This is a genomic window from Methylobacterium sp. 1A (assembly GCF_058072805.1).
Genome location: NZ_JBYQVE010000002.1, coordinates 112,877 through 168,456, shown reverse-complemented (window position 1 = coordinate 168,456; position 55,580 = coordinate 112,877). Strand labels below are relative to the sequence as shown.

The 55,580-nt window shown below is 71.6% G+C and carries 52 protein-coding genes (1 of these 52 cut by a window edge); 25 read left to right on the top strand and 27 right to left on the bottom strand.

Features of this window, described 5'->3' with window-relative positions; genetic code table 11:
* The 3 genes from ACX9MN_RS20750 to paoA are packed head-to-tail and all read right to left on the bottom strand — an operon-like array spanning position 1 to position 3,886.
* Entirely contained in the window at positions 1-2,223 is a 2,223-nt protein-coding gene (locus ACX9MN_RS20750; RefSeq protein ID WP_489725306.1) for a molybdopterin cofactor-binding domain-containing protein, read from the bottom strand.
* Between the two features lie 21 nt (positions 2,224-2,244).
* The gene (locus ACX9MN_RS20745) at positions 2,245-3,219 is read right to left on the bottom strand and encodes an FAD binding domain-containing protein (RefSeq protein ID WP_489725305.1); all 975 of its coding nucleotides are present in this window, start codon (positions 3,217-3,219) and stop codon (positions 2,245-2,247) included.
* Between the two features lie 10 nt (positions 3,220-3,229).
* Positions 3,230-3,886 carry an aldehyde dehydrogenase iron-sulfur subunit PaoA gene (paoA, locus tag ACX9MN_RS20740; RefSeq protein ID WP_489725304.1) on the bottom strand — a complete coding sequence of 219 codons (657 nt, stop codon included), beginning with the start codon at positions 3,884-3,886 and terminating at the stop codon, positions 3,230-3,232.
* A 260-nt stretch (positions 3,887-4,146) separates the two neighbouring features.
* Between paoA and ACX9MN_RS20735 the strand changes: the two genes are divergently transcribed.
* From ACX9MN_RS20735 to lptB, 9 genes are all read left to right on the top strand, one after another.
* Positions 4,147-4,971, top strand: a complete 825-nt coding sequence (locus ACX9MN_RS20735; RefSeq protein WP_020090591.1) for an aldo/keto reductase — start codon at positions 4,147-4,149, stop codon at positions 4,969-4,971.
* A 138-nt stretch (positions 4,972-5,109) separates the two neighbouring features.
* Positions 5,110-6,126, top strand: a complete 1,017-nt coding sequence (gene nadA, locus ACX9MN_RS20730; protein WP_026604534.1) for a quinolinate synthase NadA — start codon at positions 5,110-5,112, stop codon at positions 6,124-6,126.
* Positions 6,123-7,637 (top strand): L-aspartate oxidase, encoded by a 1,515-nt coding sequence (locus tag ACX9MN_RS20725; protein WP_489725303.1) that lies wholly within the window; start codon positions 6,123-6,125, stop codon positions 7,635-7,637. Before nadA ends, ACX9MN_RS20725 begins: the two co-directional genes overlap by 4 nt.
* Entirely contained in the window at positions 7,634-8,506 is an 873-nt protein-coding gene (gene nadC / locus ACX9MN_RS20720; RefSeq protein ID WP_091679065.1) for a carboxylating nicotinate-nucleotide diphosphorylase, read from the top strand. Before ACX9MN_RS20725 ends, nadC begins: the two co-directional genes overlap by 4 nt.
* A gap of 174 nt (positions 8,507-8,680) precedes the next feature.
* Positions 8,681-10,669 (top strand): potassium transporter Kup, encoded by a 1,989-nt coding sequence (locus tag ACX9MN_RS20715; RefSeq protein WP_489725302.1) that lies wholly within the window; start codon positions 8,681-8,683, stop codon positions 10,667-10,669.
* A gap of 131 nt (positions 10,670-10,800) precedes the next feature.
* On the top strand, positions 10,801-12,633 hold the full coding sequence (htpG, locus tag ACX9MN_RS20710) for a molecular chaperone HtpG (RefSeq protein WP_489725301.1): 1,833 nt from the start codon (positions 10,801-10,803) through the stop codon (positions 12,631-12,633).
* A gap of 229 nt (positions 12,634-12,862) precedes the next feature.
* Positions 12,863-13,582, top strand: a complete 720-nt coding sequence (gene lptC, locus ACX9MN_RS20705; protein ID WP_042671243.1) for an LPS export ABC transporter periplasmic protein LptC — start codon at positions 12,863-12,865, stop codon at positions 13,580-13,582.
* Positions 13,579-14,250 (top strand): LptA/OstA family protein, encoded by a 672-nt coding sequence (locus ACX9MN_RS20700; protein ID WP_489725300.1) that lies wholly within the window; start codon positions 13,579-13,581, stop codon positions 14,248-14,250. The genes lptC and ACX9MN_RS20700 overlap by 4 nt, the downstream gene beginning before the upstream one ends.
* A gap of 8 nt (positions 14,251-14,258) precedes the next feature.
* Positions 14,259-15,110, top strand: a complete 852-nt coding sequence (gene lptB, locus ACX9MN_RS20695; RefSeq protein ID WP_419149853.1) for an LPS export ABC transporter ATP-binding protein — start codon at positions 14,259-14,261, stop codon at positions 15,108-15,110.
* Positions 15,111-15,119: 9 nt separating this feature from the next.
* Here lptB and ACX9MN_RS20690 read toward each other — a convergent pair whose 3' ends face one another.
* Complete coding sequence (locus ACX9MN_RS20690; protein WP_091977711.1) at positions 15,120-16,271, bottom strand: dimethylmenaquinone methyltransferase; 1,152 nt, start codon at positions 16,269-16,271, stop codon at positions 15,120-15,122.
* 179 nt (positions 16,272-16,450) lie between these two features.
* Here ACX9MN_RS20690 and ACX9MN_RS20685 point away from each other — a divergent pair, with 179 nt between their 5' ends.
* The gene (locus ACX9MN_RS20685; protein WP_020090582.1) at positions 16,451-17,764 is read left to right on the top strand and encodes an MFS transporter; all 1,314 of its coding nucleotides are present in this window, start codon (positions 16,451-16,453) and stop codon (positions 17,762-17,764) included.
* 50 nt (positions 17,765-17,814) lie between these two features.
* On the opposite strand, the gene ACX9MN_RS20680 is transcribed toward ACX9MN_RS20685, so the two are convergent.
* From ACX9MN_RS20680 to ACX9MN_RS20665, 4 genes are read right to left on the bottom strand one after another with little or no spacing between them, the layout of a single operon-like run.
* Positions 17,815-18,942, bottom strand: coding sequence for a glycosyltransferase family 4 protein (locus tag ACX9MN_RS20680; RefSeq protein ID WP_489725299.1), 1,128 nt, complete (start codon positions 18,940-18,942; stop codon positions 17,815-17,817).
* A 1-nt stretch (position 18,943) separates the two neighbouring features.
* Entirely contained in the window at positions 18,944-20,326 is a 1,383-nt protein-coding gene (locus ACX9MN_RS20675) for a right-handed parallel beta-helix repeat-containing protein (RefSeq protein ID WP_489725298.1), read from the bottom strand.
* Positions 20,323-21,264: a glycosyltransferase family 2 protein gene (locus tag ACX9MN_RS20670; RefSeq protein WP_489725297.1), complete on the bottom strand. Its 942-nt coding sequence runs from the start codon at positions 21,262-21,264 to the stop codon at positions 20,323-20,325. Before ACX9MN_RS20670 ends, ACX9MN_RS20675 begins: the two co-directional genes overlap by 4 nt.
* Positions 21,261-22,739, bottom strand: a complete 1,479-nt coding sequence (locus tag ACX9MN_RS20665; protein ID WP_489725296.1) for a lipopolysaccharide biosynthesis protein — start codon at positions 22,737-22,739, stop codon at positions 21,261-21,263. The genes ACX9MN_RS20670 and ACX9MN_RS20665 overlap by 4 nt, the downstream gene beginning before the upstream one ends.
* A 128-nt stretch (positions 22,740-22,867) precedes the next feature.
* On the opposite strand from ACX9MN_RS20665, the gene ACX9MN_RS20660 reads away from it, so the two are divergent.
* Together ACX9MN_RS20660 and ACX9MN_RS20655 are read left to right on the top strand one after the other, a co-directional pair.
* Positions 22,868-23,470, top strand: coding sequence for a serine acetyltransferase (locus tag ACX9MN_RS20660; RefSeq protein ID WP_100250708.1), 603 nt, complete (start codon positions 22,868-22,870; stop codon positions 23,468-23,470).
* A gap of 8 nt (positions 23,471-23,478) precedes the next feature.
* Positions 23,479-24,069: a hypothetical protein gene (locus ACX9MN_RS20655; protein ID WP_056531827.1), complete on the top strand. Its 591-nt coding sequence runs from the start codon at positions 23,479-23,481 to the stop codon at positions 24,067-24,069.
* A gap of 28 nt (positions 24,070-24,097) precedes the next feature.
* Here the strand turns inward: ACX9MN_RS20655 and ACX9MN_RS20650 are convergent, their stop codons facing one another.
* On the bottom strand, positions 24,098-25,273 hold the full coding sequence (locus ACX9MN_RS20650) for a DUF1972 domain-containing protein (RefSeq protein WP_056531829.1): 1,176 nt from the start codon (positions 25,271-25,273) through the stop codon (positions 24,098-24,100).
* A 39-nt stretch (positions 25,274-25,312) separates the two neighbouring features.
* On the opposite strand from ACX9MN_RS20650, the gene ACX9MN_RS20645 reads away from it, so the two are divergent.
* Entirely contained in the window at positions 25,313-26,050 is a 738-nt protein-coding gene (locus tag ACX9MN_RS20645) for a class I SAM-dependent methyltransferase (RefSeq protein ID WP_091977703.1), read from the top strand.
* A 4-nt stretch (positions 26,051-26,054) separates the two neighbouring features.
* On the opposite strand, the gene ACX9MN_RS20640 is transcribed toward ACX9MN_RS20645, so the two are convergent.
* From ACX9MN_RS20640 to ACX9MN_RS20620, 5 genes are read right to left on the bottom strand one after another with little or no spacing between them, the layout of a single operon-like run.
* Positions 26,055-26,996 (bottom strand): glycosyltransferase family 2 protein, encoded by a 942-nt coding sequence (locus tag ACX9MN_RS20640; protein WP_489725295.1) that lies wholly within the window; start codon positions 26,994-26,996, stop codon positions 26,055-26,057.
* The gene (locus tag ACX9MN_RS20635) at positions 26,993-28,597 is read right to left on the bottom strand and encodes an O-antigen ligase family protein (RefSeq protein WP_489725294.1); all 1,605 of its coding nucleotides are present in this window, start codon (positions 28,595-28,597) and stop codon (positions 26,993-26,995) included. Before ACX9MN_RS20635 ends, ACX9MN_RS20640 begins: the two co-directional genes overlap by 4 nt.
* Positions 28,594-29,235: a CpsD/CapB family tyrosine-protein kinase gene (locus ACX9MN_RS20630; RefSeq protein ID WP_489725293.1), complete on the bottom strand. Its 642-nt coding sequence runs from the start codon at positions 29,233-29,235 to the stop codon at positions 28,594-28,596. The genes ACX9MN_RS20635 and ACX9MN_RS20630 overlap by 4 nt, the downstream gene beginning before the upstream one ends.
* Complete coding sequence (locus ACX9MN_RS20625) at positions 29,232-30,764, bottom strand: GumC family protein (RefSeq protein ID WP_489725292.1); 1,533 nt, start codon at positions 30,762-30,764, stop codon at positions 29,232-29,234. Before ACX9MN_RS20625 ends, ACX9MN_RS20630 begins: the two co-directional genes overlap by 4 nt.
* Positions 30,761-31,915: a polysaccharide biosynthesis/export family protein gene (locus ACX9MN_RS20620; protein WP_091679028.1), complete on the bottom strand. Its 1,155-nt coding sequence runs from the start codon at positions 31,913-31,915 to the stop codon at positions 30,761-30,763. Before ACX9MN_RS20620 ends, ACX9MN_RS20625 begins: the two co-directional genes overlap by 4 nt.
* 458 nt (positions 31,916-32,373) lie before the next feature.
* Between ACX9MN_RS20620 and ACX9MN_RS20615 the strand changes: the two genes are divergently transcribed.
* The 5 genes from ACX9MN_RS20615 to ACX9MN_RS20595 all read left to right on the top strand — a co-directional run bounded on the left by ACX9MN_RS20615 (position 32,374) and on the right by ACX9MN_RS20595 (position 35,898).
* Positions 32,374-33,477, top strand: coding sequence for a helix-turn-helix transcriptional regulator (locus ACX9MN_RS20615; protein WP_489725291.1), 1,104 nt, complete (start codon positions 32,374-32,376; stop codon positions 33,475-33,477).
* Positions 33,478-33,575: 98 nt separating this feature from the next.
* The gene (locus ACX9MN_RS20610; RefSeq protein WP_489725290.1) at positions 33,576-33,776 is read left to right on the top strand and encodes a hypothetical protein; all 201 of its coding nucleotides are present in this window, start codon (positions 33,576-33,578) and stop codon (positions 33,774-33,776) included.
* A 390-nt stretch (positions 33,777-34,166) separates the two neighbouring features.
* A complete protein-coding gene (locus ACX9MN_RS20605) occupies positions 34,167-34,376 on the top strand; it encodes a hypothetical protein (protein ID WP_020090567.1) in 210 nt (69 codons plus the stop codon).
* A gap of 142 nt (positions 34,377-34,518) precedes the next feature.
* Entirely contained in the window at positions 34,519-35,049 is a 531-nt protein-coding gene (locus ACX9MN_RS20600) for a GNAT family N-acetyltransferase (RefSeq protein WP_020090566.1), read from the top strand.
* Between the two features lie 237 nt (positions 35,050-35,286).
* On the top strand, positions 35,287-35,898 hold the full coding sequence (locus ACX9MN_RS20595; RefSeq protein ID WP_020090565.1) for a DUF2147 domain-containing protein: 612 nt from the start codon (positions 35,287-35,289) through the stop codon (positions 35,896-35,898).
* Positions 35,899-35,926: 28 nt separating this feature from the next.
* Here ACX9MN_RS20595 and ACX9MN_RS20590 read toward each other — a convergent pair whose 3' ends face one another.
* Both ACX9MN_RS20590 and ACX9MN_RS20585 read right to left on the bottom strand, forming a co-directional pair.
* Positions 35,927-37,150, bottom strand: a complete 1,224-nt coding sequence (locus ACX9MN_RS20590) for a serine hydrolase domain-containing protein (RefSeq protein ID WP_489725289.1) — start codon at positions 37,148-37,150, stop codon at positions 35,927-35,929.
* Positions 37,151-37,202: 52 nt separating this feature from the next.
* Positions 37,203-37,712 carry a DUF427 domain-containing protein gene (locus tag ACX9MN_RS20585; protein WP_489725288.1) on the bottom strand — a complete coding sequence of 170 codons (510 nt, stop codon included), beginning with the start codon at positions 37,710-37,712 and terminating at the stop codon, positions 37,203-37,205.
* Between the two features lie 114 nt (positions 37,713-37,826).
* Here ACX9MN_RS20585 and otsB point away from each other — a divergent pair, with 114 nt between their 5' ends.
* The 3 genes from otsB (at position 37,827) to ACX9MN_RS20570 (ending at position 40,122) form a co-directional block, all read left to right on the top strand.
* A complete protein-coding gene (gene otsB / locus ACX9MN_RS20580; RefSeq protein ID WP_091925265.1) occupies positions 37,827-38,570 on the top strand; it encodes a trehalose-phosphatase in 744 nt (247 codons plus the stop codon).
* A 28-nt stretch (positions 38,571-38,598) separates the two neighbouring features.
* On the top strand, positions 38,599-39,003 hold the full coding sequence (locus ACX9MN_RS20575; RefSeq protein ID WP_091679013.1) for a DUF4260 domain-containing protein: 405 nt from the start codon (positions 38,599-38,601) through the stop codon (positions 39,001-39,003).
* Between the two features lie 117 nt (positions 39,004-39,120).
* Positions 39,121-40,122, top strand: coding sequence for a glucokinase (locus ACX9MN_RS20570; RefSeq protein WP_489725287.1), 1,002 nt, complete (start codon positions 39,121-39,123; stop codon positions 40,120-40,122).
* An 85-nt stretch (positions 40,123-40,207) separates the two neighbouring features.
* Here the strand turns inward: ACX9MN_RS20570 and ACX9MN_RS20565 are convergent, their stop codons facing one another.
* Positions 40,208-41,680 carry an MFS transporter gene (locus tag ACX9MN_RS20565; protein WP_489725286.1) on the bottom strand — a complete coding sequence of 491 codons (1,473 nt, stop codon included), beginning with the start codon at positions 41,678-41,680 and terminating at the stop codon, positions 40,208-40,210.
* Between the two features lie 160 nt (positions 41,681-41,840).
* Between ACX9MN_RS20565 and ACX9MN_RS20560 the strand changes: the two genes are divergently transcribed.
* Both ACX9MN_RS20560 and ACX9MN_RS20555 read left to right on the top strand, forming a co-directional pair.
* Positions 41,841-42,128 carry a hypothetical protein gene (locus tag ACX9MN_RS20560; RefSeq protein WP_244492186.1) on the top strand — a complete coding sequence of 96 codons (288 nt, stop codon included), beginning with the start codon at positions 41,841-41,843 and terminating at the stop codon, positions 42,126-42,128.
* Positions 42,129-42,232: 104 nt separating this feature from the next.
* Positions 42,233-43,174, top strand: a complete 942-nt coding sequence (locus ACX9MN_RS20555) for a 2-hydroxyacid dehydrogenase (protein ID WP_489725285.1) — start codon at positions 42,233-42,235, stop codon at positions 43,172-43,174.
* Between the two features lie 10 nt (positions 43,175-43,184).
* Here the strand turns inward: ACX9MN_RS20555 and ACX9MN_RS20550 are convergent, their stop codons facing one another.
* Entirely contained in the window at positions 43,185-44,078 is an 894-nt protein-coding gene (locus tag ACX9MN_RS20550) for a LysR substrate-binding domain-containing protein (RefSeq protein WP_029358057.1), read from the bottom strand.
* A 111-nt stretch (positions 44,079-44,189) separates the two neighbouring features.
* On the opposite strand from ACX9MN_RS20550, the gene ACX9MN_RS20545 reads away from it, so the two are divergent.
* Complete coding sequence (locus ACX9MN_RS20545; RefSeq protein WP_489725284.1) at positions 44,190-44,942, top strand: SDR family NAD(P)-dependent oxidoreductase; 753 nt, start codon at positions 44,190-44,192, stop codon at positions 44,940-44,942.
* Between the two features lie 133 nt (positions 44,943-45,075).
* The gene (locus ACX9MN_RS20540; RefSeq protein ID WP_489725283.1) at positions 45,076-47,037 is read left to right on the top strand and encodes a cytochrome C oxidase Cbb3; all 1,962 of its coding nucleotides are present in this window, start codon (positions 45,076-45,078) and stop codon (positions 47,035-47,037) included.
* 189 nt (positions 47,038-47,226) lie between these two features.
* On the opposite strand, the gene ACX9MN_RS20535 is transcribed toward ACX9MN_RS20540, so the two are convergent.
* From ACX9MN_RS20535 to urtA, 9 genes are all read right to left on the bottom strand, one after another.
* Positions 47,227-47,796 carry a ClpP family protease gene (locus ACX9MN_RS20535; protein WP_482958479.1) on the bottom strand — a complete coding sequence of 190 codons (570 nt, stop codon included), beginning with the start codon at positions 47,794-47,796 and terminating at the stop codon, positions 47,227-47,229.
* A 31-nt stretch (positions 47,797-47,827) separates the two neighbouring features.
* The gene (locus ACX9MN_RS20530; RefSeq protein WP_020090552.1) at positions 47,828-48,883 is read right to left on the bottom strand and encodes an aliphatic amidase; all 1,056 of its coding nucleotides are present in this window, start codon (positions 48,881-48,883) and stop codon (positions 47,828-47,830) included.
* A 47-nt stretch (positions 48,884-48,930) separates the two neighbouring features.
* Complete coding sequence (locus ACX9MN_RS20525) at positions 48,931-49,248, bottom strand: FmdB family zinc ribbon protein (RefSeq protein WP_132366055.1); 318 nt, start codon at positions 49,246-49,248, stop codon at positions 48,931-48,933.
* 200 nt (positions 49,249-49,448) lie between these two features.
* The gene (gene fmdA, locus ACX9MN_RS20520; protein ID WP_132366056.1) at positions 49,449-50,678 is read right to left on the bottom strand and encodes a formamidase; all 1,230 of its coding nucleotides are present in this window, start codon (positions 50,676-50,678) and stop codon (positions 49,449-49,451) included.
* A gap of 179 nt (positions 50,679-50,857) precedes the next feature.
* Complete coding sequence (gene urtE / locus ACX9MN_RS20515; RefSeq protein ID WP_489725282.1) at positions 50,858-51,622, bottom strand: urea ABC transporter ATP-binding subunit UrtE; 765 nt, start codon at positions 51,620-51,622, stop codon at positions 50,858-50,860.
* Positions 51,623-51,624: 2 nt separating this feature from the next.
* Complete coding sequence (urtD, locus tag ACX9MN_RS20510) at positions 51,625-52,410, bottom strand: urea ABC transporter ATP-binding protein UrtD (protein ID WP_447681002.1); 786 nt, start codon at positions 52,408-52,410, stop codon at positions 51,625-51,627.
* A gap of 7 nt (positions 52,411-52,417) precedes the next feature.
* The gene (gene urtC / locus ACX9MN_RS20505; RefSeq protein ID WP_091925240.1) at positions 52,418-53,587 is read right to left on the bottom strand and encodes an urea ABC transporter permease subunit UrtC; all 1,170 of its coding nucleotides are present in this window, start codon (positions 53,585-53,587) and stop codon (positions 52,418-52,420) included.
* A 13-nt stretch (positions 53,588-53,600) separates the two neighbouring features.
* Positions 53,601-54,527, bottom strand: coding sequence for an urea ABC transporter permease subunit UrtB (gene urtB / locus ACX9MN_RS20500; RefSeq protein WP_012322399.1), 927 nt, complete (start codon positions 54,525-54,527; stop codon positions 53,601-53,603).
* Positions 54,528-54,723: 196 nt separating this feature from the next.
* A protein-coding gene (gene urtA / locus ACX9MN_RS20495; protein WP_042669481.1) for an urea ABC transporter substrate-binding protein crosses the window boundary here: on the bottom strand, positions 54,724-55,580 show its 3' portion. The gene runs 412 nt beyond the window's last position; 857 of the gene's 1,269 nt are visible here — the last part of the coding sequence; its start codon lies beyond the right edge, outside the window; its stop codon occupies positions 54,724-54,726.

Below are 55,580 nucleotides of genomic sequence, written 5' to 3'. Positions count from 1 at the left end.
TCAGGTCCGCCGCTGCGCCTGGCCCTCCTGCTCCTCGAAGCCCTTGAGCATCTTGTCGAGGGTCATCGGGTAGTCGCGGACCCGGATCCCGGTGGCGTTGTAGATCGCGTTGGCGAGCGAGGCGCCGGCGCCGCAGATGCCGAGCTCACCGAGCCCCTTGCTCTTCAGCGGGTTCGCCTTGTCGTCGAGCTCCGGCAGGAACACCGCGTCGATCTCCGGAAGGTCGGCGTGGACCGGCACGTGGTACTCGGCCATGTCGTGGTTGACGAAGTAGCTGTAGCGCGGATCGACCACCGCATCCTCCATCAGCGCCGCGCCGACGCCGAAGGTCATGCCGCCGATCGCCTGGCTGCGCGCGGTCTTGGCGTTGAGGATGCGCCCGCCGGTGAACACGCCGAGCATCCGCCGGAGCCGGATCTCGCCGGTATCGACGTCGACCCCGACCTCGGCGAAGTGCGCTCCGTACGAGTACTGCGAGAACTTCTGCTTCATCTCGCCGGGCTTGATCTCGCCGGAGGCCTCCAGCCCGGACTTGGCGAGATCGGTGAGCGACTCGGTGCGGTTGCCGGATGTGACCGCGCCGTCGCGGAAGGTGGCGCCGTCCGGGTTGAGGTCGCCGGCCTTGAGCAGGGCCTGCCGGAGGTTGTCGCAGGCGACGTAGAGCGCCGAGCCCGCCGAGCCGGCGCCGAAGGATCCCCCGGAGCCGGACGCGAACGGGAAGTCGGTGTCGCCCATCTCGACCCGCACGCGCTCGGGCGGCAGCCCCAGCATCTCGCCGGCGATCTGGGTCAGGATCGTGTAGGTGCCGGTGCCGGGATCGGTCATCGCCATCCGCACCACCAGCACGCCGTCCGGCCCGAGGCGGACCTTCGCGGCGGACGGCATCAGCGGGTTGAGGCGCGCGGCCGCCGACATGCCCATGCCGACGAGCCAGTTGCCCTCGCGCCGGGAGCCCGCGGCCTGCCGCTTGTCCCAGCCGAACAGGCGCGCGCCCTCGCGCATGCAGGGCACCAGCTTGCGGGTCGAGAACGGGACCTTCTTCTCGGGATCCTCGGCCGGCTCGTTGCGCACCCGGAGTTCGATCGGGTCGATCTTCAGCTGCTCGGCGAGCTCGTCCATGGCGCACTCGAAGGCGAGCTGGCCTACGGCCTCCCCGGGAGCGCGCATCGCCGAGGCGATCGGCATGTTGAGGTTGACCAGCCGATGGCGCGTCACGCGGTTCTGCGCGGCGTACAGGGAGCGGGTGACGTTGGCCGAGGTCTCGAAGAACCCGTCGCCCTCGGCGGTGTCGGACCAGGATTCGTGGCTGATCGCGGAGAGACGGCCGTCGCGGTCGGCGCCGAGGCGGATCCGCTGGATCGTGTCAGTCCGGTGGGTCGCGACGTGGAACTCCTGCTGCCGGGTGAGCGCGACCTTCACGGGACGCTGGATCACCTTCGAGGCCAGGATCGCGAGCGTCGCCTCCGGCTGGACCTGCAGTTTCGCGCCGAATCCGCCGCCGATATAGGGGCTGACGATGCGCACCTTCTCGGGGTGGAGCTTGAGCACCGAGCCGAGGGATTTCTGGCCCCGGTTCGGCATCTGGTTGGCCGTGTAGAGCACGACCCCGTCGCCCTCCCAGGACGCGATGGTGGCGTGCGGCTCCATCTGCGCGTGGATCTGGTTCGGCGTGACATACTCCACGTCGAGCTTGACCGGTGCGGCCGCGAAGGCGGCGTCGAAGTCGCCGAGCTTGGAATCCGGCGGCGAGTTGACCGGCTTCGGCTCGTAGGCCGCCGCCAAGCTGTCCTTGAGCAGCCCCTTGGGCTTGGCCGCGTCGTACCGGACCTTGACCAGCATCGCGGCGGCGCGCGCCTGCTCGAAGGTCTCGGCGACCACGAAGGCGACCGGCTGCCCGTAGAACCGGATCTCCGTCCCCTGGAGCTGCGGCCAGACCTGCTCCTTCTTCTCGCCCTGCTCGGGCACGTTCTCGTGGGTCATCACCAGGATCGCGCCGGGCGCCTTGCGGGCGGCCTCCGCGTCGATCGACCGGATCGTGCCGGAAGCGATCGCCGCCGGCACGATGAAGCCGTAGGCGGGGTTCTCGAGGGCCCGGGTCTCGTACGCGTAGGGCGCGTGACCCGTGACCTTGAGCTTGCCTTCGACCCGGCTCAGCGGCTTGCCGACGAGCCCGTCGGGCCGGTCGTCGAGGGGCGTCCGGCCGATCGGCTGGTTCATCTCCATGGGAACGGTCCTTGCCGGGATCTACGCGCGGGTCGCCTGCGCCACGACGGCCCGAAGGGTCCGGCGCGTCAGCGGGATCTTGAAGTCGTTGCTGCCGTAGCCGCGGGCGCCGTTGAGCACCGCGTCGGCGGCGGCGTCGGCCGAGCCGGTCTGCACCAGCGCCGTCTCGGCCTCGGCCACCCGCCAGGGCTTGTGCGCCAGGCCGCCGAAGGCCAGCCGCGCGGCCTGAGGCTTGCCGCCTTCGGCGCCCGCGATCACGGCGGCCACCGACACGGTCGCGAAGGCGTAGGACGCCCGGTCGCGGACCTTCCGGTAGATGTGGGTACCGGCCACCGGCCTCGGCAGCGTCACGGCCGTGATGATCTCGCCCTTGCGCAGCTCGGTCTCGATCTGCGGCGTGTCGCCGGGCAGCCGGTGGAAGTCGGCGATCGGGATGCTGCGCGCCTGCCCGTCCGGGTTGACGGTCTCCACGGTCGCGTCGAGGGCCCGCATGGCGACGTTCATGTCGGACGGGTTGGTGGCGATGCAGGCCTCGCTCGCGCCGACCACCGCCATGATGCGGTTGAACCCGCCGATCGCCGAGCAGCCCGAGCCGGGCTCACGCTTATTGCAGGGCATAGCGGTGTCGTAGAAATAGTAGCACCGCGTCCGCTGGAGCAGGTTGCCGGCCGTCGTCGCCTTGTTGCGCAACTGGCCCGAGGCGCCGGCGAGCAGCGCCTTCGCCAGCACGGCGTAGTCCTTCCGGACCCGTGGGTCGGCGGCGAGGTCGGCGTTGCGGACGAGCGCGCCGATGCGCAGGCCGCCATCCTGCGTGGCCTCGACCGTGTCGAGCGGCAGCCGGTTGACGTCGATCAACGTGGCCGGAGTCTCGATCTGGAGCTTCATAAGGTCGAGAAGGTTGGTGCCGCCAGCGATGAACTTGGCGTTCGGCCGCTCGGCCGCGAGCTTCGCGGCGTCCTGCACGGTGGCGGGGCGCTCGTAGGCAAAGGCCTTCATCTGCGCCTCCTCAGAGTTTGGTGGCAGCGGCGTCGCGAATCGCCGCGACGATGTTCGGGTAGGCGCTGCAGCGGCAGATGTTGCCGCTCATCCGCTCGCGGATCTCGGCGTCGCTGAGTGTCGGAGTCGCCGCGACGTCCTCGGTCACGTGGCTCGGCCAGCCGGCCTTGGCCTCGCTCAGCATGCCGACCGACGAGCAGATCTGGCCCGGCGTACAGTAGCCGCACTGGAAGCCGTCATGCTCCAGGAACGCCGCCTGCATCGGGTGGAGCTTGTCCCCGTCCGCCAAGCCCTCGATCGTGGTGATCGGGTCGCCCTCGTGCATCGCCGCGAGCGTCAGGCAGGAATTGATCCGCCGGCCGTCGACCAGGACCGTGCAGGCCCCGCACTGGCCGTGATCGCAGCCCTTCTTGGTGCCGGTGAGCGCGAGGTGCTCGCGCAGAGCGTCGAGGAGCGTCGTGCGGGTGTCGAGGACGAGATCGTGCGGTTGGCCATTGATGCTGAGCCGCACCGGCACGGTCTGCGGAGCCGGATCGCCCGGCGCCGCCGCGGACATCGCGGGACTGGGCCGGAACCCGAGGGCGCCGAGTGCGCCGGCCACCGCACAGCCCTCCACCACGGCCCGCCGCGTCAGCGCGAGCGGCTTCGTCGGAGTCGCGTCTGTCATGCTGCCATCCAGCCCGTGCACCGCGCGTGGGACGCCGCGCGCAGCTTGGAATCTGGTGCGCCAACGTCCGGCCGGATGGATTAGATCCTGTCCAGACTGCGCCCGTTCAGCGCGGCTCCGCCGCTTCGGGCGCTGGACCCATGTCGTGACCCGATCGCTCCGTCCTTGCTTCGCTGCGCTCGCGAGAACGGGGACGCCTTGGAACGCGTCCCGCTGCGAGCGTTTGGGTTGATCGGACCACGACACCGGAGCCTCGCCTCATGGCTATCCCGACCCTGCCGCTCAACGACGGCCGACACATCCCGCAGATCGGCTACGGCTGCTGGCAGCTCTCGGACGCCCAGGCTCCGGATCTCGTCGGACAGGCCCTCCGCGCCGGCTATCGGCTTATCGACACGGCCGCGGCGTACGGCAACGAGGCGGGCGTCGGGCGCGGCATCCGGGACGCGGGGATCCCCCGCGAGGAGATCTTCCTCACCACGAAGCTCTGGAACGATCGCCAGGGCCGCGACGAGGCGAGGCGCGCCTTCGACGAGAGCCTGCGGCAACTCGGTCTCCCCTATGTCGACCTGTACCTGATCCACTGGCCGTGCCCGCAGCGTCGCCTGTTCGTCGAGACCTGGAAGACGCTGATCGAGCTCCGGAAGGAGGGCCGCGCGAAGTCCATCGGCGTGTCGAACTTCTCGCCCGAGCACCTCGCCACGCTGATCGGCGAGACCGACGTGGCCCCGGCCGTCAACCAGATCGAGCTGCACCCCTATTTCCAGCGCAAAGAACCGCGCGCGGAGGACGCCCGTCACGGGATCGTGACCGAGTCGTGGAGCCCGCTCGGCCGGGGCAAGGAGCTGAACGACCCGGTCATCCTCGCAATCGCGGAAGCGCACGGGAAGACGCCCGCCCAGGTGGTGCTCCGCTGGCAGATCCAGATCGGATGCGTGGCGATCCCCAAGACCGCCACCCCGCGGCGCATCGCCGAAAATATCGCGCTGTTCGATTTTGAGCTCGGCGCGGACGAGATGGCGCGGATCGCCGGCCTCGACCGGGCCGACGGCCGGATCGGACCTGACCCGGCGACCTTCTGCTGAGCGCTCGAGCCTTCGGCGGCGCAGCGTAACATCGCACCGCAAAAGATTTATGCTCACAGCTAGCATATCTGGACAGGCGCGTCCGGCCCCCATAAGTTAGACGGCACAATGCTCAAACTGAGCATAATGGAGGACGCCATGACGGCGACCGTTGCACCCGTCTCCCGCACGACGATCCCGGGCCTGCCCCTTCCGGATCTGTACGCACGCGTCAGCCGGCACGTCCCCGCGATCGAGTGGCCGGCGCTCGCCCCCGACATCGAGGCGATCCTGCGCCTGAAGCGGGAGCGCAACGCCGTGATCCTGGCGCACAACTACCAGGCGCCCGAGATCTTCCACACGGTGGCCGACATCGTGGGCGACAGCCTCGCGCTGGCCCGCGAGGCGGTGAACGTGAACGCCGACGTGATCGTGCTGGCGGGCGTCCACTTCATGGCCGAGACGGCCAAGCTCCTGAACCCGAGCAAGACCGTGCTCATCCCCGACATGGGCGCCGGCTGCTCGCTGGCCGATTCGATCACCGCCGCAGACGTGCGCGGCCTGCGCGCCAAATACCCGGGCGTGCCGATCGTGACCTACGTGAACACCTCGGCGGCCGTGAAAGCCGAGTCCGACCTGTGCTGCACCTCCGGCAACGCCGTCGCGGTGGTCAGGTCGCTGAACGCCCCCCGCGTCCTCATGATCCCCGACGAGTTCCTCGCGCAGAACGTCCAGGCCGAGATCCCGGAGGTCGAGATCCTGACCTGGGCCGGCCACTGCGAGGTGCACGAGCGCTTCACCCCGGCCGACATCCGCGACGTCCGCGACAGCTATCCCGGGGTGACCGTGATCGCGCACCCGGAATGCCCGCCGGACGTGGTGGCCGAATCGGACTTCTCGGGCTCCACCGCGATGATGATGGACTTCGTCGTCGAGAAGCGGCCGAAGCAAGTGGTGCTCGTCACCGAGTGCTCCATGGCGGACAACATCGCGGCGCAGAACCCGGACATCGAGTTCATCAAGCCCTGCAACATGTGCCCGCACATGAAGCGGATGAGCCTGCGCAACATCCGGCGGTCGCTCGAGACGATGACCCACGAGGTTACGGTCGACCCGGCGCTCGCCGACCGCGCCCGGGCCGCGGTCGAGCGCATGCTCGAGGTGCGCACACGATGAACGCGATCTCCCCCAACAGCGCCGACCGCGTCGTCGTGGTCGGCGGCGGCGTCGCGGGCCTCAGCGTCGCGCTGCGCCTCGCGCCCCGCCCGGTGACGCTGGTCACGGCCTCGGCCCTCGGCCTCGGCACCGCCACCGGCTGGGCCCAGGGCGGCATCGCGGCCGCGGTCGGCGCCGACGACGCGGCGGCGCTCCACGCCGCCGACACGGAGGCCGCCGGCGCCGGGCTAACCGAGCCCGACGTGGCGCTCCGGGTCGCCGCGGAGGGCCCCGCGCTGATCGACTGGCTCGTGCGGATCGGCGTCCCGTTCGACCGCACCGACGACGGCGCGCTGGCCCTCGGGCTCGAGGCGGCCCACGGCCGCCGCCGCATCGTCCGCTCCGGCGGCGACGCCACCGGCGCCCGCGTCCTCGAAGGGCTCGTGCGGGCCGTGCTGTCGGCGCCGTCCGTGGAGGTCGTCATGGCGCGGGCCTGCGACCTGCTCCGGGACACGCGCGGGGCGGTGGCCGGCATCGTCGCCGAGCGCGACGGCGCGCTGTTCCGCATCCCGGCCCGCGCGGTGGTGCTCGCCACCGGCGGCGTCGGCGCCCTCTACGCGGCGACCACCAACCCGCCGGGCGCCGTCGGCCGCGGGCTGGCGCTCGCCGCCCGGGCCGGCGCAGTGATGCGCGACATGGAGTTCGTGCAGTTCCACCCGACCGCCATCGCGGCCGGCGCCGACCCGATGCCGCTCGCGACCGAAGCTCTGCGCGGCGAGGGCGCCCGCCTCAGCGACGAGACCGGCGCCGCCGTGATGGCCGGCATCGCGGGCGGCGACCTCGCGCCGCGCGACGTGGTCGCCCGCGGCATCTTCCAGGCGCTGCAGCGGGGCCGCACGGTCTATCTCGACGCCCGCGGCGCGCTCGGCGCCGCGATGCCGACGCGCTTCCCGACCGTGGCGGGGCTCTGCGCCGCCGCCGGCATCGACCCCGCCGTGCAGGCGATCCCGGTCCGCCCGGCGGCGCACTACCACATGGGCGGCGTGAAGGTGGACGGGTACGGCGCCACCTCGGTGCCGGGCCTCTACGCCTGCGGCGAGGTCTCCTCGACGGGCCTCCACGGCGCCAACCGCCTTGCCAGCAACTCCCTGCTGGAGGGGCTCGCCTACGCGCGCTTCATCGCCGACGGGCTCGACGCGCCGCCGCCCGCCGCGATCGTGCCCGAGGCCGTGTCTGTCCGCGCCGCCGGCGACCTGCCGGCGATCCGCGCGCTGATGGAGCGCAGGGTCGGCGTCGTGCGCGACGCCGCCGGCCTCGAGGAAGCCGTCGCTGTCCTCGAGGCGGGGGCTGAGACCTGCGACGCCGCCCTCGTGGCGCTGCTCATCGCCCGCGGCGCGCTCGCCCGCCGGGAGAGCCGCGGCGCCCACTGGCGCAGCGACTTCCCCCATCTCGCCGCGGCCGCGCACACCGAGGCCGCGCTGGCCGACCCGATCGCCGCGACCCCGTCCGCCGAGGAGGCGCTGACGCCATGACCCAGTCGGTTCTCTCCGATGAGATCCTCCCCCTGCCGCGGCTCCTCGTGGAGCCCGTGGTGCGCGCCGCCCTGCTGGAGGATCTCGGCCGGGCCGGCGACATCACCACCGACGCCATCGTGCCCCCGGGCGAGCGGATGCGCGGCGTGATCGCCTCCCGGCAGGACGGCGTCATCTCGGGCACCGACGCCGCCGCCATCGCCTTCGCGCTGGTGGACCCGGCCGTCACCGTGACGGTCGAGCGCGGCGACGGCGCCCGCGTGGCGCCGGGCGACGTGGTGCTGCGCCTCGAGGGGCCGGCGCGGGCGATCCTGACGGCCGAGCGCGTGGCGCTGAACCTGCTCTGCCGGATGTCGGGCGTGGCCACCGCCACCCACGGCCTCGTCGAGGCCGCGCGCCCGCACGGCAAGGCCTCGATCGTCTGCACCCGCAAGACGACGCCGGGCCTGCGCGCCCTGGAGAAGCACGCGGTCCGGGCCGGCGGCGGCTCGAACCACCGCTTCGGCCTCGACGACGCGGTGCTGATCAAGGACAACCACGTGGCGGTGGCCGGCGGCATCGTCCCGGCGATCGAGCGCGCCCGGTCCCGGGCCGGCCACTTGGTGAAGATCGAGTGCGAGGTCGACAGCCTGGAGCAGCTGGAGGAGGCCCTGTCGGTCGGGATCGACGCGGTGCTCCTCGACAATATGGGGCCCGACCTGCTCCGCCGCGCCGTGGCGATGATCGACGGGCGCGCCCTGTCCGAGGCGTCGGGCCGGATCACCCGCGAGACGGTCGGGGCCGTCGCGGCCTCGGGGGTCGACCTGATCTCCTGCGGCTGGATCACCCATTCGGCGGCGATCATCGACCTGGGGCTCGACGCCGCCTGACCGGCGGGCCCCGCGCGCCGCCGGCGCGGCGGGGCCGAAGCGGTCGCTCGACTGTCATCACGTTCGGGTGACAAGTCTTCGCCGCGGTCGCTCGGGAGATCTGCCGAGTCTATCACCGCGCGACCGACTCGCTAAGATTTCGGCCAACCGCGACGCCATCGACCGGACCCGACCGTGAGCCAAGCCCTGCCTTCCGCGGCTGCCCCGGCGGTCGATCGTCCGGCGGCGCCGGTGGCGCGCAAGCCCGGCGCGGTCCGGCACGGGCCCGGCGGCGCGCTGATGCTGGGCGCGCTGGGCGTCGTGTACGGCGATATCGGCACGAGCCCGCTCTACGCGTTCAAGGAGGCGGTGAAGGCCGCGACCAGCGGCGGCGCCTCGGTGCCGGTGGCGGCCACCGGCGCGGTGTCGCTGATCCTGTGGTCGCTGATCCTGATCGTGTCGCTGAAATACGCGGTGCTGATCCTGCGCGCCGACAACCGCGGCGAGGGCGGCATCGTCGCCATGCTGGCGCTGCTCGGCGCGCGGCATGCCAGGCCGGGGACGTGGAAGGCGCTGCTGCTGGTGGTCGGGCTGGTCGGCGCGGCCCTGCTCTACGGCGACGGCGCGATCACGCCGGCGATCTCGGTGCTGTCGGCGATCGAGGGCCTGAAGGTCGACGCGCCGGCGCTCGGGCCGTACGTCGTGCCGATCACCCTCGCCATCCTGGTCGGGCTGTTCCTGGTCCAGCACAAGGGCGTCGCCGCCATCGGGCGGGTGTTCGGACCGGTCATGCTCGTCTGGTTCGTCGTCCTGGTCCTGCTCGCGGTCCCGAGCATCCTGCACGCGCCGGAGATCCTGGCGGCGGCCAACCCGTTCCGGGCGGTGGACTTCCTGATCCATGCCGGCTGGCATGTCAGCTTCCTGATGCTCGGCGCGGCCTTCCTGGCGGTGACCGGCGGCGAGGCGATGTACGCCGATCTCGGCCATTTCGGCGCCCCGGCGATCCGGATCGCGTGGTTCGGCCTCGTGCTGCCGGCGCTGCTGATCCACTATTGCGGCCAGGGCGCGCTGATCATCGCCGACCCGAGCGCGATCGAGAACCCGTTCTACCGGCTCGCGCCGGACTGGGCGCATTACCCGCTGGTGGCGCTCGCCACGATGGCGACCGTCATCGCCTCGCAGGCGGTGATCTCGGGGGTCTACTCGCTCACCCAGCAGTCGATCCAGCTCGGCTTCATGCCGATGATGCGGGTGGTGCACACCGATGAGGACGAGCGCGGCCAGATCTACGTGCCGGCGGTGAACTGGCTGCTCGCCGTGGCGACCCTGACGGCCGTGGTGGTGTTCGGCTCCTCCGACGCCCTGGCCGGCGCCTACGGCATCGCGGTCTCGGCGCTCATGGGCATCACCACGCTCCTCGCCGCGCTGATCGCGCTCCGCTGGGGCTACAACCCGATCCTGGTCCTCGCGGTCAACGGCTTCTTCCTCGGCATCGACCTCGTGTTCTTCTCCGCCAACAGCGTGAAGCTGTTCGAGGGCGGCTGGTTTCCGCTGCTGCTCGCCGGCGTGGTGGCCTTCCTGATGCTGACCTGGATGAAGGGCAACCACGTCCTCGAATCCGTCCGCCAGACCATGCGCATGTCCGAGGCCTCCTTCCTCTCCAGCCTCGGCTCGCACCCGCCGGTGACGCTGCCCGGCACCGCGGCCTTCCTGACCGCCGCCACCGAGGGCATCCCGATGGCGCTCGGCCGCCTGCTGGAGCGCAGCCGCTGCCTGCACGAGCGGATCCTGCTGATCACCGTCGTCTACGAGGAGGAGCCGGTGATCCCGGCGAGCGAGCGGGCGCAGGTCACGCTGGTGGCGCAGGGGATCCGCAAGGCGATCTCGAAGTACACGCCCGGCATGGAGCGCGTCGTGCTGCGCTACGGCTTCATGCAGACCGCCTCGATCCCCGAGGGGCTGCAATGCGCGGTGGCGAGCGGGCTGCTGCCGCCGGAATATCTGGAGGACATGACGTATTTCGTGGGCCACGAGGTGGTGATCCCGTCGCCGACCCATCCCGGCATGGCGCCGTGGCGGGAGGGCCTGTTCGCCTTCATGAAGCGGAACGCCGAGCGCACCGGCGCCCATTTCGGCCTGCCGACCCGGCAGATCGTCGAGGTGGGCACCGAGATCGAGATCTGACCGGCCGCGGCGCGCGGGGGCGCTGCCCGAGGCGCGCGTCGGAGGCCGGGGCCGGCCGTCTTTCGCATTGAAAACGGCCCCGTTCGCCAGCATATCGCCACCGCAATTTCCCCACAGCGGAGGCATCACCCGTGAGCGAGACGATCGAGCGGCACGAATTCGGGGCGGAGGTGGGACGCCTCCTCGACCTCGTCGTGCACGCGCTCTACTCCGACCGCGAGATCTTCCTGCGCGAACTCGTCGCCAACGCGGCCGACGCCATGGACCGGCGGCGGTTCGAGGCCCTGACCTCGGCGGCGAGCGCGCTGCCGCCGGACGCCAAGGTCCGCATCGCGCCCGACAAGGAGCCGCGGACCCTGACCGTGTCGGACGCCGGCATCGGCATGACCAAGGAGGATCTCGCCACCAACCTCGGCACCATCGCGCGCTCCGGCACGCGGGCCTTCTCGCAGACGCTCGAATCCGCCAAGGCCGAGGACCGGCCGAGCCTGATCGGCCAGTTCGGCGTCGGCTTCTACTCGGCCTTCATGGTCGCCGACCGCGTCACCGTCACGTCGCGCCGCGCCGGCAGCGACGAGGCCTGGACCTGGGCCTCGGAGGGGCAGGGCAGCTACACGCTGGAGCCGGCGACGCGGGCCGAGCCCGGCACCGACATCGTGCTGCACCTCAAGGCGGATGCCGACGAGTACCTCGAGCCCTACCGCCTCGACCATCTCGTGCGGAAATGGGCCGACTTCATCACGGTGCCGATCGCCGTCGTGCGCGACGGCAAGGACGAGTCGGCCAACCAGGGCACCGCGCTCTGGCGCAAGGCGAAGTCCGAGGTCACCGAGGAGCAGTACGAGGAATTCTACCACTCCATCGGCATGAACTTCGACAAGCCGTGGGCGACGCTCCACTGGCGCGCCGAGGGGCAGCTCGAGTTCTCCGCGCTTCTGTTCATCCCCGGCTCGAAGCCGTTCCAGGCCCTCGAGAACGAGCGCCAGAGCAAGGTCCGGCTGCATGTCCGGCGGATGTTCATCACCGACGAGGCCGAGCTGCTGCCGCCGTGGCTGCGCTTCGTCCAGGGCGTCGTCGACACCGAGGACCTGCCGCTGAACGTCTCCCGCGAGATGCTGCAATCGACCCCGGCGCTCGCCCGGATCCGCCGCGCGGTCACCGGGCGCGTCGTCTCCGAACTCACCACCCGCGCCAAGGACGCGGAGGGCTACCAGTCCTTCTGGGAGAATTTCGGCCCCGTCCTCAAGGAGGGCATCTACGAGGATTTCGAGCGCCGGGGCGAGATCGCGCCGCTCCTGCGCTTCCGCTCCTCGGCGGTCGAGGGCTGGACCTCGCTGCCCGACTACGTGTCCCGCATGAAGGACGGCCAGGAGGCGATCTACTACCTCGTCGCCGACGACGCCGAGGCGCTCAAGTCGTCGCCGCAGCTGGAGGGCTTCCGGGCCCGCGGCCTCGAGGTGCTGCTCCTCTCCGACCACGTCGACGCCTTCTGGCCCGATCAGCTCGGCACCTTCGACGAGAAGCCGCTCCGCTCGATCACCAAGGGCGGCCTCGACCTGTCGAAGTTCGCGCCGGAGGGCGAGCAGCCGGAGGCGCCGGAGGGCATCGACGCCTTCGTCGCCGCCGTGAAGACGGCGCTCGGCGCCGAGGTCTCGGACGTGCGCACCACCGACCGGCTCGTCGATTCGGCCGTGGTCCTCTCGGCCGGCACCGGCGGACCCGACCTGCAGATGCAGCGGCTCATGCGCCGGGCCGGGCGGGCCGGTGCCGGGCAGCCGGTCCTGGAGATCAACCCGCGCCACCCGCTGATTCGGGCGCTGGCCGCGGCACCCGAATCGGAGGTGCCGCAGGCCGCCGGCACGCTCCTCGACCTCGCCCGCATCCAGGACGGCGACAGCCCCCGCGACCCGGCGGCCTTCGCCCGCACGGTGGCGGCGGCGCTCGCGGCCGCGCGGGGCGCGTAGGACTACGGAGACCCGCGCCGCGCGCTGCCGGGACGCCGCGCGCGGCGTGTGTCTCCACACACATCCGTTCGGGATGATTGTGGGTTCGGTTGATCATTCGGAAATGGTCGAGCCATAACTTCGCCACCGGTCGGGATCATTGCCCGGCCGAAGGCGCGGGCGCGGTGGGGGCCGCAGGCGTCTGAGCCGAACCCTCTCGCGCGCCTCGGGCGCGCCTCACGGACGCTGCATGAACCCGGTCGAGGCTGAAGCCGGCAACGGACAGGCGGTCGCGGCGGCGCGGACCCGGGCCCACGCCCGGGCGTACCGCCACAGCGGACGCGTGCGCACCATGCGCCGGCTGATTCCGGTGGTCGCCGGCGGCGCGGTGGCGCTGCTGCTGGGCTACCTATTCAATCCCTTCGCGGCGCAGCTGCCGGGCGTCTCGGTCGGCCCGGTGACGCTGGCCGGCTCCAAGGTCCGCATGGAGAACCCGCGGCTCTCGGGCTTCCGCCAGGGCACGCGCGGCTACGAGGTGACGGCCGACGCCGCCCTCCAGGATGTCCGCAAGCCGAGCCAGATCGAGCTGCAGCAGATGCGCGGCCACATCGCCACCGACGACCAGGGCGGCATCGCCCGCCTCTCGGCGACGTCGGGCCTGTTCGACACCGCCCGCGAGGCGCTCGACCTGAAGGACGACATCCGCATCTGGACCGACAAGGGCGAGGAGGCGCGCCTGCGCTCCGCCGCCGTCGCGTTCAAGACCGGCTCCATCAGCTCGCAGGAGCCCGTCACCGTCTCGAGCGCGCGGGCCAACGTGAAGGCCGACACCCTCGACGTCGTCGAGAACGGCAAGCGGATCTCCTTCGTGGGCAACGTCCACGTGGTCATCGTCAGCGACGCGCCGGGGGAGAAGCCCCAGGCCCGCATCCTGACCTCGGACGCCGAAGCCGCGGACGGTGCCCGATGAGCGCCGCCCGCCTCCTCTGCGCCGCCCTGGCGGCCGGGCTGGTCCTCGCCGGCCCGGCGCTGGCCGAGAAGCCGGCGCGCAAGGACTCGCCCTTCGGCAATATCGGCGGCGGCGGCAAGGATCCGATCAAGATCGACGCCGACCGGCTCGACGTGTTCGACCGGGAGAACAAGGCGGTCTTCGCCGGCAACGTCGTGGCCGTGCAGGGCGACAGCACCATCCGCTGCTCGACCATGACGGTGACCTACAAGCGCGGCAAGGACGCGCCCGGCAAGGGCGCCAAGGGCGACGCCAAGCCTGAGGCGCGGGACGAGGGCGCCGACGCGGCGCCGCGGAACCCCGCCGAGAACGGGATCCAGAAGGTCGACTGCGCCGGGCCGGTGACGGTGGTGCAGAAGGACCAGGTCGCCACGGGCGATCACGCGGTGTTCGACCAGGACGCCAAGCGGATCGTGCTGACCGGCAACGTCGTCCTGAGCCAGTGCCAGAACGTCACCCGCGGGCAGCGGCTGGTCTACGACATGAACACCGGACGCGCGAACATGGACCCGGTGGCGGGCGGCCGCGTCTCGGCCCTGTTCGTGCCCGGCGAGAAGTCCGACGCCAAGGACGGCAAGGCGAAGGGCTGCGGCCAGCCGCCGCCCAGGCCGAAGGCGCAGGTCGATTGAGCGGCGCCGTGGCGTTCCAGGCGGGCCCGCAGGAGCCGGCCCGGACGGGCTGGCTCGGCCGGCTGTTCGGCCGGCGCGCGCGGCAGGCCGAACAGCCGGCCGAGGCCGACGGCTGGTCCGCGGCCGAGGAGGGCGGTCTCGGCATCCTCAGCGTGCGCGGCCTGCGCAAGAGCTACGGCGCCCGCACGGTCGTCCACGAGGCCGGCCTCACCGTGCGCACCGGCGAGGCCGTCGGGCTGCTCGGGCCGAACGGCGCCGGCAAGACCACGATCTTCTACATGATCACCGGGCTGGTGGCGGCCGATCGCGGCCACATCACCCTGGACGGCCTGCCGATCACGCACCTGCCCATGTACCAGCGGGCGCGGCTCGGGATCGGCTACCTGCCGCAGGAGGCCTCGATCTTCCGCGGGCTCACCGTGGAGGACAACATCCGGGCGGTGCTGGAAGTGGTCGAGCCGGACCGCAAGGCGCGCGCGCGCAAGCTCGACTCGCTGCTGGAGGAGTTCGACATCGCGCGCCTGCGCAAGTCGCCCTCGATCGCGCTCTCGGGCGGCGAGCGGCGGCGCTGCGAGATCGCCCGGGCGCTCGCCTCGTCGCCGACCTTCATGCTGCTGGACGAGCCCTTCGCGGGCATCGACCCGATCGCGGTCGGCGACATCCAGGACCTCGTGAAGCACCTGAAGCAGCGCGGCATCGGCGTGCTGATCACCGACCACAACGTCCGCGAGACGCTGGGCCTGATCGACCGCGCCTACATCGCCCATTCCGGCCGCATTCTCACCGAGGGCACGCCCGAGGAGATCGTCGCGAACCCGGACGCGCGCCGGCTCTATCTCGGCGAGGATTTCCGGCTCTAGGCCGGTCGCTCAGCCCTTCCAGTTCTTCAGCGCCGCGAAGGGGCTGTCCGAACCCGCGGGCTTCTCCGGGTTCAGCACCGGCTCCACCTGGGCGATCGCGTCCGCCATCGAGAAGGCCGAGCCGCTCTGGAGCCGGCCGCCCGCCGCGTCGCGGTGGCCGCCGCCGCGGAACAGGCGGGCGCCGTCGAGCGCCGTGCCGTCGTTGGACCGGAACGACAGCGTGCCCATCCGCTGGACGTTGACCACGCGCTTGGCCCGGCCCGCGTCCATGATCAGGTCGGAGACCCGCTGGAAGGTACCCGAATCGAGCGCGAAGGACAGGAGCGTGCCGTCCTTCAGCGGGCGGAACAGGGAATCCGAGCGGGCGAGCGCCCGGGCGAGCCGCATGCGCGTCGTCAGCGCCGGGTCGTCGTCCGGCGCGTCGCGCAGCAGGGTGTCGACCACGCCGGCGCGCAGCGCCGAGGCGCGGCGCTCCAGCTCGGCCGGGCTCGCCCCGTCCCGCAGGGCGGCGGCGGCCGCGAGCAGGATCTCGGACACGAACCGGTCGTGCCAGGGATGCCCGACCGGCACGTAGCTCGACACGACCTCCCAGAACAGCTCGTCCAGGGCGAGGCCGCCCCGGAAGGCGGGGCTCTCCTTGCGCCAGAGGTCGAGGGCATCGACCGCGGTGAGCAGGCTCGACAGGTCGGTCGCGGGCTCGTGCGCGGCGAACAGGGCCCGGTGCTCGAAGGCCATCCGCGTGGCGCAGATGTCGTCCTCGATCAGCACGGCGATCTCGGGGTCGCCCAGGTCGATCCGGTGGAGCGCCGGCCGCTCGGCGTCGGGCGCCGCGTCCAGGCCCAGGCGCCGCATCTGGTCGAGGGAGGAGGCGTGGTGGTCGAGGACCACGAGGCGGTGCTTCTGCCCGTCCTCGCGGCGCCGGTTCATCGCGGCGAACTTCTTCAGGCCCGCGATGGTCTGCTCCTCCAGGCCGAGGTCGGTCATCAGCAGGATCTCGCGCTCCGCCGCGCGGCCGAGGCGCCGGATCTCGTCCTCGAAGACCGGGCCGACATCGCTGTAGCGGGGCACGTGGACGACGCGCTCGACCGGGGCGCAGGCGGCGGCGACCGTCGAGGCGCCGTAGCCGTCGAGGTCGTGGTGGGTGATCTGGATCAGGCGCAACGGGCGGACTCGGAGGGTGACGGAGCGGCCCGTCTACGACGCCCGGCGCCGCGAGGCGAGGGGCGGCGGCCCTTCCGTCCGGCGGCGTTCGGTGCAGAATGCTGCGAGGCCGCCACGAGTCGCGAAGGACCGGCCGGCCGCGGAGACCCCCAAGGGGCCCGTCATTCGGGGAGGACACGATGGCCCTGGCCGCAACGCCGCGCGTGCGCCGCATCCAGACGATCTCGCTCGCCCTGCTGGTGACGGCGGGCGTCGTCAACTACGTCGACCGGGCCACCCTGGCGGTGGCCAACCCGCTGATCCGCGAGGATCTCGGCCTCTCGATCCCCGACATGGGATTGCTGCTCTCGGCCTTCCTCTGGGCCTACGCCTTCGCGCAGCTGCCGGCCGGGGCGCTCGCCGACCGGCTCGGCCCGCGCCTGACGCTGACGCTCGGCCTGACCTGCTGGTCGTTCGGGCAGATGCTCGGCGGCGCGGTGACGTCGTTCTGGCAGTTCGTGAGCGCGCGGATCGTGCTCGGAATCGGCGAGGCGCCGCATTTCCCGACCTGCGCCCGCGTCTCCCGCGACTGGTTCAACATCCGCCAGCGCGGCACCGCCACGGGGATCTGGAACTGCGCCTCCTCGCTCGGGACCTTCCTGGCCCTGCCGCTGCTGACCTTCTTGATGGTGAGCTTCGGCTGGCGGGCGATGTTCGTCATCATGGGCGCGGCCGGCCTCGTCCTCGCCGCGATCGTCTACCTCGTGTTCCGCAACCCGCGCGAGACCGACCTGACGCCGGGGGAGCGGGCCTTCCTGGAGGAGGGCGATGCCCCGAACGCCGGCCGCGCGGTCACCTGGAGCGCGTGGCGGCGGCTCTTCGGGTTCCGAACCAGCTGGGGGATGATCGTCGGCTATTTCGGCTGCATCTACATGACGTGGCTCTACACCGCGTGGCTGCCGAGCTACCTCGAGATCGAGCGGCACTTCACCCTGCAGAAGACCGGCCTCGTCGGCTCGATCCCCTTCGCCTTCGGCGTGCTGGGCGGGATCCTGGGCGGTCGCGTCGTCGATGTCCTCGTCCGCCGCGGCGTCGACCCGATCCGCAGCCGCAAGATCCCGATGGTCGGCTCCCTGGTGGCGACCGCCGCGTTCACGGTGGTGGCGGCGCTGACGCCGAGCGACACCCTCGCGATCGCCTGCATCTCGGCCTCGCTGTTCCTGGTCTACATGAGCTCGTCGTCGGCCTGGGCGATGGCCTCCGTGGCGGCGCCGGCCAGCTGCACGGCGTCGCTCGGCGCCATGCAGAATTTTGGCGGCTACATCGGCGGCGCCCTGGCGCCGACCGTGACGGGCTTCATCGTCGGCGGCACGGGCCATTTCTCCATGGCCTTCATCACCGGCGCCGTGATCGCCCTGGTGGCGGCCCTGGGCTACTGGACGCTGATCCAGGATCCCATCGCCGACGAGGGTCCGGAGAGCCCCGCCGTCGGCGCGCTCGGGGCCGCGCGCTAGGCGAGCCGACGGCGCCCTCTCGCGCCACCCCCGCGCGTCACCCCCACGCTTCACCCCCGCAGGTTCGGCGCGGCCACGATCAGGTCGCGCAGATGCGTGCGGGCCGTGAAGCTCCGGCGCATCAGGTCGACGAAGGTGGCGGCCGGCCCGTCCCAGTCGTGGCGCGCCGCGTGGGCCCGCGCCGCGCAGGCGTCGAAGGGCAGCCGCCCCTCGACCGCCGCGCCCATCAGCTCCGTGAGACGGTCGACCCGGTCGGGCGCGTCCGGGTCGAAGTAGCTCGCCGCGCTGCCGCCGGCTTCCGGGATGGCCGTCAGGCTCGAGGCGATGACGGGGGTTCCCCGGGCGAGGCTGTCGAGCACCGGGATGCCCCAGCCCTCGCCGCGGCTCGGGAAGACCAGGGCGGCGGCCCGGGCGTAGAGGTCCGACAGGCCCCGGTCGTCGATGCCGGCGATGTGCACCGCGTCCGGCGTCCGGGCGAGGCGGTCGAGGGTCTCGGGCCGCTCGCCGTCGCCCTTGCCGACCACGATCAGCCGGGCCGCGCCCTGCGGCAGCCGCGCGAAGGCGTCGAGGACGAGGCCGAGATTCTTCCGCGGCTCCAGCCGGCCGACCATCAGCAGGTAGGGGCGCCCGTCGGCGAGCGGCGTCCGCTCCGTGACCGCCTGCGGCGGCGTGGAGCCGCAGCGCACCTCGGCGATGCGCTCCCGCGCGATGCCGTAGACGTTGGCGATGGAGTCGCGGCTGTAGTCGGAGATGGTCAGGACCAGCTTGGCGCGCCGCGCCGAGAGCCGGGTCAGGATCTTGTTCCGCCAGCGCATCGACCAGGGGAAGAACTCGGGATGCGTCTCGAACAGGATGTCGTGGACCACCACCACCTGCCGGTCGCCCGGCACCAGCGGCGGGGCGATGTAGGTGGTCAGCAGCGTGTCCAGACGGTCGCGCAGGAACAGCCACGGCCAGACCAGGGTCAGCCGCACGGTCGCGGGCACGCGCGGCAGCCGTTGGTGCTCGATGTTGTCGCCCGAGACGATGCGGGCGCAGGCCTCCGGGTCGCCGGAATACACCACGTAGGTGGCGTCCGGGTGGCGCGCGGCGGCGCGCCCGATGATGTTCACGAGCCAGGTCCGGCTGCCCTGCGGCTTGCCGGTGAGCACGTGCGCGTCGATGCCGATGCGAAGCATGTTACGGGCTCCTGTAGGCGCCGAAGGTCGGGGCCTCGCCGGGGGCGTAGGCCTGGCCGGCGATGTCGCGGGTGGCGCCGAGCGGGATGCCGGCGCGGGCCGGGGGCGCCGTCAGGGCGAGCCCGCCGGCCATGGGGTTCGCGGGATCGCGGAAGGCGGGCGTGCCGGTGAGGTCGGGACCCTGACCGTCGAGCGGCAGGCTCGCCCCGTCGCCGGTGGCCTGCGTGCCCCAGCGGTAGAGCGGGGCGCCGACGGCGCTGCCGAGGAAGTTCGGCCCGATCGCGTTGTTGTTGTCGGTGGTGGTCGCCTCGACCACGATCGCGGCCACGTTCGGCCGGGTCGCGTAGGCGATGTTGTTGAGCACCCGGTTGTTCGACGTGCGGTCGACCCGCTTGGTGTAGTCGGAGGCCAGCACGATCTCGCCGCGATAGACGTGCTTGCCGCCGGAATCGCGCATGTTGCCGGTGGTCGTGTTGTTGACCACCGTGTTGGAGCCGGCGTCGAACAGGTTGATCCCGGCGCCGTCGTTGTCGGCCGCGACGTTGAACGCGACGATGTTGCCGTCGCACCACTGGTCGATCTGGATGCCGTTGCCGTCCTGGCCGGTGGTCTCCTTCTGGCCGGTGACGATGTTGTACCGGATGATGTTGCGGTCGCCGGCGTCCTGGGCGGCGTCCTTGGCGTAGACGTGGATGCCCGAGGTGCCCGACATCCCCACGCCGTTGCCCGAGACGCGGTTGCCCTCCACGACGTAGCCGGAGCCGTTGATCTCCATCCCGTGGATGCCGTTGCCGGTCACGGTGTTGTCGAGGATGTAGCTCGGATCCTCCGCGGGCGCGTTGATCACGTCGACGGCCACGCCGTGGGTCTGGTTGTCGGCGAGGGTGTTGCCGGTGATGCGGTGACCCGCCCCGGCACCGTCGCCGATCCAGATCCCCAGGCCGGAGCGGGACACGGTCGAGCCCGCGACCGTGACGTGGCTCGATCCCCGGCGGATGATGAAGCCGGAATTGACCGCGCCCTGGACGCTCAGGCCCGTGACCGTGACGTAGGCGGCGTTCTCGAACACCACGGAGTTGGACAGGCGCGGCTGCGTGCCGGGTTCTGCCGCCACCGTCACGGGCGCCGCCGCGGTCCCGCGGGACCCGACGAACACGACGTCGCCGTAGCTGCCGCCCCGGACCAGCACGCTCGATCCGGGACCGAGACTGGCGAAGGGCACGTCGGCGAGCCGCGCCACCGTGGTGTAGCCGGGCTTCGCGCCGCCGGCGGGATCGACCAGGATATTCTGCTGCACCTGCGCGTCGGCCGGCCCGCAGGCGGACAGGACCGGCAGGAGCAGGGCCGACAGGGCGCCGCCGAGGACCGTGCGGGGCCACCTCATGCCGCGAGCGCCCGGGCGATGGCGAGGCGCTTGCGCCGCTGGAACAGCCGCCGCCACACGCTGCGGCCGGCCTCGGGGCTGATCCGCGTCAGCGCGCGCGCCGCCATCTGCCAGCCGGGCAGGAGCGCCTGCGGCATGGCGAGGTCGGCGACCCGGTGGCGCGCCGCCGCGCCCAGCGGCGGCGGCCCGACGAGGCCGAGCCGGCCGAGATCCGCCACGAGGTCCGGGCGCTTGCGGTACCACAGCACCAGCGCCGCGCCCTCGCGCTCGGCGATCCGCAGGTAGGCCGCCTCGTCCAGGAGGTGGTGGTGGTAGCCCAGCGCCTCGGGCGCGTAGAACAGGCGCATGCCGCGCCGGGCCAGCCGCTCGCCGAGCTCGATGTCCTCGTGCCAGAACAGCTTCGGGTCGAAGCCGCCCGCCTCCTCCAGGAAGCGCCGGTCGACGCTGACGTTGCAGGTCAGGAACGCGTCCCAGCCGACCGCGTCGCGGCCCGCCAGCGCGTCGTAGGAGGCGTCGTGGTGGAGCGCCGAGAAGGGCGAGAAGGGCAGGGCGGGGTCGATCGTCATCCGTCCGAGGATCGCGGTCTCACGACCGCCCCGCCGGGCGTGGGCGAGGCGGTGCGCCTCGACGAGGCTCGGGACCGGGATCGTGTCGTCGTTGACGATCAGGAGGCGCTCGCCCCGCGCCGCCGCGATGGCGCGGTTGCGGGCGGCGTTCGCCCCGGCATTCTCCTGGCGCAGGTGCACCACGGGGATCCGGGCCGTGGCGACGGCGCGGCTGACGACCGTCCCGGTGTGGTCGGTCGAGCCGTCGTCGCAGACGACGATCTCGAAGGGCGCGTCCGTCTCCTGCCGGTCGAAGGCCCTCAGGCACAGGCGCAGCGTGTCGGCGCGGTTGTAGGTCGGGATGATGACCGAGAGCACGGGTTGATCGCTCATGAGGAGGCTTCCGGGAGCGGGAGGTCGAGGGGATCGGTCGGGGCGCGGCGCAGGCACAGCCACCCCGCGAGGGCGGCCGAGAGGGCCGCGGCGGCGGGCACCGCCGCGGGCGCCAGGGCGGCGGGACCGGCGGCCCAGGCGAGGGCGGTGAGGAGGGCCGGCGCGGCGAGGATCGGCACGTCGGCCAGGGCGAGGGGCGGTCCGGCCTCCCGCCAGAAGGCCTGGGCCAGGACGCCGAGCATCGCGGCCTCGGCGAGCAGCGCGGCGATGCCCGCGCCGAGGAGCGGATCCCAGGGGATCAGCAGCGTGCAGGCGAAGAGGTTCGTGGCGCAGGCCGCCGCGCTCCCGCGCACCGCGAAACCGGTCCGGCCCAGCGGGACGAGGCCCGCGAACAGGATCGTGGCGGCGATCAGCAGGACGCTCATCCCGGTGGCGATGCGCAGCACCGGGACGGCGCGGCCGAAATCCGGGCCGAAGGCGAGGCGCACCAGCGGCTCCGCGAGGGCGCAGGCCGCCACCGCTCCGGCGCAGGACGCGGCGAGGATCGGGACCAGCGCGCCGCGGACCCGCGCGCGCAGGGCGGTCGTGCCGGCGCGCGACCGTCCGTCGACCAGGGGCCCGACGGCGCGCCCGAAGACCGGCACCAGCGGGGCGCACAGGGTGATCGCCACCGCGGCGCCGAGCTCGAAGAACCGGAAGCCGGCCGTGAACTGGCCGAGCTCGGCCGCGCCCGCGAAGGCGGCCAGCATCATCAGGCTGATCCGGCCGTTGAGCGAGCCGAGGGCGTTCGAGACGCCCACCCCCGCCGCGGCCCGGATCGTCGCGAGCGCGTGCGGCAGCGAGGCGGGGCGGGCGGGCACGAGGCGCAGCGCCAGCGCCAGCCCGACCGCGCCGTACGCGATGCCGGCGGCCACCGCCACGAGGCTGAGCGCCGCCTCCGAAAGCTGCAGCCAGAGCGCGAGTGCCGTCCCGCCGATCAGCAGGGCGGCGTTGGCGAGCGACGGCCAGACGGACCAGCCCGGCCGCCCGCAGACCTGAAACAGGGCGTCGAGGAAGCGGGCGGCCGCGAGCGGCATGAGGAGAGCGGCCAGCGCCAGGGCGGGCCGGATCGCGTCCGGCAGCATCGGCAGGACACCGAGGAGTGCGGCGCCGGTCCCGAGACCGAGGACGAGGCGCGCCGACAGCATCCGGCCGAATTCGGCCGCCCGCATCTCCGGCCCGATCGCGCCGAGCCGCGCCCCGAAGGTCAGGGTGGTGCCGAAATCCGCCGCGATCAGCGCGACCGCGAGGATCGCCAGGGCGAGGCCGTAGCGGCCCAGAGCCGCCGGGCCGGCGAAATGGCCGACCATCACGAAGGCCGCGAAGCCGGCCGCGAGGTAGACGCCGCGCCCCGCCGCCTGACCGAGCAGGTTCGCGCCGTAGCGCAGCCCGCCGGCGCGCCTCCGTCCCGACAATCGGTTTACCAAGCGAAGCATCTCTCGGTGAAGCCTGACTGAAAACTGCGACCTACGATTGCATCGTGGCAGGCTGCGTATGGCTTGCAACCGCAAGCTCAATTTATGGTTGCAGAGTTGTCGCGTTGGGAAAAACCGGAGGACTGCGTATGTCCGAGACAGCCGCTGGACCGGATCTGCGTCTCTCGCGCGGAGTGGACGCGGAGGCGGGGCGTCTCCGGTGGGCCGAGGTGCGGGCTGCCCTGTCCGCCGACCGCGATCACTGGCGCCGCCGCGGCGGCGGACCGGCCCGCCTGCGCCGGGGCTACCACGCGGTCTGGCTCTACCGCCTGTCCCGCTACGCCCACGAGCGCGGCTGGCGGATGGCGGCGTGGCTGCTGTGGCTGGTGAACGGCTGGTGGACGGGCGCCGACATCCCGCCCTCCAGCCGCATCGCCGGCGGCCTGTTCCTGCCGCAGCCCTACGGGACGGTCATCGCCGGCGCCGTGGGCCGCGACGCCGCCTTCGGGATCCAGGCCTCCATCGGCGGCCTGCTGAAGGAGCCCGACCAGGACATCGGCGGCGGCCCCGGCCTGCCGGTGCTGGGCGACGACGTCGTCCTGGAGGCCGGCGCCATCGTGCTCGGCGCCGTCCCGATCGGTGACCGGGCCCGGATCGGCCCGCGGACCACCATCCTCAAGCCCGTCCAGGCCGACGAGGAGGTCATGCCGCAGCCCTGGCGGCCGCTTCCCGGCCGAGGGGTCGCGGCGTGAGCGGCCCGATGACCGACCACGTCACCCTGCCGGGCCTGCGGCGCCTCCTGGCGGCCGACTTCGCCCGCGTCCTGCGCCAGACGACGGGGGGCAAGCCGACCTCGCGGCTGCGGCGCGCGATGCACCTCACGCTGCCGGCCATGCAGGTGGCGATCCTCCACCGGACCGCGCACCTGCTGCACGGCCGGGGCTGGCGCCGCTGCGCCGCCCTGGTGGCGGACCTGTCCCTGCGGCTGACCGGCGCCTGCCTGCATCCGGGCTCGCGCCTCGGGCCCGGGCTGTTCGTGCCGCACCCGGCGCGGGTCGCCTTCTGCGGCACCGGGGGCGCCGACCTGACGCTCCTGCCCGGCACCCTGGTCGGGCCGCGGGACTGGGTCTTCCCGAGCCAGCCTTTCCCCGCCGACGGCCCCCATCTCGGCGACGGCGCCGTGGTCGGCGCGCACGCCGCCGTGCAGGGGGCGGTCGCCATCGGCGCGGGCGCGACGATCGGGATCGGGGTCTGCAGCCTCCGGGACGTCCCGGCCGGCACCGTGACGATGCTGGTCCAGCGGCAGCTCCGCAGCGGCGGGCGCGGCCCGGAGGCGGGCCGTGGGCGCTAGAACCGGAGGCGCCGGGCCGGTGCCCGGCTCACGCGCGCCCGTGCTCCCGGCGGACGGCCGGCCGGGCCTCCCGGCCCTGGCGCCTGGGCGCCAGCTGGCGGCGCAGCACGCGCTCGTAGGCGTCGAAGATGCCGCGCCACGTGAACGCCTCGGCGTGGCGGCGACGGGACGCCTCGCCCATGACCTCGAGGCGGCGCGGCCCGGCCCGCACCAGGCCGAGGATGCCCCGCCGCAGCTCGGTCTCGTCACCGAAGTACAGCGCCTGCGGCCCCGCCACCCAGCGGTTGAACGGGTTGTCGTGGGCGAGGATCGGCGAGCCCGCCCCCAGCGCCTCGACCAGCGACGGGTTGGTCCCGCCCACGGTGTGGCCGTGGATGTGGAACCGGGCGTGGAAGCGGAGCGCGGCCACGCGCTCGGCCTCGTAGATCGCGCCGGCGAAGATCACGTCCGGGCCGCCCGCCGCGCGGACGGCGCGGTGGTACGGGTCGGACTCCGCGAGCTTGCCCAGCACGAGCAGCGGCAGGCCCGGCCGGACCTCGCTCCAGGCCCGGACGATCTGGAGCACGAGGTTCTCGGGCACCACCCGGGCGATCAGCAGGCCGTAATCCCGCGGGCGAAGGCCGAACGTCGCCAGCGGCTCGGTCGAGGCTTCCAGCACCGGGTCGGCGCCGTACGCGATGGTGGTGATCCGGGCGGCCGAGGTCCGGCGGGCGAGGTGCCGGGCGATCTCCGGATGGTCCGCCACGAGGTGGGTCGAGAACAGGCTGCCGAGCCGCTCGTTCAGCCAGAACCAGGCCTTGGCGGGCTTCGACCAGCGGTCGCGCTTCCACTCGATGCCGTCCATGTTCATCACGCTGCGCTTGGCGGTCAGCCGGTAGAGCAGCGAGAACACCGCGGTGTTGTAGCCGAGCACGAGGGGCAGGGCCGGCCGGAACGCCGCCCGCAGAGTGCATTTCAGGTCGAACACGATCGTCGAGACGGCGCCGTCGCCCCGGACCGCGACCGGGATCAGCAGGATCCCGCGCCAGACCATTGGCGGCGCCGGCTCGCGCACTTGGCAATAGACCTCGACCCGCCAGCCGCGCGCCACGAGCTCCAGCGCGAGGCGCTCCGCCAGCGTCTCGAACCCTCCGTGCGCCGCCGGCACCCCGCGGGTGCCGAGGATCGCCACCGTCGGGCGCCCGCCCGATCCCCCGGATTTCATATGCGCCGTCGGCGCAGCACGTTCAGAGGAGCCTGAGGCATGGTCACGGTCGAACAGCGTCTGTTCCGGGAGATGGGAGCCGGGGGCTATTCCCGGCACGACCACCGGATGGAGTACATCGTGCGCGTCAACGCGCTGCTCCGCTCCGACATGCGGGTCATGGAGTTCGGCGCGGGGCGCGGCAAGTGGAGCGATGACCCGGTCCCACTGCGCCGAAGCCTCGGCGACTTCCGGGGGCGCTGCGCCCAGGTCGTCGCCTGCGATGTCGACGAGGCGGTCCTCGGCAACCGGTCGGCCGACGAGGTCCGGCTGATCGGTCACGACGGGGTGCTGCCATTTCCGGACGGGAGCTTCGACCTGATCTCGGCCTTCTCGGTCCTCGAGCATATCGAGCACCCCGAGGTCACCGCGGCGGAACTCGGCCGGGTGCTCGCGCCGGGCGGCTGGCTCTGCGCCTGGACGCCGAACCGCTGGGGCTATGTCGGGATCGGGGCGCGGCTCGTGCCGAAGCGGCTGCACGCCCGGGTGCTGCGCCTCGTCGAGCCGCGGCGGGTCGAGATCGACTCGTTCGTGCCGCTCTACACGATGAACACGGAGGCGGCGCGGAAGCGGCTTTTCCCAACTGACCGGTTCGAGCACTTCACCTACAGTTTCGACGGGCAGCCGTTCTATCATGGCGAGAACATCGTCCTGGGCAAGTTCTGGGAGCTGCTGTTCCGGCTCACGCCGGGTCCCTTCAAGGGCTACCACATGGTGTTCATCCGCAAACGGCCGTGACGGTTCATCGCGGTCGGAGACGAAGACTGCGCAGGTGCCCGGAGAACCTGCGCATGTCCTCGGCCTTGCGGGCGAGGTCCGGCTGCCGGCGCAGCCGGGCCGCGAGACCGTAGGCCACGGCCCGCAGGGTGAAGCCGAGCCGGAGCGGGCCGGAGAAGAAGGCGGGCGACGACAGGAGCCGCCCGGCATTGCGCAGGCTGTAGATGGCCGCCAGCCCGTCGAGCCAGCGGGCCGAGCGGGCGCTTCCCGAGCCGCCCTGGAGATGGGTGACGGCGATGTCCGGTCGGTAGGCGACGCGCAGGCCGGCATCGCGCAGGCGGCAGCCCCAGTCCACGTCCTCGCCGTAGAGGAACATCGGGCTCTCCAGGCCGCCGATCGCGGCGATCGCCGAGCGGCGCAGGAGCAGGCAGGCCCCGCAGATCCAGTCGACGTCGAGGGCCCGCGCCCCCCTGGCCTGGCGGCTCGCGAGGTAGAGGCCGCGCAGCCCGAGGCGGCCCGACAGGCCTGCGGCGTGCACCAGGATCGAGAGGGGGCGCGGCTCGTAGCCGGCGTCACCGACCTGATGCGTCCCGTCCGGGAAGGTCAGGCGCGGGCCGACCGCCCCGACATCCGGATGCGTGTCGAGATGGTCCAGGAGGCCCGTGAGCGCGTCCGGGTCGTGCAGGAACGCGTCGGGGTTGAGGAGCAGGATCGCGGTGCCGCGCGCGTGCTCCAGCGCGCGCGCGTTGCCGCCCGCGAAGCCGTGATTGGTCGGCTCGGCGATGACCCGCACCCAGGGAAACGCCCGCGCGACGCGCTCCGGCGTCCCGTCGGTGGAGGCGTTGTCGACCAGGATTACCTCGTAGGGGCGTCTCACCCGGCTCGCCGCCAGCAGGTCCAGGCAGGTCTCGATGTCCCGGCCGGCATTGTAGGTGACGATCAGGACGCTGAGGCTGACGGCGCTCACGGACGGTCTCCGTACGCTGCGAGGGAGGGGCGACGCCCGGACGGCACGGGGATCCGCTCCGGACGCGCGCGCGCCGCGCCGATCGGGCCCGTCGACGCGACCGCCCGGGACGCCGCGACGGCCCTGCGCCGCTGCGCCGCCCGCACCCCGGCGATCAGCCCGAGGCCGGTGTAGAGCAGCTCGGCGATGCCGAGATTCAGGCGGAAGCCCGGATCGACCAGCCCGTGCAGCAGGTGCGCGATCAGGCCGACCGCGCAGGCGGCCGCGATCGCCGCGAGCGGATCGCCCACCGGCGCGCGGCGGGCGGCGCGGAAGCCCCGGGCGATGCCGATGCCGAAGACCAGCGCGAAGGCCGCGTAGCCGACGACCCCGACCTCGGTGAGGATCAGGATGTGCAGGTTGTGCACCACGTGGTTCGACCGGTCGAACAGTCCGGCGAGCCGGGACAGGCCGGTCCTGTCGAGGACCGCGAACTGGTTGCCGAAGTTGTTCAGGCCGACGCCGAAGATCGGGAACTGCTCGAACAGGGCGAGGGCCGCGGCGTTCAGCGGGCCGCGCTGGGCGGCCGAGCCGCCGTCGTCGGCGGTGAGCCGCTCCCAGATCAGCGGGCCGGCGTAGAGCGCCGCGACGGCGCCGACGACCGCCAGCAGGCCGAGGACGATCAGGCTCGTCCGGGAGAACACGCGGTCGCGGTAGACCAGCAGGATCAGGAGGGCGGCCGAGACCGGGAAGGTCAGCCAGGACGCGCGCGACAGGGTCAGGACCACGCCGACCAGGGCCGAGGCGGCGCCCGCCGCCCCCGCGAGGCGCAGGAGCAGCGGGCCGCGCGACAGGGCCAGCGCCAGGGCGAGCGGCCAGACGAACTCGTAATAGTAGCCGAGGATGTTCGGGTGGACCTTCAGTCCGCCGGCGCGGCGCTGGGCCGAGAAGTTGATGTTCTCCTCGACGATCTGTTCCTCGCCCAGCACCGACAGGCCGAGTTCCGAGCCCGAGACGTATTGCAGGCCCGCCACCGCGGTCTGGACGAGACAGAGGGCGCAGATCGCCAGCGCGAGGGTCCGGATGTCGGATTCGGACAGGTTCGAGACCGCGACCGAGACCAGGAGGAGGCCGGCGAAGCGCCACGTGTCGAACCAGAGATAGGCCGGGTCGGTGGCGTTGGAGAGCGAGAGCAGCCCCGCGATCAGGAAGCCGAGCTGCGTCAGCACGAGGGGCCGGTCGAGCCGCAGGCCCGGGGCGTCCTCCCCGAGTCCGGTGAGCTTGGCGACGATCAGCGCCGCGGCCACCAGCAGGGCGACGCTCACCGTCAGGCCGGCGCCGCCGCCGATGCTCGGCAGGTACTGCCCGACGGCCTCGAAATGCTGGAGGAAGCTGACGTCGAGCTTGACCGTCAGCCCGACCGCGAGGGCGACGAGCAGGAGCGGCGTGAGGCGATAGAGCCGCCCGACGATCAGGGCGCCGACCGCGCCGAAGGCCGCCGCGAGGCCGACGACGGCGAATTTGAGCGGCGCCGCGCTCAGGGCGATCGCCCCGGCCGCGGCCGCGAAGCCGATCCCGGCGAGCGGCAGGACCCGCAGCGCGCGGACGGGCGCCGCGCTCATCCGAGCCACCGGTAGAGCCATCGCGGGATAGGCCGCCGCGTGCGGTTCAGGACGACGCCGAGCGGCGCCCCGCCGGCGGCCTTGAGGTCGGCCAGGGCGCGCTGCGCCACGGCCCGACGGGTGCGCTCGGCGCCGATCACCACGATGAAGCCGTCCACGAAGGGGGAGAGCGCGGCGGCGTCGCCGATCTCGGTGATCGGCTCGCAATCCACGATCGCGAGCTCGAAGCGGTCGTCGACGAGCGCCAGGAAATCCTCCACGCGGCCGTCGTCCAGGGTCGCCTGTCGGATGGCCGACGGGCTGCCCGCGGGCACGACGCTGAGGTTGTCGGCGACCGGGTGGACGCCGCGGCTCGGGGCGACCGTGCCGGCGACGATGTCGGCGAAGCCCGGCTGGCCGGTCAGGCCGTAGGACTCCGCCAGCGACGGGCGGGACCAGTTCGCCTCGATCAGCACGGCGCTGCGGCCCCGCCGGGCGTAGGCGCCGGCGAGTTCACGCGCGAGGGTGCTCACGCCCTCGCCGGGCTGGACCGCGGTGACGCCGACCCGGCGCACGCGCGCCTCGTGCCGGGTGAGCTGGACGAGGGCCGGCTCCAGGATCGCCGGATCGATCTTCGGCGCGATGGCGGCGGCGATCATGCGGCGGCTCCCGTCTGCAGCGGCACCGCGGCCAGCACCGGCACCCGCAGCGAGCGGGCGACCTCCGACGCGCTGCGGTAGGTCTGGGCCAGGATCTCCGCGAGGGCGACGTAGGCCAGGGCGGCGAGCAGTCCGAGACCGGCCGCGAGCCCGAGGATCAGCGGCCGGTTCGGGCCGGAGGGCAGCCGCGGCGGCACGGCGCGCGCCACGAGGGCCGAGGAGGTGACGGCCTGCGCGTCGAGACCCGTGCCGGTCTTCAGAGCGTCGATCCGCTTCTGGGTCTCGGTGATCTCGTCGGTGAGCAGGCCCTTCTGCTGGGTCAGCCGGCCGTAGGCCAGCGCCGCGTCGCTCTGGCCGATGGCCGCCCGGCGGCGGGTCTGCTCGATCCCCGTGATGCTCTGGATCTTCTCGGCGAGGATGGCGAGCTTCGCCGTGTCGGCGGCGAGGAGCGCCTGATACTTCTGTCGGGCCAGGGCCGCGAGGTCCCGATCGAGGCTCACGAACTCGGGGGCGGTCGGCCGGAACCGCACCGCCAGCTCGGCGCGCTTCGTCCGCAGGTCCGCCCAGCGCTGGTCGAAGGCCGTGACCGTCGGGTCCGCGTCGGGCGGCGTCGGCTGCCAGCGGTCGGGTCCGGCCTCGCGGGTGCGCTTGAGCCGGGTCTCGACCACCTCGCGCTCGATCTGCGCCGCCGATTTCTGCTTGGCGAGGTCAGCCAGGGTGCCGAGGTCGTTCTGCTGCTCGATCTCGAAGCTCGCGGTGTTGTTGCCCTTGAGGTAGGTCGAGAGCTGCGCGTCGATGGCGGCGAGGTCGGCCCGGGCGCGCTCCAGCTTGCTCTGGTAGAACGAGGCGGGAGTCTCGTCGGCGTAGACTTCCACGTGGCGGCGCTTGTAGGCGTCGAGCAGCCGGTTCAGCGCCTGGGCGGCGAAGTGCGGGTCCGTCCAGGTGAAGCCCGTGAGGATCACGTCCGTCTCCTTCACGAAGACGACCTTGAACGCCGCGAGATAGGCCTCGTAGAGCTTCTCGTCCGGGGTCAGGTGGCGCAGCAGGCCCACCGCCTCGAACGGGATCCGCACCGTGTCGACGATCCAGGTCTTGACCGCCTTCGCGCTCCGCACGGCCTGACGGCCCTGGTAGATCAGCCAGTCGGTCCAGTCCGCCGGGGGCGGCCCGAGGTCGCCGGTCGGGGTGATCGCCTTCAGCGTCGCGAACTCGTCGCGCACGATGCTGGGATCGCGCAGGATCTCGATCTCGTTGTTCACGTTCTGCGCGCGCTCCGAGAACATGTAGTTCTGGTTCGCGCCGCCCTGGAGCGGGGCGCCCGCCTTCTCGCGGCCGAGCCGGATGATCAGCTTGGCGTCGGCCGTGTACTCGGCCGGCGTCAGCAGCAGGTAGATCCCGGCGCCGAGGATCGCCGCGACCAGGATCAGCAGCGCCGGCCGGATGTGCCGGAACAGGGCCGCGAGGGCGTCGCGGAGGTCGAAGGCCGGGCCCTCGACCGCGTCGGCGGCGGTCAGGTCGCTCTGCCTCACGTGCCGGACCTCACGGTGGCGCTGGTGGAGGTGCTGGCGGACGGGCCGGTGATGTAGTTCACGCCGAAGCCGGTCCCGTTGAAGAGCAGGATCTGGCGCACCACGAGGTCCACCGCGCGGGCGGTCTTGGCCAGCAGCGAGGGCGGTACGTAGACGGTGGCGTTGGGCGGAACCACGATCGAGTCCGCCAAGCCCGGCTGGCCGATGTCGACGATGCGCACGCTGCCGGCCGCCTCGGCGTCGAAGCGGATGATCCGCACGGCCTCGCCGGCCGCGGTCGGCAGGACGCCGCCGGCCGAGCCCAGGACCTGCGCCAGCGTCCGCGGCCCCTGCAGGGTGACGGGACCCGGCGCGCGGACCTCGCCGAACACCATGGTGTTGGCCGGGACGAGGCTCGCGAGCCGGACGCTGGTCGTCACCGAGGCCAGCTGGTGCTTGTAGGCGGCGTTCAGGCTGCCCATGACCTCGTGGACGGTCCGGCCCGCCGCCTGCACCGGGGGCACCATCGGCAGGTTGATCTTGCCGTCCGGCTCGATCGCCAGGACCTTCACGCGGCCCATGTCGGCCCGCTGGGTGAGGTCGCGGAAATCGTCGGTGACGGTGCGGAACCGGCGCAGCATCAGGGTGACGACCGGATCGATCAGCACGTCGTCGTAGGTGCTCTTGATCAGCGCGGCGGCCGCCTCCGGCGACAGGCCGGCGACCTTGATGCCGTTCTTGCCCGGCAGCGAGATCCGGCCATCCGGCCGGACGATCACCGTACGGTTGTATTCCGGGTGCGTGCGGAAATCGACGTCGAACTCGTCGTTCGGGTTCAGGCGGTAGGTCGGCTGGACGACGCTGGAATCGATCAGGAACGAGACTTCCAGGTTGTCGCCGACGTTGAGCCGGTAGTTCGCCAGCCCGAGGCGCATGGTCCGCCCGACCTCCTCCTGGGCGGCCGCGACCAGCGCGGCCGGGAGGCCCTCGGTGACCGAGCCGGTCTGAGCCACGTCGAGGCCGGAGCGCGCCGCGCTCTGCGGGCGCCCGGAACTGCAGCCGGCGAGCAGCGGCGCGCAGGCGACGAGCGCGAGCGCGACCGCCGCGGCACCGGATGGCCGGCCTGGCCGCCGTCGCGCGACACCGAGGAACGCAGACAGGGTAAACGCCATCGACCTTCAGCCGCATCCTGCTCGAGCGCGCTCGTCCCATCACAACTCGTGATCGAACCGCGCACCGCGATACAATCGCCAAGCTTGGTTAACGAGGCTTGAACCCGGCTCTCGGCAACTCTATCAGAAGTTGTGTCTGGCGAGCCGTGGCAAAGTGCTGAGCCTCGCCCGCCCCGGAGAGGGGGGCGGGTTCCGGCGCAGGCCGAACGCGTGTGCGCGGCCGGGGCGCCGTCGTTCCCACCGTCGGCGGGTCGACGCGCGGATCCCGCCGCGGCGGTGCCGTCTCCCGACAAGTCCCGCGCACGCTCCCGCCGATCTAAACCTGTAATCAGAGGGATGCTTGCCCGGATTTAAGAACGTGATCTATAGTTCGACGGTATGGAGCCGTACCGAGCGAGGACGAGAGTTCGGCGAGCCGGCGCGGAGCGCCAGTATCCGGCACGGCGGAGGCGCGTCACATGTCGGGCGTGAGGCCGGATCTCTTCGCCCGCCTGCACGACGACCTGGAGTCCGGCTTCCGGGAGGACCTCGAGGAGGCCGTGATCGATCCCGCGCGCTGGCCTGACTTGGCCGAGCGCGTCGTGCGGGCGTCCGGCAGCGAGGGCGCCCTGCTGCTGCGCTCCGACCGGACCGGCCTCGAATCGCTCTGCACCGCCTCCCTCGCCGACGCCTCGCGCCGCTACTTCGACGAGGGCTGGCACCGCGACGACCATCGCCTCCGCGGCATCCCGCTCATGCGGACGCGCGGGATCGCGGTCGATCAGGACTTCACCACGCCGGAGGAGATCGCGCGCCTGCCCTTCTACCAGGACCTGCTGGCCTCCCGCGGCCTGCGCTGGTTCGCCGGGATCGGCTTCTCCGTGAAGGGACGCCTGTGGTGCCTCTCCCTGCAGCGGACCGTGGAGCAGGGACCGTACGAGCTGCACGAGCAGCGGCGCCTCGCGACCCTGTCGCCGCTCCTGCAGCGCGCGGGCCTGCTGACGTCGATGGTCGAGCGGGCCCGGCTCGCGGGGCTGACGCAGGCCTTCGAGCTGATCGACCGCGCCGCCCTGATCCTCGACGCCGACGGACGGGCGCTCCGCTGGAACGACGCGTTCGGCGCCCTCCTCGGGCGCGACCTGAAGCTCGCGGGCGGCCGCCTCACCGCGGAGGATCCGGACGCCGCGCGGCAGCTCGAAGCCCTGGCGCGGCCCTCCGGCCGCCCGCCGATCTCGGTGGTCGTCGCCGCGCGACGGGACGGGCCGCCGCTCGTGATCCACGTCGTGCCGCTGGTCGGGCCGAGCCGCGGCCTGTTCGCCGGGGCGAGCACGCTGCTCCTCGGGAGCGTGCCCGGGGCCCCGGCCGCGCCCGCGACCGCGATCCTCCAGGCGGCCTATCGGCTGACCCCGGCGGAGGCGCGCCTCGCCCGGGCGCTGTCGAGCGGGATCTCGCTGGCCGAAGCCGCTTCGCGATTCGCGATCACCGCGGCGACCGCGCGCTCGCAGCTGAAGGCGATCTTCGCCAAGACCGGAGCGACGCGCCAGTCGGATCTCGTGCGGCTCGTGGCCGGGCTCGCGCGCTGAGGGGTCACGGTTCCGAGAGGCGCGCGGCCCTGTCGCGTCGGCGCCGGAACGGGTGGGGCCGGCCGCCGGTTGCCGCAGGAACGACAGGAGATGTCTCGATGACGAATCGGATCGCACTCGTTTCCGCCCTGGCCGTCGCGGGCCTGCTGGCCGGCGCGCCCGCCCAGGCGAAGGGCTGCCTCAAGGGCGCCGTGGGCGGCGGCGTCGCCGGGCACATGGCCGGACACGGCAAGATGGGCGCGGCCGCGGGCTGCGCGATCGGTCACCACAACGCCAACAAGAAGGCCAAGCAGGGCTGACCGTCCCGACGCCGTCTACTTTGACGGCGATCGGATCGACCAGAGGGTGATGACCACGTCATCGCCGCTTCTCCGAAGCCGGATTCCCAGCGGAATCCGGCTTCGCTGCGTTCTGCGCCATGGCGCCAGCGAGATCGGTTCGCGCGGCACCTGACCTTCTCACCCAGATGACGGGACCGTCGGCGCGGCGACCGCCGACCCGGACCGCCCGCGCGTCCACGTCTCCAGTCGCCCTCGCTCCACCCTTTCGCACCGCGTCGCGCTCGGCCGCCCGCAAGCCCCGCGCAAGCCGGCCGTTGACCTTACTTTCGAGCTATTCTAATTAAGAACTGTGGAGGGCGCGCCGCCGAGGCGGTCCCCTCCCTCCGAGATACCCGATGGAGAGACCCGATGGCCGGTTCCGCGAACGCCGCTTGCGAAAGCTGCCGCTTCTTCGACGATCACAAGCTCAACGGTGCCCAGGCGCAGGGTGACGAGGGCCTCTGCCGCTTCAATCCGCCGGTCAGCCAGCCGGCCCCCGAGTCGAAGGGTCTCTGGCCGGTCGTGGCCTCGAAGGACTGGTGCGGCCACTTTACGGCCGAGATGTCCGCCGCCGAGTAAGTCATCGCATCCTCGAGCCGTGCGGGATCTGCGCCGAGGCGCCGGTCCCGCCGAGGCTCCGCCACCGTCAGCGGGATCGAGCCGCGCCCGGCTCGTGCGGGGCAGATTGCCGGAGCCGCGCCGCCTCTCGTAACCTGCGGCCGTGACAGACGTGATACGCCCGGCCACGGAGGCCGACCTTCCCGCCATCGCGGCGATCTACGGCGACGCCGTCGCCTCCAGCACGGCCAGCTTCGAGACGGAGCCGCCGACGCTGGCCGAGATGACGCGCCGCTTCGAGGTGCTGCGCGCGGGCGGCTTTCCCTACCTCGTGGCCGAACGGGACGGCGCGGTCGCGGGCTACGCCTATGCCGGCCCCTATCACCAGCGCGCCGCCTATCGCTCGACCCTCGAGGATTCGATCTACGTCGCCCGGACGGCCCGCGGCGGCGGAGTCGGCCGGCGCCTGCTCGCCGCCCTGATCGCGGCGAGCGAGCAGATCGACTGCCGGACCCTGGTCGCCATCATCGCCGAGAGCGGCTCACCCGCCTCGATCGCGCTGCACGCGAGCCTCGGCTTCACGCCCGTCGGAACGCTCGCGGGAGTCGGCCACAAGCACGGGCGCTGGCTCGACGTGACGCTCATGCAGCGCAGCCTCGGACCCGGCCGCAGCCTTCCGCCGACCCGGATCTGACCGTCCAACGCGCACCGATCCCAGTATCGCCGGGTCGATTCCCGTCCAGAGCCCCGGCTGAGTTGTCATGATGCGGACAACTTCGCGCGGGAGAGGGCGGGCATGACGCGCACGCCGTCCGGTTCTCGGCGCGGGCGCGATGACGCGGAGGGAGCGATCCTTCCTGCGCGGAAGCGGCACACGCGAGGACGGGCGGTCAAGGCTCCATCACGACTCGCGAGGGATGGGAGTTCGGGTATGCGGTTTACATCGATCGGTCGCCGGGTAGCGCCGCTCGCGATCCTGGCGCTCTCGGCGCTGGCGGGCACGGCCCAGGCCAAGACGCCGACCGATCCCAGCGGCACCTATCTCACCGAGGACGGCCGCGCGCGCGTGCGCCTCGAGAAGTGCGGGACCGCGGGTGACCGGCTGTGCGGATACGTGGTCTGGCTGAAGGTCCCGCTGAACGACAAGGGCGAGCCGCGGATCGACTTCAAGAACCCCGATCCCAAGAAGCAGGCCCGGCCGTCCCTCGGACACCAGCTGATCCTGGGCCTGAAGCCGAATGCCGACGCCCATTACGAGGGCAAGATCTACAATTCCGAGGACGGCAAGTCCTACGACGTCACCATCTGGACCGAGACGGCCGGCGAGCTGACGGTGCGCGGCTGCCTGATCGCGTTCCTGTGCAAGTCGCAGACCTGGACCAAGGTGACCGATCTCGCGCCGGGCCAGCTCCCCGGCCCGACCAACGGTGCGAACGGTCCGCGCAGCGATCCCGAATACGCCACCGCCGCCCCGAAGCCGACCGCCAAGGCCGGCGCGAAGCCGGCTCAGAAGCCGGCCGCCGAGGCGCCCAAGGAGGAGTGACCGGCGCGGACCCGCGCGTGGCCGGCCCTCAGTCGGCCAGGGCCGCGTAGGTCAGGACGCGCAGCTCGCGCCGGATCGGCAGGGCCGAGGACGGGACGAGCTGCGTCATGAGCACCACCGACAGGTCCTCGGCCGGGTCGATCCAGAACGCCGTCGAGGCGAGGCCGCCCCAGGCGACCTCGCCGGGCGTGCCGAGGATCTGGGCCCGGGCGGGGTCGAGCATCACCGAGAAGCCCAGGCCGAAGCCGATGCCGGTGTAGGAGGTCTCGGCGAAGCGCGGCGTGCCCATCGCGGCCAGGTCGCCCGGCAGGTGGTTCGCCAGCATCAGGTCGACCGTCTTGCGGCCCAGCAGGCGCGCGCCGTCGAGGGTGCCCCGGTTGAGGATCATCCGGCAGAAGCGCTGATAGTCCGCCGTCGTCGAGACGAGGCCGCCGCCGCCCGACGCGATGGCGGGCGGGCGCGCGAAGGCCGTGTCCACGGAATCGTCGAACAGGCGCAGCTGCCGCGCGCGGTCGTACGCGTAGGTGGCGCAGAAGCGCGGCATCAGCTCGGGTCGCACGTGGAAGTCGGTATCGACCATGCCGAGGGGCCCGATCACCGCGTCGCGGAGATGGTCGGCGAACGGGCGGCCGGTCAGCGCGGCCACGTACTGGCCGAGCACGTCGGTGGCGACGCTGTAGTTCCAGGCGCTGCCCGGCTGGGCGAGGAGCGGCAGCTTCGCGACCCGCGCGGTCATCTCGGCGAGGGTGCCCTCGCGCGCCAGGAAGTCGACGCCCTGCTCACGGTACTGCGCGTCGACCAGGGTCGCCTCCATGAAGCCGTAGGTCAGCCCGGCCGTATGGGTCAGCAGGTCCCGCACGGTGATCGCCCGGCGGGCCGGTTCGGTCTCGAGCTTCGCCCGGTTGCCGCCCACGGCGACGCGCATCTCGGCGAACTCGGGCAGGACCCGGGAGATCGGATCGTCGAGCTGGAACAGGCCCTGCTCGTAGAGCTGCATCACCGCCACCGAGGTCAGCGGCTTGGTCATCGAGTAGATCCGGGTGACCGTGTCGAGGGTGAACGGCGTTGCCCGGGCGAGGTCGGCCTGCCCGCAGGCGCGCGCGAAGGCGATGCGCCCGCGCCGCGCCACGGTGACCGACAGTCCGGCCAGCCGGCCGTCGCCGACGAGGCGGTCCATCCACGGCACGATCCGGGCGAGCCCCTCCGGGCTGAACCCGGCGCCGGTCGGATCGGTCTCGGTCAGCGCGGTCATGCGGTCTCCTCGTGGTGGCTTTCCGCGAACGTAGAAGGGGCGGGGGACGAAATCACCAGCCCATCGTTCCGGGACCGCCCTTGAACGGGCCGACGATGCCGGGCGTGATCCAGCCACCGTAGAAGCTTCCCGGTTGCGGGGTCACCGGGTCCGCCCCGACGAAGCAGGCGTCCATGGGGCCGGCGTAGAACGCGACGTAGCCGGCGATCGCGCGGAAATCCGGGGTCGGATCCGGGTAGGCCCAGGCCGCCCCGGGCACGAGACGGTCGCCGCCGCGCACGTCGAACAGGACCGCCTGTCCCTTCCACTCGCAGATCCCGCCGCGCCGCCGGTTCACGAGCGTCCCGTCCGCGATGTCGGCGGGCGGCAGGTAGTAGGTCGGCGGGTGCGAGGTCTCGAGCACCCGGAACCCGGAGCCCGTCTCGGCGATGACGCGGCCGCCGAGCACGACCCGCAGCCGGTCCGGGACGGATTCGAGCCGGGGCGGCCGCGGATAGTCCCAGACGCTCTCCTCGCCGGGTCTGACCGGATCGGGGACGGGCCGGAAGGGCGATCCGCGCATGGAGAACCTCGTGCTGTGCCGCTTCGGATCCAGATAGGGCAGTGCTGCCGGCGTTTGTCGTCCGGCGCGCCCGTGCTAGCCCGTCGCCGACACTCGAGCCCGGGATCCCCCGCGATGGACATCGCCCTCTTCCTCGACTTCGACGGCACGCTCGCCGAGATCGCGCCGCGTCCGGACGCCGTGCGGGTCGAGCCCGGCCTCGTGGAGGATCTGGAGCGGCTCCGGGCGCGACTCGACGGCGCCCTCGCCATCGTCACCGGCCGGCCGGTCACAGTGATCGACGGCTTCCTGGCGCCGTCCCGGTTGGATGCGGCCGGTCTCCACGGCGTCGAGCGCCGGGTCGCCGGCGCGCTCACGGGCGGCCGCGCGGAGGACCATCCGGATCTGCGCCGGCAGGTCGCGCGCCTGCAGGCCGAGACCGCCGCGCTCGCGCAGGTCCTGATCGAGGACAAGGGCGCCTCGGTGGCGGTCCACTGGCGGCTCGCGAACCCGGACGATGCCCTGCGGGCCGAGACGCTGGTGAAGGGCGCGGCGGAGGCGCTCGGCGCCGAGTACCGCCTGCAGCTCGGCAAGGCGGTCGGCGAGATCGTCCCCGCGCAGGCCACCAAGGCCCACGCGATCCGCGCCTTCATGGCGCAGGCGCCCTACGCCGGACGGGTCCCCGTCTTCTTCGGCGACGACCGCACCGACGAGATCGCCTTCGCGTCGATCAACGAGGATGGCGGCGTCGCGGTGCGCGTCGGTGACGGCGAGACCGTCGCCCGGCGGCGCCTGCCCGACCCCGCCGCCGTCCGTGCCCTGCTCAGCAACTGGGCTGCCGGGGGCGCGATCGACCCGGACGCGCTGCCGCCGGCCTGACGCGCCGCGCCGTTCAGGGGAGATCGCGATGTCGGGGCGTTCCGTCACGGGCTGGCCGCGCCTGCTGCTGCGGCTGGAGGGGGGCTGCATCCTCGTCGCCGCCCTGCTCGCCTATGGCTGGCTCGGGCCGTCGTGGTGGCTCTTCGCGGCGCTGCTCTTCGTCCCCGACCTGAGCATGCTGGGCTACGCGGCCGGTCCCGTGGTCGGCGCCGTGCTCTACAACGCGGCCCACACGCTCGCGCTGCCGCTCGTCGGCCTGTCCCTGGCGATCGCTTCAGGCCGCCCCGAGGCCGTCGGGCCGGTCCTCATCTGGCTGGCCCATATCGGCCTCGACCGCACCCTCGGTTACGGTCTCAAATACGGCAGCGGCTTCGGCGATACCCATCTCGGCGTGATCGGCCGGGCGCGTGACAAGACGATCGCGCAATCCTGAGCGGCGGATGCCGCCGATTCGGACTTGCCCGCGCGGGGTCGCGCGGCCGATGAATCGCCGGAGCCGTGCTGGACGCGAGTCCCGTCGCGGCGGGCCAGAGAGCAGGGGCATGTTGCGATGTTCGAGTTTCCGGTTCTGGTCGGCGACATCGGCGGGACGAACGCGCGGTTCGGTCTGATCGAGACGTCCGGCGACCAGCCCCGCCTCCTCGCGCACGAGGCGACCGCCGACCATCCCGATCCGTCGAGCGCCATCAAGGCGTCGCTCGCCAAGGGTGGCGGCCCGGCACCGCGCTCGGCGATCCTGGCGATCGCCGGCCGGGTCGACGGGCCGGAGATCCAGCTGACGAACGCGCACTGGAAGATCGCGGGCCAGCGCATCGCCGAGGATTTCGGGCTCTCCTCGGCGATGGTGGTCAACGACTACGTGCCGGTGGCGGCTGGCGCCGCCGATATCGAGCCCCACGACCTCACGCCGGTCGGCCCCTGTCCCCCCGTGCCCGGCGGCGCCCGCGTGGTGCTGGGCCCCGGGACCGGGTTCGGCGCGGCCGCGCTGGTCCCCTATGCGGCGCATCTCGCCATCGTCTCCACCGAGGTCGGCCACACCGATATCGGCCCGGCCGACGCCTTCGAGGAGAAGGTCTGGCACGCGCTGGAGCGGGTCGAGGACCGGATCACCGTGGAGACGGTGTTGTCGGGGCCGGGCCTGTCGCGCCTCCACGCGGCCGTCGCCCATGTCCGGACCGGGCAGCCGCACGAGAAGATCGAGCCGGCCGCGGTCACCGAGGCCGGTCTGAACGCCACCGATCCGCACGCCGCGGAGACGCTCGCGCTGTTCGGCCGGGTGCTCGGACGCGTCTGCGGCGACCTCGCTCTGACCTTCCTGGCGACGAGCGGGGTCTATATCGGCGGGGGCATCGCGCCCCGGATCCTCAAGGTGCTGGAGGAGAGCGGCTTCCGCACCGCCTTCGAGAAGAAGGCGCCCTTCGCCGCCATGATGCGCCAGATCCCGACCAGCGTGATCACCGTCCACGACCCCGCTTTCCGGGGCTTGGCGGCCCTGGCGAACGAGGGCGCCAAGTTCGTCTACCACGGGCAGGTGTGGCGGAAGGGGGCGTGAGCGCCCGCGGCGGCGTCGGCCGGGCGCGGAGCGAGGCCGGACGGCTCCGCTCCGCGCGCGTCCCGCTGTCGCGCCGGGCCCGCCCTCAGGCCGCCGCCAGCGGCTTCGAGACCTCCTCCAGGGACTTGCCCTCCGCGGCGGTGCCCCAGATGCCTCCGACGATGGCCGCGATGAGCATCAGCACCGCGCCGAGGCCGTAGCCGAACAGCACCCAGTCGCGCGAGCCGGTCTCGACCAGCGTGCCGAACAGGAGCGGGCCCGAGACGCCGCCGATCCCGGTGCCGACCGCGTAGAAGACCGCGATGGCGAGCGCCCGGATCTCCAGCGGGAACGTCTCGGAGACCGTGAGATAGGCTGAGCTCGCCGCCGCCGAGGCGAAGAAGAACACCACCATCCAGGCCGCGGTCTGGCCGACCGGCCCGAGCAGTTCGAGGCGGAACAGCAGTCCGACCGCGGCGAGCAGCAGCGCCGAGATGCCGTACGTGAAGGCGATCATCTTGCGCCGACCGATCGTGTCGAACAGCCGCCCGAGCAGCAGCGGGCCGAGGAACGAGCCGAGCGCGAAGGGCAGCAGGTACCAGCCGACATGGTTGCCGGGCACCTGGTAGAAGCGCTCCAGCACCAGCGCGTAGGTGAAGAACAGCGCGTTGTAGAAGAAGGCCTGCGCGATCATCAGCGCGAGGCCGACCATGGTCTCCTTGCGGCTCGTCACGAACAGCGCCTTGAACACCTCGGAGAGCGGGGTGTGGTCGCGGGTGCGGACCTTCATGCGCTTGCTCTCGTCCACCGGCGGCAGTGTCACGCCCTCGTCGGTGAAGCGCTTCTCGATGCCGGTCACGACACGGTCGGCCTCCGCCGCGTAGCCGTGGGTCGCGAGCCAGCGAGGGCTCTCGGGGATCCAGGTGCGCAGGAGCAGGATCACGAGGCCGATGGCGCCGCCGGTGAAGAAGGCGACGCGCCAGCCCCAGGCCGGGTCGATCACCTCGGGCTTCAGGAGCACGATCGACATGAACGAGCCGAGCGCCGCGCCGATCCAGAACGAGCCGTTGATGACGAGGTTGGTCCAGCCGCGGACCCGGGCCGGGACCAGCTCCTGGATGGTCGAGTTGATCGCCGTGTACTCGCCGCCGATCCCCGCGCCCGTGAAAAAGCGGAAGAAGCAGAAGCTCCAGATGTTCCACGACAGGCCGGTGGCCGCCGTGGCGACGAGGTAGAGGGCGAGCGTGATGAAGAACAGCTTCTTCCGGCCGATCCGGTCGGTGAGCCAGCCGAAGCCGATCGCGCCGGTCACGGCGCCCACGAGATAGCAGGAGGCGGCGAGCCCGACGTCGAACTCCGAGAACGACATCGGCGGCTGGCGCAGCGCGCCCACCAGGGAGCCGGCGAGCGTCACCTCGAGGCCGTCCAGCACCCAGGTGATGCCGAGCGCTACGATCACGAGGACGTGGAAGCGGCCCCAGGGCAGCCGGTCCAGGCGCGCGGAGATGTCGGTGTCGATCACGCGGCCGATCTCCGCGCGCTCCGGCGTCCCGGATCCCCCCTCGACCTTGCTCGCCATGTCCGCGTGTCCTCCCGATTCACCTGTTTAACCGTGCCTGGACAGCGGGCATTTACCGCGACTGTAGGCAGGTGTTGGGAACGGGTTGGAAATCGATTCGGTTCGATTTCGTCTTCACGTGCGCGGCGCAGAACAGGGAGGTCCACGCGGTGCCCCTCCCATGCCTTCCAGTCCCGCCCGTCCCCGCCGATCCTGGCCCCGGTACGCCCTGCTGGCCGCGATGACGCTCGGCGGGCTCGCGACCGCCCCCACCGAGGGCGCGGACCGGCACCTCGAACGGCCGAAGCCCCGCGTCGCGATCCAGGCGGCCGAGCGCTGGCGCCTGCGGCCGACCGAGCCCGTCGTGGCGGCGACGACCGGCAGCATCCGCAAGCGGGCGGAGACCGCGATCCCCGAGGATCGGCGCAACGTCCGCCTCGTCTACCCGGCGCTGATCGAGGCGCGCTGACGGAGCCGGCGCCCGACCCATCTCGACGATCCGGATCCCGTCAGGCACAGCGCCTGCTTCGCCCGCGCGTGGACGGGCCGAGCGGTAAGGTGCGGAGGATTTAGATGGCGGAGGCGATCGCCCTGGTCGGGTGCAAGGGGCCGGATCAGGAGGCGGAGTACCTGCGGATCCTCTCGGCGGCCATGCCCGAGGAGCGCCTGATCCCGTTCCGGACGATGGACGACGCGGCCCGGGCGGCCGCGCGGGTCGCCGTCGTGGCCAACCCCGATCCGGCCGAGGTCGCGGCGCTGCCGGGCCTCGTCTGGGTGCAGAGCCTCTGGGCCGGGGTGGAGAAGCTCGTCGGCGCCTTCGACCGGCCGCTGCCGATCGTCCGCCTCGTCGACCGCGAGATGGCCCGCACCATGGCCGAGGCCGTGCTGGCCTGGACCTACTATCTCCAGCGCGACATGCCGGCCTACGCCCGCCAGCAGAGGGACCGGGTCTGGCGCCCGCACGCCTACCGCAAGCCGTCCGACACCACGGTCGGCCTGCTCGGCCTCGGGGCGCTCGGGACCGCGGCGGCGGAGCGGCTCACCGGAGCCGGCTTCCGCGTCGTCGGCTGGAGCCGCAGTCCCAAGGCGGTGCCGGACCTCGAGACGTTCCACGGCGCCGACGGCCTCCCGGCGATGCTCGGCCGGTGCGACATCCTCGTCTGCCTCGTGCCGCTGACGCCGGAGACGCGGGGCCTCGTGAACGCCGAGCGCCTCGCCGCCCTGAAGCCCGGCGCCGCGCTGATCAACTTCGCCCGCGGACCGATCGTCGTCACCGAGGACCTGATCGCCGCCCTGGACAAGGGCCACCTCGCCCACGCCGTGCTCGACGTCTTCGCGGTCGAGCCCCTGCCGGCGGAGTCGCCGCTGTGGTCGCATCCCGGCGTGACGGTGCTGCCGCACGTCTCGGGGCCGACCGACATGGATTCGGCGGCCGCCACGGTGGCGGCCAACCTGAGGGCCTATCGGCGGACCGGCCAGGTGCCGGACGGCGTCGACGCGGCGCGCGGATACTAGGGCGCGCGCCTCACAGCTTCGGGAATGTCGCCGCGAGGTGGTCGATCAGCACCCGCACGGCCGGCGGCAGCCCGCGCCGGGTCGTGAAGACGATGTGCACGATCCCGGGCTGACCCTGCCAGTCCGGGTAGACGGGCACGAGCCGGCCGGCCGCGACGGCATCGGTGCAGGCGTGGTCGGGCAGGAACGCGACCCCGAGGCCGTCGGCCGCCGCGTCGCACAGCGCGGCGAAGTCGCCGCAGGTCAGGCGCGGCTCGTGGCGCAGGGTGAAGATCGTGCCGTCCCGGTGCTCCAGCCGCCACTCCGCCTCGCCGGGATCGTCGCGGGTGCCGAGGGTCGGGACCGCGCCGAGCGCGGCGATGTCGGGGCCGAGGCCGCGCGCGATCCGCGGCGCGGCGACCAGGATCCACCGCGAGGTTCCGAGCGTGCGCATGGTCAGCGACGCGTCGCTCGTCAGGTCCCGTCGGACCCGCAGCGCCACGTCGATCCGCTCCTCGATCAGGTCGACGGGCCGATCGGTCACGACCAGCTGCAGCCGCACCTTCGGGTATCGGACGAGGAAGCCGCGGACGCGCGCCGCGACGATGTCGGCGAGCCCCGTCGGACAGCTCATGCGGATCCGCCCGTGCGGCTCGATCTGCGCCTCCGCGACGAGCGCCTCGGCCCGCTCCGCCTCCAGCATCATCGCCCGGCAGCGCTCGTAGAACCCCTGGCCGACCTCGGTCACGCGGAAGCGCCGGCTCGACCGCTCGATCAGGCGGGCGCCTAGGCGCGCCTCCAGGGCCGCGATGCGGCGGCTCAGCTTCGATTTCGGCTGGTGCAGCGCCCGGCCGGCCGCGGCGAAGCCGCCGTGCGCGACGACTTCGGCGAAGTAGACGTAGTCGTTGAGATCGGCGCGGACCATCGTTCCTCCTGTGGAACGCTGGGTGCCACAATCGCCGACTACCCGCACCATCGTTCCGGCAGCATCTCTCCGACCAGCGGCGCGCACGGCGCCGACCAGCGGAGAACGACGATGACCGGCAGGTTTCAGGACAAGGTGGTGGTGGTGACCGGCGGCACCAGCGGTATCGGCCTCGCGACCGCCCAGGCCTTCGTGGACGAGGGGGCCTCGGTGTTCATCACCGGTCGCCGCCAGGAGGCGCTCGACGCGGCGGTCAGGCGGATCGGCGGCCGGATCACGGGCGTGCGCGGCGACATGGCGAACCTCGCCGACATCGACCGCCTGTACGACGCGGTCCAGCAGAAGCACGCGCAGATTGACGTGGTCTTCGCCAATGCCGGCGGCGGCAGCTTCGCGCCGCTCGGCGCGATCACCGAGGCGCATTATCAGGGCATCTTCGACACCAACGTGAAGGGCGTGCTCTTCACCGTGCAGAAGGCGCTGCCGCTCCTGCGGGACGGGGCCGCGATCGTGCTCACCGGATCGACCACCGGCAGTTCGGGCACGCCGGCCTTCAGCGTCTACTCGGCCACCAAGGCGGCCGTGCGCAACTTCGCCCGGAACTGGATCCTCGACCTGAAGGACCGGCGCATCCGGGTGAACACGATCAGCCCGGGCGTGACCGAGACCGCCGGCCTCGACGAGCTCTTCGGCGGCGGCGATCAGGCGGCGGCCACCAAGGACTATCTCGCGGGCCAGATCCCGGCCGGCCGCGTCGGCCGGCCCGAGGAGATCGCCCAGGCGGTGCTGTTCCTCGCCTCGGACGCGGCGAGCTTCGTCACCGGCGTCGAGCTGTTCGCCGACGGCGGGCAGGTCCAGATCTGATACTCCGCGCCGACCGGGACGCGACACCCGGTCCCGGCCGGCGGGGTGAACCCTGGCTTTATCCGCCGGTTAAAGGCCCGGCTCTCCGGTCCCGCGCTCCGCGGGCGGGCGCCGGGAAGGACGTTCGGGTTTCATGGGTTGGCCGCGCCGCATCCTGATCACCGCCGGTCTGGCGACCGTCGCGGCCGGCGTCGCCCTGGGCGTCGGCCGCTTCAGCTACGCGCCGATGCCCGACCGGGCGGACCTGCTCAACCCGGACCGCTACCCGATCGAGACCGCCTTCGACATCCTCGGACGCCGCGTCTCGCGCGCGGAGGCCGACCGGCTCAGCGGCACCGAGGCCGGACGGAAGGCGCTCTCGTCGAAGAGCGGTGCGGTCGCGATCGATCCCGCCATGGTCGAGCGCGGCCGGCAGGCCTTCTATCAGGAGACGTTCGGCAACGAGGTCTTCCTCACCGACGTCATGGGCATGCTCGACGGCGGCCTGACTCCCACGCAGGTCGCCCTGGCGGTGGCCAAGCTCGGTGGCCAGGGCACCACCGATCTCAAAGTTGCCATGGCCAGGGACGTGCGCGTCGGCGACCGCGTCTACCGGGCGGGCGAGCTGGTCCCGACCGGGCTCGACGTGCCGAAGGGCGGCGCCTTCATCATCGGGATCAAGACCTTCTACGACCGCGGCCACCTGCGCATGGGGATCACCTGCGCCCTGTGCCACGCGGCGGTCGATCCCGGCACCGGCAGGGTCGTGGAGGGCGCGCCCAACACCGACCTCAATGCCGGCCTGCTGATGGCACTCGCGAAGAACTCCTCGGCCTACTTCATGCACGCCAGCGTGCCGGAGGCCGATGCCAAGCCCCCCGCTGATCCGCAGCATACCGGCTCGACCGGCACGGGGCCGGCGCTCCCGGACGCCGCTTCCGTCGAGGCGGCCACGAAGGTGCAGGTGGCGAGCTGGCCGCCGGGCAGCTTCGACTCGTCCGCCGACCGGGTCACCAACCCGACCTCGATCCCGTCGAGCTTCTCGGCCCACGGCGAGCCCTACAGCTGGAGCGGGCGCGAGGCGATCGGGCCCTTCGCGGGCCTGTCCTCGCTCAACAACAACGTCCACGCGGCCAATTCCGACACGACCCAGCTTGCCGCCGCCGCGCCCTGGCTGTTCGGCATGGATCCCGAGACGTATCTCGGGATCGTGCTGCGCGGCTCGGCCACGGAGGCGTTCCGCTACAGGCCCGACGGCGGCCGGAGCCCGTCGGAGGTGCTGCGCAGCGTCGATCCGACCCCGGCCTCGCCGGGGCTGAACAGCTACGCGGTCCTGCCGACCTATCCGGCGACCAACTACGTCACCGACAACGGCCTGTTCACGTCCGTGCCCGGGGAGCCGGTCAACCACGCCAATAACGCCATGTCGGCCTTCCAGAACCTGCTGCACCCGCCGGCCGCCGGGCAGGATCCCGACCGGGTCCGCGCGGGCCGCGCGGTGTTCGAGAAGGCCGGCTGCGGCAGCTGCCATTCCGGCCCGGCGCTCACCAATCACCGGGTCGTCCCGGAGGCCGAGATCGGCACCGAGCCGACCCGGGCGCGGGCGGGCGCCAAGATGGAGGCGCGCCTGTCGGCGCCGGCGATGTTCGCCGCCGACACGCCGTTCCCGACCCCGGCCGACCCGGTCATCGTCCCGGTGCCGCTCGCGGGCGACGCCCTCGCCCAGGTGCAGCTCGCCTGGGGGCAGGGGGGCACGGAGGGCGGCTACAAGGTGCCGAACCTCGTGGGCCTCGCCTGGACGGCGCCGTACCTGCACGATTCCGGCGTCGCTGTCGGTTCCGACGCGGTCTCGCAGCTCGGCGTCCCGGGCACGCTGTACCGGGGTGTCGCCCCCGATCCCGCCAACAGCCTGCGCGCCCTGGTCGACCGGGATCTCCGGGCGAAGGTGATCGCCGCCAACGCGGCCTCGGACACGGCGCGGATCGCCCGCGTGACCGGCAAGGGGCACGCCTACTGGGCGGATGCCGGCTCGGGCGTCTCGCGCGAAGAGCAGACGGCGCTGATCGCGTACCTGCTCTCGGTCGATCGCCTGACGGAGCCGGCCGCGACGCCCTGACCGCGCCGCCCGCGAGCCGGATCTCCCATGTCGCGGACCCTCACCCCGGTCTGGTTCAGCCTCGGGGCCTGTTACCCGGAGTTGTGAAACCTCGCCGTCCGCGCGGGCGGGGCGAAGCGATCCAGCAGCGCCGCGCGCGCCGGTGTCGCGCCGCCCTGGGTTGCCTCACTGCGTTGGCAAAGACGCGGCTCAGATGACCGCCTCGATCAGGCCGCGCCGCTTGGCCTCCTCGGCCTCGAGGTACCAGTTCGACGGTGCCTTCTCGAGCACCTCGTCGAGGGTGACGTCAGAGCCCTGGATCAGGTTGGCGAAGCCCTCGTTCTGGATCTCGATCGAGCACAGGATCTCGTTGAGCGTCGCCTTCACGGAGGCGATGCAGGTGGTGAGCGGTCCTTCGACCTGGAGCTGCTTGTTCATCTTGCGCTCGTGGATCATCAGCCGCGTCCCGCAGGTGAGATACCGGTTGGGCCGGACGAAGAAGCTCATGAAGGTCGTGCCGGCCGAGTAGATCGCGGCCTTGCCGAGGAAGACGAACCGCCGGTTCGGATCCATCGCGCTGTTGAAGCGGATGTCCTCGCCCATCATCCGGGCGACCTCCGGGTCGCCGCCGAGCGTCGTCAGCTCGACGACGACGAGGTCGCGGTCCCCCGCCGCGTCGAGCTGGCGGCGGAAGTCCTTGTACATGTCGTAGTCGACCGGTCCGGAGAGCAGGACGGCCGGGGCCCGGAAGGCGGTGGGGCCGAGGGGAGTCGTGTCCATGGTCCTCCTGGTCGCGCGACCGGCCGGCTCGTCAGCGCGCCGGGTCGGGCGCGCCCGCGCCCTTGCCCACGAACGGGATGCCCTCGATCGGGCATTCCTCCGTGCCGACGCTCTGACGGGTAATGGCCCGGACGGCGTCGCGGGTCCCGTCGGGATCCTCGATCCAGCGCCGGTAGAAATCGTAGGGGCATTCCGACATCCCGTGCCGGTTCTCCTTCGAGTTGATCATGCCCGTGTAGCCGCGATGCAGCAGCTTGAAGAGGTGGTTCTCCGACTGGCCGTGGGCGCGGAAGTCCCGGATCAGGAACTTCGACAGGGCGGCGTACTGGATGCCCATCTCCTCCTCGCCGCACTCGCCGAGCGTGCGGCCGTCGAAGCCGATGATCGCGGAGTGGCCGAAATAGGTGTAGACGCCGTCGAAGCCCGCCGCGTTGGCCACCGCCACGTAGGTGTTGTTGGCGAAGGCCATCGCCTTCGAGATGACGACCTGCTGCTCCTTGGCCGGGTACATGTAGCCCTGGCAGCGGATGATCAGCTCGGCGCCCCGCATGGCGCAGTCGCGCCAGATCTCGGGATAGTTGCCGTCGTCGCAGATGATCAGGCTGATCTTCAGCCCCTTCGGCCCGTCCGACACGTAAGTGCGGTCGCCCGGGTACCAGCCCTCGATCGGGGTCCAGGGCATGATCTTGCGGTACTTCTGCACGATCTCGCCCTGGTCGTTCATCAGGATCAGGGTGTTGTAGGGCGCCTTGTGCGGGTGCTCCTCGTGGCGCTCGCCGGTGAGCGAGAACACGCCCCAGACCTTGGCCTCCCGGCAGGCGGCGGCGAACACCTCGGTCTCCGCGCCCGGGACCGTCGAGGCGGTCTCGTACATCTCGGCGGCGTCGTACATGATGCCGTGGGTCGAGTATTCGGGGAAGATCACGAGGTCGAGGCCTGGCAGGCCGGTCTTCATGCCGACGATCATCTTGCCGATCGCCTTGGCGTTCTCCAGCACCTCCGCGCGGGTGTGCAGGCGCGGCATCTTGTAGTTCACGACGGCGACGCCGACGCTGTCCTGGCTGGACGAGATGTCTCCGTGCATCATGGCGTGATGTCCTCCTGACCTTGATCGTCCCCCCGGTTGAGGGCGGCTCAGTGGCTGATCATCCAGGGCCGCGCCTTCGGGAAGCTCTTGGCGGCGGCCGGGGCCGCGGTCGCCTTCTTCGGCGAGCAGCAGCCACAGCCCGCCCCGTGACTGCCCGAGCGTTTGGGCGCGTGGCGGCTGCGCTCGTTGGTGGCGTGGGCGGCCCGCAGCCCCGCATCCATGCCGGCGATGCGCGGTGCGGTGAGGAAGGCCCGCTGGCTCGCGCCGCCGCAATCCGGGCAGGCATGCGGCTCGCGGAACTCCGCCATCGGCCGCATCACCGTGAAGGGCCCGCAGGCCTCGCAGGCGTAATCATAGACGGGCATGGCCATGCTTTCAGAAAGGCTGCCGGATCAGACCGCTGTCGGGCGAAACGCGGGTTCCCTCTCCCGTGCGGGAGAGGGACAGGGTGAGGGATGCGACCTCTCCGGAAAGACCGGGTCCCTCACCCCAACCCTCTCCCGCACGGGAGAGGGGGCAGGTCGCGTCCGATGAAAGCGGTCGCGATACGCAGCAGACGGCCTGATCACAGATCCGGCGAGAGCGGCATCTGGATCGAGCCGTCGAGGAACTTGGTCGGCCCGTCGGCGCCGGGGTTGATGTCGAACTCGAAGATCTTGGTGGGTATCCAGAGCGTCGCGCAGGCGTTCGGGATGTCGACGACCCCCGAGATGTGGCCCTGCACCGGCGCCGTGCCGAGGATCGAGTAGGCCTGCGCGCCCGAGTAGCCGAACTTCTTGAGGTACTCGATCGCGTTCAGGCAGGCCTGCCGGTAGGCGATGTGGACGTCGAGGTAGTGCTGACCGCCATGCTCATCGACCGAAATCCCCTCGAAGATCAGGTGGTCGTCGAATTTCGGCGTGATCGGCGACGGCTTGAAGATCGGGTTCTTGATCCCGTACTTGGCCATGCCGTCCTTGATCAGCTCGACCTTGAGATGCACCCAGCCGGCCATCTCGATGGCGCCGCAGAAGGTGATCTCGCCGTCGCCCTGGCTGAAGTGCAGGTCGCCCATCGAGAGGCCGGCGCCGGGCACGTAGACCGGGAAGTAGATCTTCGAGCCGCGCGACAGGTCCTTGATGTCGCAATTGCCGCCGTGCTCGCGGGGCGGGACCGTGCGGGCGCCGGTGGCGGCGGCCGCGTCCTTCGCGTCGCCCTTCAGGCGGCCCATATGGGCCGTCGGGCCGAAGGGCAGGGTGGCGAGCGCCGGCACGCGCTCCGGGTCGGTGTCGTAGAGCGCCTTCTCGCGGGTGTTCCAGGTCTCCAGCATCTTCGGATCGGGCAGGCAGCCGATCAGGCCGGGATGGATCAGGCCGGGGAAGCGCACGCCCGGCACGTGGCGCGACTTGGTGAACATGCCCTCGAAGTCCCAGATCGACTTCTGGGCCTGCGGGAAGTGCTCGGTGAGGAAGCCGCCGCCGTTCTTCTTCGAGAAGAAGCCGTTGAAGCCCCACTGGCTCTCGGGCTTGGCGCCGATGTCGAGGAGGTCGACCACCAGCAGGTCGCCGGGCTCGGCACCCTCGACGCCGATCGGTCCCGAGAGGAAGTGCACGATCGACAGGTCGATGTCGCGCACGTCGTCGGCGGAATCGTTGTTCTTGATGAAGCCGCCGGTCCAGTCGTAGGTCTCGACGATGAAGTCGGCGCCCGGCTTCACGTACGCCACCATCGGGATGTCGGGGTGCCAGCGGTTGTGCACCATGTCGTTGTCGTAGGCCGATTGCGTGAGATCGACCTTGATCAGCGTCTCGGGCATTCTTTTCGACTCCCTGCTGCGATTACGATGGTCAAATCTTTGGCGTCGGCGTCGGCGTCGGCGTCGGCGTCTTCGCGAGCGCAGCGAAGCGATCCAGCGGCGCACCGTCCTGAGGCCTCGCGTTGCCCTGGGTCGCTTCGCTGCGCTCGCGATGACGGACCGCGCGGGACCGTCGGCGGCTAGACCGACAGGAACCGGGCCACCGCCGCCTCGTCGATCCCGTCGCGCGGGGCCTCGTGGACGATGGCGCCGTTCTCCAGCACGATCACCCGGTCGGCGACGTCGAGGGCGAAGCTCAGGACCTGCTCGGACACGACGATGGAGAGGCCGCGCTGATCGCGGATCTTCTTCAGCGTCCGCCCCATCTCGCGGATGATCGAGGGCTGGATGCCCTCGGTCGGCTCGTCGAGGAGCAGGACCTTCGGGCGGCTCGCCAGGGCCCGGGCGATGGCGAGCTGCTGCTGCTGCCCGCCCGAGAGGTTGCCGCCGCGCCGTCCCTTCATCTCCAGCAGCACCGGGAACATGTCGTAGAGGTCCTGCGGCACCTTGCGGGCGCCGGTGACCGTGAGACCGGTCTCGATGTTCTCCTGCACCGTCATGGTCGAGAAGATCATCCGGCCCTGCGGCACGTAGGCCAGACCCCTGGCGACCCGGGCGTGGCTCTTGAGCCCGGCGATGTCCGCGCCCTCGACCTGGATCGAGCCGGCCTTGACGGGAACGAGCCCCATCAGGGTCTTCATCAGCGTGGTCTTGCCCATGCCGTTGCGGCCCATCACGGCGACGATCTCGCCGGGCGCCACCGAGAAGGTCAGCCCGTGCAGGACCTCGCTCTGGCCGTAGGCGGCGTGCAGGTCCTCGACGGCGAGCGCCGGCGTCGCGGACGGGATCGCGGCGAGCGGGGGGGCCTGGACGGGGGCCGCGTGCGCGGTCTGGAGCGAGGCCATCGTCAATGTCCCAGATACACTTCGATGACCTTCGGGTCGTTCTTGACCCGCTCCATCGAACCCTCAGACAGCACCTTGCCCTGGTGCAGGACCGTCACCCGGTGGGCGATGTCCTCGACGAACTTCATGTCGTGCTCGATCACCAGCACCGAGCGGCCCTTGATGATCTGGTTGAGGAGCTCCGCGGTCTTGATCCGCTCGCCGACGCTCATCCCGGCCACCGGCTCGTCGAGCATCAGCAGCTCCGGGTCCTGGATCAGCAGCATGCCGATCTCCAGCCACTGCTTCTGACCGTGGCTCAGGAACTCGGCCCGCTCCCTGAGCTGGTCCTTCAGGAAGATCGTCTCGGCGATGGCGTGGATGCGGTCGCGGACCTCGGCGTCCCGCTTGAACGTCAGCGCGCCGAAGACCGAGCGGCCGCGGGGAAACGAGATCTCCAGGTTCTCGAACACCGTCAGGTCGTCGTAGATCGACGGCGTCTGGAACTTGCGGCCGACGCCGGCCTGCACGATCGCGCTCTCGGAGAGCCGGGTCAGCTCCTGGCCCTTGTACTTGATCGAGCCGGCGCTGGCCCGGGTGCGGCCGCAGATCAGGTCGAGGACCGTGGTCTTGCCGGCGCCGTTCGGGCCGATGATCACCCGGATCTCGTCCGGATCGACGTAGAACGACACGTCGTTCACCGCCTTGAACCCGTCGAACGAGACCGTGAGCGCCTCGACGGCGAGGAGGTAGTCGGGCGGGGCCGCCTCGGCGCCGACCACGGGGGAGGAGAGGATCGCGGCGTTCATGGGGGACTCACTCGGCCGGGGCGCCGTGGGGGGCGATGGCGGGCGCGGGCGCCTGCAGGCTCTTGGCGCGGCGGGTGAGGCGGGGCTCGATGTGCTCCCGCCAGATCCCCGCGAGGCCGTTCGGGAAGGCCAGCACCACGGCGATGAACAGGGCGCCGAGGCCGAACAGCCAGAGGTCCGGGAAGCTCTCCGAGAAGCTGGTCTTGGCCCAGTTGACCAAGAGCGTGCCCCAGACCGCGCCGAACAGCGACAGGCGCCCGCCGACCGCGGCGTAGATCACCATCTCGATCGAGGGGACGATGCCCACGAAGGAGGGCGACATGAACCCGACCTGCAGGGTGAACATCGCGCCGCCGATCGCCGCCAGTCCGGCGGCGAAGCAGAAGGCGAAGACCTTGAAGCCCGCCACCGAGTAGCCGGAGAACCGGACCCGGTCCTCCTTGTCGCGCATGGCGACGAGGATGCGGCCGAGCTTCGACTTCTTCACGTACTGCGCCGCCAGGATGCAGGCGAACAGCAGGCCGCCGTTGACGAAGTACAGGATGAACTTCGCCGAGTCGGTGCGGATGTCCCAGCCGTGGAGGGTGCGCAGGTCGGTGATGCCGTTGATGCCGCCGGTGTAGCCCTGCTGGCCGACGATCAGGATGGTCAGGATCGCGGCGATCGCCTGGGTGATGATGGCGAAGTAGGTGCCGCCGACCCGGCGCTTGAACATCGCGAAGGAGATCAGCATCGCGAACAGGACCGGGACGGCGACCGCCAGGATCAGCGTCAGCGGCAGGCTCTTGAACGGCTGCCAGAACCAGGGGAGGGCGGTGATCTGGTTCCAGTCCATGAAGTCCGGGATGCCGGGAGTCGACTGGATTTTCGTATTCTCGATGCTCGAAGCTTCGAGCTTCAAGTACATCGCCATGCAGTAGCCGCCGAGGCCGAAGAACACGCCCTGGCCGAGGGAGAGGATGCCCGCGTAGCCCCAGCAGATCACCAGCCCGAGGGCGACGAAGGCGTAGGTGAGGTACTTGCCGACGAGGTTGAGGCGGAAGCTGTCGAGCACCAGCGGCAGGACGACCAGGATCACCCCGGCCAGGAGGAGCAGGCTCAGCCACTCCACCGGCTTCATGAACGGGTTGTCGTTGACGGTGACGGATTTGGTGAGAGTCTGGACCGGGTTCGTCATCGGGAAAACATCCTCAGCGCCGGACCTTGAGGGTGAAGAGGCCCTGCGGCCTCAGCATCAGGATGCCGACCACCGCGAGCAGGGTGATGACCTTGGCCATCGAGCCGGAGAGGAAGAACTCCAGGGTCGACTGCGTCTGGGAGATCGAGAAGGCCGACGCGATGGTGCCGAGCAGGCTCGCGGCCCCGCCGAACACGACGATCAGGAAGGTGTCGACGATGTAGAGCTGGCCCGAGGTCGGCCCGGTCGAGCCGATCATCGTGAAGGCCGAGCCGGCGATGCCCGCGATGCCGCAGCCGAGGCCGAACGTGTAGCGATCGACCTTCTCGGTATCGATGCCGACCGCCCCCGCCATGGCGCGGTTCGACATCACGGCGCGGACCTGCTGGCCGAAGCGCGACCGGAAGATCAGCAGCGCGACGCTGACGGTGATCAGGATGGTGACGGCCATGACGAACAGGCCGTTGATCGGGATCTCGATCGTGTCGGTGACCTGCACCGAGCCGATCAGCCAGGACGGCAATTCGACGCCGACCTCGCGGGCGCCGAAGATCGACCGGTAGGCCTGCTGGAGGATCAGCGACAGGCCCCAGGTGGCGAGCAGCGTGTCGAGCGGGCGCTTGTAGAGGAACCGGATCAGGCCCCATTCCACCAGCATGCCCAGAGCCCCGGAGGCGAGGAACGCCAAGCCCATCGCGATGAAGAAGTAGATCGGGAACAGCGCCGGGAGGTAGGTCTGGAAGAACGTCGAGCAGAGATAGGTGACGTAGGCGCCGAGGATCATGAACTCCCCGTGGGCCATGTTGATCACGCCCATCTGGCCGAAGATGATCGCGAGTCCCAGCGCCATCAGCAGGTAGACGGAGAACAGGATCAGGCCGGCGAAGCCCTGCATGGCGAAGATCGCGCCGAGGTCGCCGAGGGAGTAGTCGCCGAGCATGGTTTCGGTCTTCCGCAAAAGGAGTGCGTCTTCTGCCGACTCGTCACGGCCTCCGGGCGAACCGGGCCGTCTTTGCGAGCGGAGCGAAGCAATCCAGGGACGCGCTTCGTGCCGGAAAGTCTCGCTGCCCTGGGTCGCTTCGCTGCGCTCGCGATGACGCTGGGGAGGGGCTAATTTGCCCCTCCGAACGAGGTGACTACTGGTAGCCCTTCGGGAACGGATCGGGCTTGATCAGCTCGGGGCTGGTGTAGACGATCTCGAACTGGCCGTCGGGCTTGGCCCGGCCGACCCGGGTCTTCGACCAGAGGTGGTGGTTCTCGTCGATCTTCACGTAGCCTTCCGGCGCGCCCTTGAACTCGATCCCGGGCGAGGCCGCCACCACCTTGTCGACGTCGAACGAGCCGGCCTTCTCGCAGGCCATCTTCCACAGGAACGGGCCGAGATAGGCCGCCTGCGTCACGTCGCCGATGACCGTCTTCTCGCCCCACATCTTCTTGAACGCGGCCACGAACGCCTTGTTGTTCTCGTTCTGGATCGACTCGAAGTACTTCATGCAGGCGTAGGCCCCGGCGATGTTCTCGCCGCCAATGCCGTCGATCTCGTCCTCGGTGACCGAGATCGTCATCAGCACCTGCTTCGACAGGTCGATGCCCGCCGCCTTGAGCTGCTTGTAGAACGCCACGTTCGAGCCGCCGACCACGTCGGCGAAGATCACCTTCGGCTTGGTGAGCTTGATCTTGTTGATGACCGAGTTGAACTGCGTGTGGCCGAGGGGGAAGTACTCCTCGCCGACGACCTTGCCCTTGAGCACGTTCTCCACGTGCTTGCGGGCGATCTTGTTGGAGGTGCGCGGCCAGATGTAGTCGGAGCCGATGAAGTAGAAGCTGTCGCCGCCCTTCTCCTTGTGGACCCAGTCGAGGCCGGCGAGGATCTGCTGCGTGGCCTCCTGGCCGGTGTAGAAGACGTTCTTCGACTGCTCCAGGCCCTCGTAGAAGGTCGGGTAGTACAGCAGGCCGTTGTACTGCTCGAAGACCGGCAGCACCGCCTTTCGCG

Bases quoted from the DNA above. Each gene is read 5' to 3' on its own strand.
- ACX9MN_RS20635 (WP_489725294.1), bottom strand. From the start codon at position 28,597: ATGAGCGCGGCGCCCGTCCGCGCGCTGCGGGTCCTGCCGCTCGCCGGG.
- ACX9MN_RS20645 (WP_091977703.1), top strand. From the start codon at position 25,313: ATGGTCACGGTCGAACAGCGTCTGTTCCGGGAGATGGGAGCCGGGGGC.
- ACX9MN_RS20615 (WP_489725291.1), top strand. From the start codon at position 32,374: ATGTCGGGCGTGAGGCCGGATCTCTTCGCCCGCCTGCACGACGACCTG.
- ACX9MN_RS20605 (WP_020090567.1), top strand. From the start codon at position 34,167: ATGGCCGGTTCCGCGAACGCCGCTTGCGAAAGCTGCCGCTTCTTCGAC.
- fmdA (WP_132366056.1), bottom strand. From the start codon at position 50,678: ATGCCCGAGACGCTGATCAAGGTCGATCTCACGCAATCGGCCTACGAC.
- nadA (WP_026604534.1), top strand. From the start codon at position 5,110: ATGACGGCGACCGTTGCACCCGTCTCCCGCACGACGATCCCGGGCCTG.
- lptC (WP_042671243.1), top strand. From the start codon at position 12,863: ATGAACCCGGTCGAGGCTGAAGCCGGCAACGGACAGGCGGTCGCGGCG.
- urtC (WP_091925240.1), bottom strand. From the start codon at position 53,587: ATGACGAACCCGGTCCAGACTCTCACCAAATCCGTCACCGTCAACGAC.
- ACX9MN_RS20550 (WP_029358057.1), bottom strand. From the start codon at position 44,078: ATGGTCCGCGCCGATCTCAACGACTACGTCTACTTCGCCGAAGTCGTC.
- urtD (WP_447681002.1), bottom strand. From the start codon at position 52,410: ATGAACGCCGCGATCCTCTCCTCCCCCGTGGTCGGCGCCGAGGCGGCC.
- ACX9MN_RS20540 (WP_489725283.1), top strand. From the start codon at position 45,076: ATGGGTTGGCCGCGCCGCATCCTGATCACCGCCGGTCTGGCGACCGTC.
- ACX9MN_RS20525 (WP_132366055.1), bottom strand. From the start codon at position 49,248: ATGCCCGTCTATGATTACGCCTGCGAGGCCTGCGGGCCCTTCACGGTG.
- ACX9MN_RS20590 (WP_489725289.1), bottom strand. From the start codon at position 37,150: ATGACCGCGCTGACCGAGACCGATCCGACCGGCGCCGGGTTCAGCCCG.
- ACX9MN_RS20725 (WP_489725303.1), top strand. From the start codon at position 6,123: ATGAACGCGATCTCCCCCAACAGCGCCGACCGCGTCGTCGTGGTCGGC.
- ACX9MN_RS20670 (WP_489725297.1), bottom strand. From the start codon at position 21,264: ATGAGCGATCAACCCGTGCTCTCGGTCATCATCCCGACCTACAACCGC.
- ACX9MN_RS20700 (WP_489725300.1), top strand. From the start codon at position 13,579: ATGAGCGCCGCCCGCCTCCTCTGCGCCGCCCTGGCGGCCGGGCTGGTC.
- ACX9MN_RS20750 (WP_489725306.1), bottom strand. From the start codon at position 2,223: ATGGAGATGAACCAGCCGATCGGCCGGACGCCCCTCGACGACCGGCCC.
- nadC (WP_091679065.1), top strand. From the start codon at position 7,634: ATGACCCAGTCGGTTCTCTCCGATGAGATCCTCCCCCTGCCGCGGCTC.
- ACX9MN_RS20665 (WP_489725296.1), bottom strand. From the start codon at position 22,739: ATGCTTCGCTTGGTAAACCGATTGTCGGGACGGAGGCGCGCCGGCGGG.
- ACX9MN_RS20655 (WP_056531827.1), top strand. From the start codon at position 23,479: ATGACCGACCACGTCACCCTGCCGGGCCTGCGGCGCCTCCTGGCGGCC.
- ACX9MN_RS20575 (WP_091679013.1), top strand. From the start codon at position 38,599: ATGTCGGGGCGTTCCGTCACGGGCTGGCCGCGCCTGCTGCTGCGGCTG.
- ACX9MN_RS20595 (WP_020090565.1), top strand. From the start codon at position 35,287: ATGCGGTTTACATCGATCGGTCGCCGGGTAGCGCCGCTCGCGATCCTG.
- ACX9MN_RS20545 (WP_489725284.1), top strand. From the start codon at position 44,190: ATGACCGGCAGGTTTCAGGACAAGGTGGTGGTGGTGACCGGCGGCACC.
- ACX9MN_RS20650 (WP_056531829.1), bottom strand. From the start codon at position 25,273: ATGAAATCCGGGGGATCGGGCGGGCGCCCGACGGTGGCGATCCTCGGC.
- ACX9MN_RS20685 (WP_020090582.1), top strand. From the start codon at position 16,451: ATGGCCCTGGCCGCAACGCCGCGCGTGCGCCGCATCCAGACGATCTCG.
- otsB (WP_091925265.1), top strand. From the start codon at position 37,827: ATGGACATCGCCCTCTTCCTCGACTTCGACGGCACGCTCGCCGAGATC.
- ACX9MN_RS20735 (WP_020090591.1), top strand. From the start codon at position 4,147: ATGGCTATCCCGACCCTGCCGCTCAACGACGGCCGACACATCCCGCAG.
- ACX9MN_RS20620 (WP_091679028.1), bottom strand. From the start codon at position 31,915: ATGGCGTTTACCCTGTCTGCGTTCCTCGGTGTCGCGCGACGGCGGCCA.
- ACX9MN_RS20570 (WP_489725287.1), top strand. From the start codon at position 39,121: ATGTTCGAGTTTCCGGTTCTGGTCGGCGACATCGGCGGGACGAACGCG.
- ACX9MN_RS20560 (WP_244492186.1), top strand. From the start codon at position 41,841: ATGCCTTCCAGTCCCGCCCGTCCCCGCCGATCCTGGCCCCGGTACGCC.
- ACX9MN_RS20660 (WP_100250708.1), top strand. From the start codon at position 22,868: ATGTCCGAGACAGCCGCTGGACCGGATCTGCGTCTCTCGCGCGGAGTG.
- ACX9MN_RS20680 (WP_489725299.1), bottom strand. From the start codon at position 18,942: ATGCTTCGCATCGGCATCGACGCGCACGTGCTCACCGGCAAGCCGCAG.
- paoA (WP_489725304.1), bottom strand. From the start codon at position 3,886: ATGACAGACGCGACTCCGACGAAGCCGCTCGCGCTGACGCGGCGGGCC.
- ACX9MN_RS20610 (WP_489725290.1), top strand. From the start codon at position 33,576: ATGACGAATCGGATCGCACTCGTTTCCGCCCTGGCCGTCGCGGGCCTG.
- urtE (WP_489725282.1), bottom strand. From the start codon at position 51,622: ATGGCCTCGCTCCAGACCGCGCACGCGGCCCCCGTCCAGGCCCCCCCG.
- ACX9MN_RS20530 (WP_020090552.1), bottom strand. From the start codon at position 48,883: ATGATGCACGGAGACATCTCGTCCAGCCAGGACAGCGTCGGCGTCGCC.
- ACX9MN_RS20555 (WP_489725285.1), top strand. From the start codon at position 42,233: ATGGCGGAGGCGATCGCCCTGGTCGGGTGCAAGGGGCCGGATCAGGAG.
- ACX9MN_RS20745 (WP_489725305.1), bottom strand. From the start codon at position 3,219: ATGAAGGCCTTTGCCTACGAGCGCCCCGCCACCGTGCAGGACGCCGCG.
- ACX9MN_RS20565 (WP_489725286.1), bottom strand. From the start codon at position 41,680: ATGGCGAGCAAGGTCGAGGGGGGATCCGGGACGCCGGAGCGCGCGGAG.
- ACX9MN_RS20675 (WP_489725298.1), bottom strand. From the start codon at position 20,326: ATGAGGTGGCCCCGCACGGTCCTCGGCGGCGCCCTGTCGGCCCTGCTC.
- ACX9MN_RS20535 (WP_482958479.1), bottom strand. From the start codon at position 47,796: ATGGACACGACTCCCCTCGGCCCCACCGCCTTCCGGGCCCCGGCCGTC.
- urtB (WP_012322399.1), bottom strand. From the start codon at position 54,527: ATGCTCGGCGACTACTCCCTCGGCGACCTCGGCGCGATCTTCGCCATG.
- ACX9MN_RS20630 (WP_489725293.1), bottom strand. From the start codon at position 29,235: ATGATCGCCGCCGCCATCGCGCCGAAGATCGATCCGGCGATCCTGGAG.
- ACX9MN_RS20585 (WP_489725288.1), bottom strand. From the start codon at position 37,712: ATGCGCGGATCGCCCTTCCGGCCCGTCCCCGATCCGGTCAGACCCGGC.